The 56,624-nt window shown below is 63.5% G+C and carries 53 protein-coding genes (1 of these 53 running past the window's edge); 41 read left to right on the top strand and 12 right to left on the bottom strand.

Annotated features, from left to right (window positions below; genetic code table 11):
• Window positions 1-521, bottom strand: partial view of a nucleotide exchange factor GrpE gene (grpE, locus tag QZ266_RS01820; RefSeq protein ID WP_295691162.1) — the 5' portion only. Its footprint begins 151 nt before the window's first position; 521 of the gene's 672 nt are visible here — the first part of the coding sequence; it begins with the start codon at window positions 519-521; its stop codon lies off the left edge, out of view.
• Window positions 499-1,578 (bottom strand): heat-inducible transcriptional repressor HrcA, encoded by a 1,080-nt coding sequence (gene hrcA / locus QZ266_RS01815; protein ID WP_295691159.1) that lies wholly within the window; start codon window positions 1,576-1,578, stop codon window positions 499-501. Before hrcA ends, grpE begins: the two co-directional genes overlap by 23 nt.
• A gap of 135 nt (window positions 1,579-1,713) precedes the next feature.
• Between hrcA and rph the strand changes: the two genes are divergently transcribed.
• The gene (gene rph / locus QZ266_RS01810) at window positions 1,714-2,436 is read left to right on the top strand and encodes a ribonuclease PH (protein WP_295691158.1); all 723 of its coding nucleotides are present in this window, start codon (window positions 1,714-1,716) and stop codon (window positions 2,434-2,436) included.
• A gap of 175 nt (window positions 2,437-2,611) precedes the next feature.
• On the opposite strand, the gene QZ266_RS01805 is transcribed toward rph, so the two are convergent.
• Both QZ266_RS01805 and QZ266_RS01800 read right to left on the bottom strand, forming a co-directional pair.
• Complete coding sequence (locus tag QZ266_RS01805) at window positions 2,612-2,836, bottom strand: helix-turn-helix transcriptional regulator (protein WP_295691156.1); 225 nt, start codon at window positions 2,834-2,836, stop codon at window positions 2,612-2,614.
• Window positions 2,837-2,849: 13 nt separating this feature from the next.
• Window positions 2,850-3,404 carry a DUF2975 domain-containing protein gene (locus tag QZ266_RS01800; RefSeq protein ID WP_295691153.1) on the bottom strand — a complete coding sequence of 185 codons (555 nt, stop codon included), beginning with the start codon at window positions 3,402-3,404 and terminating at the stop codon, window positions 2,850-2,852.
• A 382-nt stretch (window positions 3,405-3,786) separates the two neighbouring features.
• On the opposite strand from QZ266_RS01800, the gene rdgB reads away from it, so the two are divergent.
• Window positions 3,787-4,380, top strand: a complete 594-nt coding sequence (rdgB, locus tag QZ266_RS01795) for an RdgB/HAM1 family non-canonical purine NTP pyrophosphatase (protein WP_295691151.1) — start codon at window positions 3,787-3,789, stop codon at window positions 4,378-4,380.
• Window positions 4,377-5,546: a radical SAM family heme chaperone HemW gene (gene hemW / locus QZ266_RS01790; protein WP_295691149.1), complete on the top strand. Its 1,170-nt coding sequence runs from the start codon at window positions 4,377-4,379 to the stop codon at window positions 5,544-5,546. Before rdgB ends, hemW begins: the two co-directional genes overlap by 4 nt.
• A 3-nt stretch (window positions 5,547-5,549) precedes the next feature.
• Here the strand turns inward: hemW and QZ266_RS01785 are convergent, their stop codons facing one another.
• Window positions 5,550-6,902 (bottom strand): penicillin-binding protein activator, encoded by a 1,353-nt coding sequence (locus QZ266_RS01785; protein ID WP_295691147.1) that lies wholly within the window; start codon window positions 6,900-6,902, stop codon window positions 5,550-5,552.
• Between QZ266_RS01785 and rsmI the strand changes: the two genes are divergently transcribed.
• The 8 genes from rsmI (at window position 6,901) to QZ266_RS01745 (ending at window position 15,540) form a co-directional block, all read left to right on the top strand.
• Complete coding sequence (gene rsmI, locus QZ266_RS01780) at window positions 6,901-7,797, top strand: 16S rRNA (cytidine(1402)-2'-O)-methyltransferase (RefSeq protein ID WP_295691145.1); 897 nt, start codon at window positions 6,901-6,903, stop codon at window positions 7,795-7,797. The two genes, QZ266_RS01785 and rsmI, sit on opposite strands and share 2 nt — an antisense overlap.
• Window positions 7,794-8,177, top strand: coding sequence for a YraN family protein (locus tag QZ266_RS01775; RefSeq protein WP_295691142.1), 384 nt, complete (start codon window positions 7,794-7,796; stop codon window positions 8,175-8,177). Before rsmI ends, QZ266_RS01775 begins: the two co-directional genes overlap by 4 nt.
• 109 nt (window positions 8,178-8,286) lie before the next feature.
• A complete protein-coding gene (locus tag QZ266_RS01770) occupies window positions 8,287-8,766 on the top strand; it encodes a BON domain-containing protein (RefSeq protein WP_295691139.1) in 480 nt (159 codons plus the stop codon).
• Entirely contained in the window at window positions 8,726-8,977 is a 252-nt protein-coding gene (locus QZ266_RS01765) for a hypothetical protein (RefSeq protein WP_295691136.1), read from the top strand. Before QZ266_RS01770 ends, QZ266_RS01765 begins: the two co-directional genes overlap by 41 nt.
• Window positions 8,977-9,924, top strand: coding sequence for a glutathione synthase (gene gshB, locus QZ266_RS01760; RefSeq protein WP_301063268.1), 948 nt, complete (start codon window positions 8,977-8,979; stop codon window positions 9,922-9,924). The genes QZ266_RS01765 and gshB overlap by 1 nt, the downstream gene beginning before the upstream one ends.
• 207 nt (window positions 9,925-10,131) lie before the next feature.
• Window positions 10,132-11,670: a YifB family Mg chelatase-like AAA ATPase gene (locus tag QZ266_RS01755; protein ID WP_295691132.1), complete on the top strand. Its 1,539-nt coding sequence runs from the start codon at window positions 10,132-10,134 to the stop codon at window positions 11,668-11,670.
• A gap of 234 nt (window positions 11,671-11,904) precedes the next feature.
• Window positions 11,905-13,818 carry an ATP-binding protein gene (locus QZ266_RS01750; protein WP_295691129.1) on the top strand — a complete coding sequence of 638 codons (1,914 nt, stop codon included), beginning with the start codon at window positions 11,905-11,907 and terminating at the stop codon, window positions 13,816-13,818.
• 33 nt (window positions 13,819-13,851) lie between these two features.
• On the top strand, window positions 13,852-15,540 hold the full coding sequence (locus QZ266_RS01745) for an MFS transporter (protein ID WP_295691126.1): 1,689 nt from the start codon (window positions 13,852-13,854) through the stop codon (window positions 15,538-15,540).
• Between the two features lie 3 nt (window positions 15,541-15,543).
• On the opposite strand, the gene QZ266_RS01740 is transcribed toward QZ266_RS01745, so the two are convergent.
• On the bottom strand, window positions 15,544-17,829 hold the full coding sequence (locus QZ266_RS01740; RefSeq protein WP_295691124.1) for an NADP-dependent malic enzyme: 2,286 nt from the start codon (window positions 17,827-17,829) through the stop codon (window positions 15,544-15,546).
• A gap of 99 nt (window positions 17,830-17,928) precedes the next feature.
• Here QZ266_RS01740 and mutS point away from each other — a divergent pair, with 99 nt between their 5' ends.
• From mutS to QZ266_RS01710, 6 genes are all read left to right on the top strand, one after another.
• The gene (mutS, locus tag QZ266_RS01735) at window positions 17,929-20,622 is read left to right on the top strand and encodes a DNA mismatch repair protein MutS (RefSeq protein WP_367178196.1); all 2,694 of its coding nucleotides are present in this window, start codon (window positions 17,929-17,931) and stop codon (window positions 20,620-20,622) included.
• A gap of 35 nt (window positions 20,623-20,657) precedes the next feature.
• Complete coding sequence (locus tag QZ266_RS01730; protein ID WP_295691118.1) at window positions 20,658-23,468, top strand: [protein-PII] uridylyltransferase; 2,811 nt, start codon at window positions 20,658-20,660, stop codon at window positions 23,466-23,468.
• Between the two features lie 2 nt (window positions 23,469-23,470).
• On the top strand, window positions 23,471-25,015 hold the full coding sequence (murJ, locus tag QZ266_RS01725) for a murein biosynthesis integral membrane protein MurJ (protein ID WP_295691117.1): 1,545 nt from the start codon (window positions 23,471-23,473) through the stop codon (window positions 25,013-25,015).
• Window positions 25,016-25,076: 61 nt separating this feature from the next.
• Window positions 25,077-26,114 carry a tryptophan--tRNA ligase gene (gene trpS, locus QZ266_RS01720; protein ID WP_295691114.1) on the top strand — a complete coding sequence of 346 codons (1,038 nt, stop codon included), beginning with the start codon at window positions 25,077-25,079 and terminating at the stop codon, window positions 26,112-26,114.
• Between the two features lie 49 nt (window positions 26,115-26,163).
• Window positions 26,164-26,577, top strand: coding sequence for a hypothetical protein (locus tag QZ266_RS01715; RefSeq protein ID WP_295691111.1), 414 nt, complete (start codon window positions 26,164-26,166; stop codon window positions 26,575-26,577).
• 227 nt (window positions 26,578-26,804) lie between these two features.
• Complete coding sequence (locus QZ266_RS01710; protein ID WP_295691108.1) at window positions 26,805-27,350, top strand: copper chaperone PCu(A)C; 546 nt, start codon at window positions 26,805-26,807, stop codon at window positions 27,348-27,350.
• Window positions 27,351-27,387: 37 nt separating this feature from the next.
• Here QZ266_RS01710 and QZ266_RS01705 read toward each other — a convergent pair whose 3' ends face one another.
• Window positions 27,388-28,020 carry a hypothetical protein gene (locus QZ266_RS01705; RefSeq protein ID WP_295691107.1) on the bottom strand — a complete coding sequence of 211 codons (633 nt, stop codon included), beginning with the start codon at window positions 28,018-28,020 and terminating at the stop codon, window positions 27,388-27,390.
• A 41-nt stretch (window positions 28,021-28,061) separates the two neighbouring features.
• Between QZ266_RS01705 and QZ266_RS01700 the strand changes: the two genes are divergently transcribed.
• The 13 genes from QZ266_RS01700 (at window position 28,062) to trmB (ending at window position 38,883) form a co-directional block, all read left to right on the top strand.
• Window positions 28,062-28,568, top strand: a complete 507-nt coding sequence (locus QZ266_RS01700; RefSeq protein WP_295691105.1) for a universal stress protein — start codon at window positions 28,062-28,064, stop codon at window positions 28,566-28,568.
• 68 nt (window positions 28,569-28,636) lie between these two features.
• The gene (locus QZ266_RS01695; RefSeq protein ID WP_295691102.1) at window positions 28,637-29,200 is read left to right on the top strand and encodes a NifU family protein; all 564 of its coding nucleotides are present in this window, start codon (window positions 28,637-28,639) and stop codon (window positions 29,198-29,200) included.
• A 39-nt stretch (window positions 29,201-29,239) separates the two neighbouring features.
• Entirely contained in the window at window positions 29,240-29,881 is a 642-nt protein-coding gene (gene tsaB, locus QZ266_RS01690; RefSeq protein WP_295691099.1) for a tRNA (adenosine(37)-N6)-threonylcarbamoyltransferase complex dimerization subunit type 1 TsaB, read from the top strand.
• Window positions 29,878-30,339 carry a GNAT family N-acetyltransferase gene (locus QZ266_RS01685; protein ID WP_295691097.1) on the top strand — a complete coding sequence of 154 codons (462 nt, stop codon included), beginning with the start codon at window positions 29,878-29,880 and terminating at the stop codon, window positions 30,337-30,339. Before tsaB ends, QZ266_RS01685 begins: the two co-directional genes overlap by 4 nt.
• A 36-nt stretch (window positions 30,340-30,375) precedes the next feature.
• Window positions 30,376-30,795: a Fur family transcriptional regulator gene (locus tag QZ266_RS01680; RefSeq protein ID WP_295691095.1), complete on the top strand. Its 420-nt coding sequence runs from the start codon at window positions 30,376-30,378 to the stop codon at window positions 30,793-30,795.
• Window positions 30,796-30,837: 42 nt separating this feature from the next.
• The gene (locus tag QZ266_RS01675) at window positions 30,838-32,112 is read left to right on the top strand and encodes a TCR/Tet family MFS transporter (RefSeq protein WP_295691094.1); all 1,275 of its coding nucleotides are present in this window, start codon (window positions 30,838-30,840) and stop codon (window positions 32,110-32,112) included.
• 140 nt (window positions 32,113-32,252) lie between these two features.
• Window positions 32,253-33,623 (top strand): tRNA (N6-isopentenyl adenosine(37)-C2)-methylthiotransferase MiaB, encoded by a 1,371-nt coding sequence (gene miaB / locus QZ266_RS01670; RefSeq protein ID WP_295691092.1) that lies wholly within the window; start codon window positions 32,253-32,255, stop codon window positions 33,621-33,623.
• The gene (locus tag QZ266_RS01665) at window positions 33,620-34,654 is read left to right on the top strand and encodes a PhoH family protein (RefSeq protein WP_295691089.1); all 1,035 of its coding nucleotides are present in this window, start codon (window positions 33,620-33,622) and stop codon (window positions 34,652-34,654) included. Before miaB ends, QZ266_RS01665 begins: the two co-directional genes overlap by 4 nt.
• Window positions 34,651-35,133, top strand: coding sequence for an rRNA maturation RNase YbeY (gene ybeY, locus QZ266_RS01660; protein ID WP_295691086.1), 483 nt, complete (start codon window positions 34,651-34,653; stop codon window positions 35,131-35,133). Before QZ266_RS01665 ends, ybeY begins: the two co-directional genes overlap by 4 nt.
• Window positions 35,130-36,023 (top strand): transporter associated domain-containing protein, encoded by an 894-nt coding sequence (locus QZ266_RS01655; protein ID WP_295691083.1) that lies wholly within the window; start codon window positions 35,130-35,132, stop codon window positions 36,021-36,023. Before ybeY ends, QZ266_RS01655 begins: the two co-directional genes overlap by 4 nt.
• The gene (gene lnt / locus QZ266_RS01650) at window positions 36,023-37,639 is read left to right on the top strand and encodes an apolipoprotein N-acyltransferase (RefSeq protein ID WP_295691080.1); all 1,617 of its coding nucleotides are present in this window, start codon (window positions 36,023-36,025) and stop codon (window positions 37,637-37,639) included. The genes QZ266_RS01655 and lnt overlap by 1 nt, the downstream gene beginning before the upstream one ends.
• A gap of 82 nt (window positions 37,640-37,721) precedes the next feature.
• Window positions 37,722-38,141, top strand: a complete 420-nt coding sequence (locus tag QZ266_RS01645; RefSeq protein ID WP_295691077.1) for a helix-turn-helix transcriptional regulator — start codon at window positions 37,722-37,724, stop codon at window positions 38,139-38,141.
• A gap of 55 nt (window positions 38,142-38,196) precedes the next feature.
• Entirely contained in the window at window positions 38,197-38,883 is a 687-nt protein-coding gene (gene trmB, locus QZ266_RS01640) for a tRNA (guanosine(46)-N7)-methyltransferase TrmB (protein ID WP_295691074.1), read from the top strand.
• Here trmB and QZ266_RS01635 read toward each other — a convergent pair whose 3' ends face one another.
• Window positions 38,884-39,606 (bottom strand): hypothetical protein, encoded by a 723-nt coding sequence (locus QZ266_RS01635; protein WP_295691071.1) that lies wholly within the window; start codon window positions 39,604-39,606, stop codon window positions 38,884-38,886.
• Window positions 39,607-39,812: 206 nt separating this feature from the next.
• Here QZ266_RS01635 and rimP point away from each other — a divergent pair, with 206 nt between their 5' ends.
• The 4 genes from rimP to infB all read left to right on the top strand — a co-directional run bounded on the left by rimP (window position 39,813) and on the right by infB (window position 45,438).
• Window positions 39,813-40,349 carry a ribosome maturation factor RimP gene (gene rimP / locus QZ266_RS01630; protein ID WP_295691069.1) on the top strand — a complete coding sequence of 179 codons (537 nt, stop codon included), beginning with the start codon at window positions 39,813-39,815 and terminating at the stop codon, window positions 40,347-40,349.
• Between the two features lie 31 nt (window positions 40,350-40,380).
• On the top strand, window positions 40,381-42,099 hold the full coding sequence (gene nusA, locus QZ266_RS01625; RefSeq protein ID WP_295691066.1) for a transcription termination factor NusA: 1,719 nt from the start codon (window positions 40,381-40,383) through the stop codon (window positions 42,097-42,099).
• Entirely contained in the window at window positions 42,077-42,700 is a 624-nt protein-coding gene (locus tag QZ266_RS01620) for an RNA-binding protein (RefSeq protein WP_295691064.1), read from the top strand. Before nusA ends, QZ266_RS01620 begins: the two co-directional genes overlap by 23 nt.
• Window positions 42,701-42,852: 152 nt before the next feature.
• On the top strand, window positions 42,853-45,438 hold the full coding sequence (infB, locus tag QZ266_RS01615; protein WP_295691063.1) for a translation initiation factor IF-2: 2,586 nt from the start codon (window positions 42,853-42,855) through the stop codon (window positions 45,436-45,438).
• 86 nt (window positions 45,439-45,524) lie between these two features.
• Here infB and QZ266_RS01610 read toward each other — a convergent pair whose 3' ends face one another.
• On the bottom strand, window positions 45,525-46,046 hold the full coding sequence (locus QZ266_RS01610) for a nuclear transport factor 2 family protein (RefSeq protein WP_295691060.1): 522 nt from the start codon (window positions 46,044-46,046) through the stop codon (window positions 45,525-45,527).
• Between the two features lie 156 nt (window positions 46,047-46,202).
• Window positions 46,203-46,688: a nuclear transport factor 2 family protein gene (locus QZ266_RS01605; protein ID WP_295691059.1), complete on the bottom strand. Its 486-nt coding sequence runs from the start codon at window positions 46,686-46,688 to the stop codon at window positions 46,203-46,205.
• A 217-nt stretch (window positions 46,689-46,905) separates the two neighbouring features.
• Between QZ266_RS01605 and rbfA the strand changes: the two genes are divergently transcribed.
• A complete protein-coding gene (rbfA, locus tag QZ266_RS01600) occupies window positions 46,906-47,331 on the top strand; it encodes a 30S ribosome-binding factor RbfA (RefSeq protein ID WP_295691058.1) in 426 nt (141 codons plus the stop codon).
• Here rbfA and QZ266_RS01595 read toward each other — a convergent pair.
• Window positions 47,328-48,710, bottom strand: coding sequence for a serine hydrolase (locus tag QZ266_RS01595; RefSeq protein ID WP_295691057.1), 1,383 nt, complete (start codon window positions 48,708-48,710; stop codon window positions 47,328-47,330). The two genes, rbfA and QZ266_RS01595, sit on opposite strands and share 4 nt — an antisense overlap.
• A gap of 143 nt (window positions 48,711-48,853) precedes the next feature.
• Here QZ266_RS01595 and truB point away from each other — a divergent pair, with 143 nt between their 5' ends.
• From truB to QZ266_RS01575, 4 genes are all read left to right on the top strand, one after another.
• Complete coding sequence (gene truB / locus QZ266_RS01590; RefSeq protein WP_367178195.1) at window positions 48,854-49,810, top strand: tRNA pseudouridine(55) synthase TruB; 957 nt, start codon at window positions 48,854-48,856, stop codon at window positions 49,808-49,810.
• Between the two features lie 39 nt (window positions 49,811-49,849).
• A complete protein-coding gene (rpsO, locus tag QZ266_RS01585) occupies window positions 49,850-50,119 on the top strand; it encodes a 30S ribosomal protein S15 (protein ID WP_295691054.1) in 270 nt (89 codons plus the stop codon).
• A 29-nt stretch (window positions 50,120-50,148) separates the two neighbouring features.
• On the top strand, window positions 50,149-52,278 hold the full coding sequence (pnp, locus tag QZ266_RS01580; RefSeq protein WP_295691053.1) for a polyribonucleotide nucleotidyltransferase: 2,130 nt from the start codon (window positions 50,149-50,151) through the stop codon (window positions 52,276-52,278).
• 125 nt (window positions 52,279-52,403) lie between these two features.
• Entirely contained in the window at window positions 52,404-52,886 is a 483-nt protein-coding gene (locus tag QZ266_RS01575) for a hypothetical protein (RefSeq protein WP_295691051.1), read from the top strand.
• Here QZ266_RS01575 and QZ266_RS01570 read toward each other — a convergent pair.
• A complete protein-coding gene (locus tag QZ266_RS01570) occupies window positions 52,859-53,719 on the bottom strand; it encodes a LytTR family DNA-binding domain-containing protein (RefSeq protein ID WP_295691048.1) in 861 nt (286 codons plus the stop codon). The two genes, QZ266_RS01575 and QZ266_RS01570, sit on opposite strands and share 28 nt — an antisense overlap.
• 179 nt (window positions 53,720-53,898) lie before the next feature.
• Here QZ266_RS01570 and QZ266_RS01565 point away from each other — a divergent pair, with 179 nt between their 5' ends.
• Window positions 53,899-55,167: an acyltransferase gene (locus QZ266_RS01565; protein ID WP_295691045.1), complete on the top strand. Its 1,269-nt coding sequence runs from the start codon at window positions 53,899-53,901 to the stop codon at window positions 55,165-55,167.
• A gap of 57 nt (window positions 55,168-55,224) precedes the next feature.
• Window positions 55,225-56,624 (top strand): TolB family protein (locus QZ266_RS01560; RefSeq protein ID WP_367178194.1); only part of this gene is annotated, 1,400 nt, incomplete at its 3' end.

Genomic DNA, 56,624 nt, shown 5'->3' with positions numbered 1-56,624 from the left:
CCGTGGTCCGACGGGATTTGCGCGACGGCCTGGTGTTTGTGCGGATCGAATGTGTCACCCGGCTGCGGGTCGACCTTCTTCACGCCGTGGCGCTCCATCTTGGAGATCAGCGCCTTCTCGGTCATGGCAACGCCTTCGACCAGGTTTTTCACCGAATCCGGCACGTCGGCGAGCGCGGCTTCGTCGGCCGAGGCCATGGCCCGGGCGAGATTGTCGGACACGTCGAGCATGTCCTTGGCAAAGCTGGATACGGCATAGCTCCGGGCATCGGCCACGTCGCGGGTGGCCCGCTTGCGGGCATTGTCCGCTTCAGCCAGTGCGCGCATCAGCTTGTCGCGCATGGAATCGAGTTCGGCGGTCAGTTTGAGGACCGGGTCCAGTTCGACTTCCGCCTCTGTCTCACTGTCGCTGCCGGCAGCGGTCGCGGAGTTCACGGTCTCGTCTTCCGGGGTTTCGGTTTCGCTCTGCGGCTTGTTCTCTGTGTCGCTCATCTTGTCTTCACTCTCGCGATCGCGCGCCATCCAGTATCTGTCCGACCACACGGGCCGTGTAGTCGACGAGGGGGATAACACGGGCATAGTTCAAACGGGTGGGCCCAATTACACCCAGCGCCCCGATGATTTCCTGTTCGGCATTCATATAGGGAGCCACGATCACACTGGAACCCGAAAGACTGAAAAGCGGGTTCTCGGCGCCAATGAAGAGCCGCACGCCCTGGGCGTCGCGGGCCTTGTCCAGCAGGGTGATCAGCTCCTCCTTGCGTTCGATGTCGTCGAACAGAAGCCGGATGCGTTCCAGATCGCTGGCCGCTTCCAGGCTTTCCAGAAGCCGGGCCTGGCCCCGCACGATCAGCGAGCGCTCCTGCCCCTTGCCACCGCTCCAGTCCGCCAAACCCTGTGTAACGAGGCCCTCGGCCGCGCTGTCGAGGGCGGACCGGCGCTCTGCGATCTCGGTCTCGATGGCCTTGCGGGCATCGCTCAGCGTGCGGCCTTTCAGGCGCGTTGAGAGGTAATTGCCGGCCTCGATCAGCGCCGCCGGCGGAATTCCGTCCGGAGACCGCATGAGACGGTTTTCGACACTGCCATCCTCGAAAACGAGGACTGCCAGCATCTCCACAGCCGACAGCGGGACAAATTCGACATGCCGCAAGGGCGCTTCGCGCTTGGAGGTGACAACGAGGCCCGCCCCGCCCGCCAGTCCGCCCAGCAGCGACGTCGCCTCGGTCAGCAAGTCCTGGGTCGAGCGCCCGGAGACCGAGACCTGACCTTCAATGGCCCGCCGCTCATCCGCCGATAATTCGCCCACTTGCAGCAAACCGTCCACGAACAGGCGCAAACCGGCATGGGTCGGCATGCGGCCGGCGCTTGAATGCGGCGCACTCAACAAGCCCAGATCGGCGAGATCGGCCATGGTGTTGCGGATGGACGCCGGTGACAGGGACAGATTGCCTGTCTGTGACAGGGTGCGGGAACCGACCGGATCGCCCGAGCGCAGATAGGCTTCCACGATCTCGCGAAAGATCGTGCGCATCCGGTCGTCCAGCGCGGCCAGGGCCGATTGCGGTGCGGCAGGTATCATGGTTCTTCAATTAATCGCGCCCGCCCTCCTGTTCAATGCGCAAGACATTTGGGGGTTGTAGCGGCCAGCTCGCTTGAAGCCCGGCGGCAACGCCGCTAGGAGCGGTGGCAGGAAACACCGAGACCGGAGAGACATATGAGACCGAATGGACGCGCCCGCGACGCAATGCGGGAAATCAGCCTGGAAGCCGGCGCCTCGGTCTATGCGGAAGGCTCCTGCCTGGCCCGCTTTGGCGGCACGCATGTCCTGTGTACCGCGTCGGTGGAAGAAAATGTCCCGCCCTGGCTGCGTGGCGGCGGCAAGGGCTGGGTGACAGCGGAATATGGCATGCTGCCCCGCGCGACGCACACGCGCTCGCGCCGCGAGGCAACCGCGGGAAAACAGTCCGGCCGGACCCAGGAAATCCAGCGTCTGATTGGTCGCTCCCTGCGCGCCGTGGTCGACTTGAAAGCCCTCGGCGAGCGCCAGATCACGATTGATTGTGACGTCCTGCAGGCTGATGGCGGCACACGCACAGCCGCGATCACCGGCGCCTGGGTCGCCCTGAAACAGGCCATTGGATACCTGATCGAGGAAGGTGTTCTCAAAGAGGACCCGGTCCACGGCCAGCTTGCCGCCATCTCCTGCGGCGTCATTGACGGCGAAACCCGTCTGGATCTCGAATATGAAGAAGATCGCCGGGCCGAGGCCGATGCCAACTTTGTTCTGACGGATAAAGGCGGTATCGTCGAAATTCAGGCGACGGCAGAAGACAAGCCGATCCCGGAAACTGATTTTGACGAATTATTCGTCCTGGCCAAATTGGGTGTCTCGCAGCTTTGCGAAGCGCAATTGGCAGCCTTGGCCTCGCGCGACTGAGCGCATCGGGTCGGCTGTACAGGTCGGAACGGATAGGAAGAACAGACGGCGGGGGCGCGCTGGGGGGCTGGAAACGGCCCGCACGGCCTCTTTGGGAAGGGGCTACCGTGCAGGCCCACCCCCGCCGTCTGTCCCGTCGGCACAAAGGCCGGCGGTCTTGTGGTGACGATCGCGCCTACTCGGCAGCGTCCTCGTCCTCATCATCAAAACTCAACAGGTCGCCAGGCTGACAACCCAGTTCGCGGCAGAGCGCTTCCAGGGTCGAGAAGCGGACGGCCTTGGCCTTGCCTGTCTTGAGAATGGACAGGTTGGCCATGGTGATACCGACACGGTCGCAGAGTTCGGTCAGCGACATGCGGCGCTCTAGGAGCATGCGATCAAGAGTGACGCGAATGGGCATGGTGTGCGTCTCCCTAAATCGTCAATTTTTGTTCTTGGCGCATTCGTGCGCCTTCGCGGAACACTTCCGCCAGGACCAGGAGTGCCGCCACGGCAAACCAGGCCCCAAGATCGAAGCTGGCAAACTTGTTGATTTCCACGCCGCCGACCACGGGGGCATCCGTGTGCAACAATGTCAGCACCATCGCGACGGCTCCCTGGGCCATGTAGCGCAGCACCTGGAATACCGCGATTGCAATCGCGATCATCCGAAGGTGACCCGCATTTTCCGGGACGAAGGGGTCTCCGGCGACCAGGGTCGCAAAAATACGACGAAGCCGATCATTCACGACCAGGAACGCGATGATATGTGCGATCAGGATCGGGTATGCGCCGCCATAATCTCTGATTGCCTGAAACAAGTCAGTCAGGAAATTGGGCGAATACCCCAGCCAATCCATCAGCAGGGTTGCGCCAGTAGCGATCAGTACGAGGGCTGCAAAGCCCAACAGACCCCAGGCTAGATACCAGAGGATATCCAGTACCACTTTCAGCACGGATACCAATGATCCGCTGCCCAGTGTCTTCATGACCGCCCCTTCCCTTTTAGGCGTCGCACGCGAGATCCGCGGACTTTATTCCGATCCGTCGGATCTCACGCGACTTTTTCCATCATGCCGTAACCGGAGCAATGGCGTAGAACGCGCCGGCGGCAACCGAAACCAGCAATACCAGATTGATGGCGATAGAGCCGACCATCTGCATGCCTGAATTTTTGGACCTGACCATTTTACTGTTTCCTTTGTCTTGTATCTGACCAATTACCGTTGTCATTCATGTTGTTCGGACGACGTTTCCCGTCCTTGTTGTTTATCGATAAACACAAAGTTCGGGGCACGCAAGCAGAAAATATCGTTTTTCGATATGAATTTTTCGAAAGGCGATATGAAACCGGGTCGATGAGGGGTCAAAATGAGCCAGGAAACCTGGGTGATCGCGAGCCATAATGCGGGCAAGATCAAGGAGATGGAGCAGATTCTGGCCCCGTTCGGAATCGCCCTGAAGAGCGCTGGCGACCTTGATCTGCCTGAACCCGATGAAACCGAGACGACATTCCGCGGTAATGCTGCGTTGAAGGCCCGGGCGGCGTGCGAGGCCACGGGATTGCCTTGTCTGGCTGATGATTCCGGGCTTGCGGTGGATGCGCTGGGCGGTGATCCGGGGATTTACTCCGCGCGCTGGGCCGGCGAGCCGCGTGACTTCACGCGCGCCATGCAGCGCGTCGAGGACGCATTGACCGCGATCGGCGCATCCGACCGCACGGCCCGCTTCGTCTGCACGATCGCACTCGCCAGGCCGGGAGGGGCTGTGAGCTTCTTTGAGGGTGAGGTTGTCGGCGATATCGTCTGGCCACCCCGCGGACCGGGCGGGTTTGGCTATGACCCGGTCTTCCAGCCGCATGGTCATGACCGGACATTCGGGGAGATGAGTGCAGACGAGAAGCGCAAGATCAGCCACCGGGCTCGGGCACTTGATGCCATGACCCGGGCCGAGTTCGCCTCTTGACCCGACAACCCGATACCGGGCTGGGTCGTGCGCTGGGGCTCTATCTTCACTGGCCCTATTGCGCGCGCATCTGTCCGTATTGCGATTTCAACGTCTACCGCCCGAAAGGCGATGACGACGCGCTTCTGGACGCCATCTTGATGGATATGGCGGATTGGCGCGTGCGGACGGGCGATCGTCAGCTTGCCAGTCTTCACCTGGGTGGCGGTACACCGTCCTTGATGACTCCGGCCGCTGTGGCGCGTGTCCTCGAGGCTGCGGACCGGCTCTGGGGTTTCGCGCCGGATATTGAAATCGGGCTGGAAGCCAATCCGAATGACCAGGCTCGCTTTGCCGGTCTCGCTGAAGCCGGCATCAAACGCCTGTCCCTGGGGGTTCAGAGCTTTGATGACGCTGTCCTGCGGAAGCTGGGTCGCGATCATGACGGGTCGGAAGCGCGCTTGGCGATTGATGCGGCATTGGCGGCATTTGATCGAGTTTCCGTCGACATGATCTATGCCTGGGCAGGTCAGGACCTGGCGGCCTGGTCCGTTGACCTGGGTGAGGCATTGGCGACTGGTGCCGGCCATGTTTCGGCCTACCAGCTCACAATTGAAGCCGGTACTGCATTCGGCAAGCGGAGCGAGCGAGGCGAGACGCTCGCAGTCGATGGGGACAGCGCAGCCGATCTTTATGAGGCAACCCAATCCCAGTGTGAGGCTGCGGGATTTGCGGCCTATGAAATATCCAATCATGCGCGAACGCCGCAGGACCGCTCAACGCATAACCGTGTCTATTGGGAAGGCGGGGACTGGATTGGTGTTGGTCCCGGCGCCCATGGCCGTCTGGGCCAATCCGTCAATGGGGGGCGCCATGCCACGACCGCCTGCCGACGCCCTGTCGATTACATCCGCGCGATTCAGGAGACCGGGTCGGGCATCGCTCGCGATGGCATGGAGCGTCTGACACCACAGGACGACCTCGTCGAGCGGGCCTTCCTTGGCCTGCGCATCATTGATGGGCTGGACCTCGCCCATCTCTCAGCCAGTACGGGGTGCGAGCTCGATGCACACGGGATCGCGCAGATGATCGATACCGGCATGCTCGAACAGGACGGATCGCGGCTGCGCCTGAGCGCCAGCGGGCGCCTGCTGGCTGACCGGGTTACGCGTGAAATCCTGCCTTGATGCCTAGAAGGCGTCTTCAGGCTCGAAAGTCAGCGGAGCCGGCTCAATTTCCCGCAGGCCGCGCGAGCGCATCTCATAGATGGCCAGGCCGCGTTCGATCAGACCGGTTTCGCGGAACCGAAAAAGCCCGTCAGCGCCCAGGAAGCCCTGGTCTTCCTCGATCGCTTCGCGGGTAAAGCCGCGCTCACCGCCATCGAGATGCGCGGCCAGGCTCATCGCGTCATAGGCGAGGCTGGCAATCCGCGAGGGTTCGCTGCCGAAATTGGTCTCATAGGCCGTCTCGAAGGCCGTGCGTGCATCCAGATCCGGGCCGGCGAACCAGCCGCCATGCAAGGCCGGTTCACGCAGCAGGTCCGGATCATTCCACAAACCGGTGCCGAGAAAACGCACAACAAGCGGGTCGACGGCCTGCGAGATCAGGAGTGGGCCCAGAGATCGCAGTCGAGTCCCGCCTTCCGGCAGAATGACTGCCTGGAAGGGCGCTTCCGGGTCCGGAACCCAATCTTGCTGACGCAATTCGTCGGCTTCTTCCGGGGTCAGCGGCTCGAAGACGCCCTCGGCGAGACGCGCGGAGGCGCGGGCCATCGCTTCGACATCGCCGGTATAAAAACTCTCCGCGGCGACATATCCGCCGGTCAGAGCCGCATTGTTCTCAAGAGCCGAATAGACCGCCATGCCATAGCGGTTCTGCGGCCCCAGATAGGCAAAGCGTTCGACGCCCTGCCGCGTCGCATATTCGACGATCCGGGCGACTTCCAATTCCGGCGGGAAGCTCATCAGATAGACGCCGTCACCGGCGACGGCCGTGTCAGTTGTGAAGGCAATAACCGGGACATCGGCCTGACGGGCAACCTGTCCGGCCGCCTCGACGGCTGGGCCAAAAAGCGGGCCGACAATGATATCGGCACCGTCCTCGACAGCCGCCAGCGCCGCGGAACGGGCGCCCTGCGGCGTGCCTTGCGTGTCTTTCGGGATCAGCAGCAAATTGCCGCTGCCGCGCTCGAACAATGCCAGCTCGGCGGCCCGCAAAAGGCGCAGGGCTTCCGAACGGGCACCGGAATTATCGGCCGAGAAGGGCAGGAGGACCGCGACGCGGGCAATGTCCCGGTCGGCCATATGCGGCGGCATGAGGCCGACTGCGACAGGTTCTTCGACGGGTTCCGGCTCTTGCTCGACAGGCTCCTCGATCACCGGTGCCGGCGGTATGATCACGGGCTGGGGCGGCGGTGCCGTCTGTGTTGTGCCGCACGCGGCCAGGGTTCCGACGAGGCCGATGACAGCGAGGCAGCGCGCCGCCCGGCTTTGTGCCAAAGTGTCGAGTGACAGGGCGATACGCGATTTGAAGACTGGAAGCATGACCGAAACATCCCGGGAAATTCAGGGCGAAGCTATCCGCCACGGCGGCAAGGGGCAAGCGCTCGGACCGGGCCTCTATCTTGTTTCAACGCCAATCGGCAATCTGCGCGACATCACCTTGCGGGCGCTGGACGTTCTGGGCGGTGTCGATCGCGTCCTCGCGGAGGATACCCGGGTCACGCGACGTCTGCTCGATGCCTATGATCTGCGGGTCGAACTCACCGCCTATCACGATCATAATGGCGAGCGCGTCAGGCCGGGCATTCTCGCCGATCTGCGTGAGGGTGCGCGCATTGCCCTGGTCTCGGATGCGGGAACGCCGCTGGTTTCGGATCCGGGCTACAAGCTGGCGCGCGAGGCCATCGCTGAAAGTGTTCCGGTGACGGCCATTCCCGGCGCGTCTGCAGTCCTCGCAGCCCTCACGATCGCGGGACTTCCGACCGATTGCTTCACCTTTGCCGGCTTCCCGCCGCAAAAGACCGGTCCGCGCGAAGCCTGGCTGGAGCCCTTTCGTCATGTCCCGGGCAGTCTTGTCTTCTATGAGGGCGTCTCGCGCCTCCCCGCAATGCTGGCCAGTCTCGCCACGATACTGGGCGATCGCCCGGCCGCGGTCTGCCGTGAGCTGACCAAACTGCATGAAGAGGCCCGGCGCGGCAGCCTGTCTGAACTCGCGGCGCACTATGCCGAGACGGGCCCGCCGCGTGGCGAAGTCGTGATTGTGGTCGGACCGCCGGCTGCGGATGACTGGGATGCCGGGCGGATCGATGCAGCGCTGCGGGCCGCGCTCGAGGACATGCGGGTCAAGGAGGCGGCCAGCCATGTCGCGGAGGCGTCTGGCTGGTCCCGGCGCGATGTCTATGCCCGGGCCCTCACGCTCAAGGGCGAGGGCCGGTGAGCCGGGCGCGGCGGCAGGCGGAAGCCCGCGGCCGATGGGCTGAATGGCTGGCCATGGGCTGGCTCCTCTGCAAGGGCTACCACTTGCTGGATCACCGCGCCCGTACTGCGGCGGGGGAGATAGACCTGGTTGCCCGGCGCGGTGAATATCTTGTTTTCATTGAAGTGAAGGCGCGCTCATCCGTGCAGGCTGCGCTGGATTCAATCGGGTCACGCCAGCGGGGCCGGATCACGCGCGCGGCCTCGATCTGGCGGGCGCGCCGTCCGGATCTGCAGTCTTTGCATCTGCGTTATGACCTGATGCTGGTGGTACCCGGGCGCTTGCCCCAGCACCGCCGCGCGGCCTGGGTGCCGGGCGATGGCGCCCGCGACCTGCTTTGACAGCGCGGCGTCCATCCTTCCTGCTTGGCCCGGGCGCCGCGACTTGTCATGGTAGGGCGTCTGCAAATGACTAAGCTGGGACGCGGGCGATTCGACAGGAGTTTCGTGCATGGCTGACCGACTTTCCACGCTATCCATCTTGCTTTTTGCCGGCGTCGCCGGACTGGTCCCGGCGGCCTGTAGTTCGGTGGGATCGATTAATGACGAACGATCGATCGGGCGCCAGCTCGATGACACCAATGCGTCGGTCTCGATCAAGTCCGCCATGCTTCGTTCCGAAGGCTTTGCGCTGGACGGGGTCGATGTCGAGGTAACCGAAGGTATCGCGCTCCTCACCGGGCGGGTGCCACGAGAGGATGACCGGCTGATGGCGGAATGCCTGGCCTGGTCGTCTGTCGCGGTCCGCAATGTCGCCAATGAGATCCAGGTCGGCACTGATCAGGGCTTCCGTGATCGGGCCCGCGACGCCGAGATCACGGCGCGCGTGAATGGCCGACTGATTTCCGACCGGGCTGTCCGCTCCATCAATTTCAACGTCGAAACCCGAAATGGCCGACTATTTGCTGGGAGTTGCCCGCAATCGCGGTGAACTCGAGCGGGCGAGTTCCCACGCCTCCCTTGTGGAAGGCGTGCAGGACGTCGTTTCTTATGTTCGCATCTCCGGCGTGCCGACCAATTTGCCGGCCCGCGGCGAGCGCCGCGCGGAAGCGTGTGCGGGCGAGGCCAATCCCGGGGTTGAATCCGGTGCCGGCATGACTAACTCCGGTCCGCAATTGCTGGGTGGACCGGAGACAAGATGATGGCATGGCGTGTTGCGGTCCAGATGGACCCGATCGAGACGGTCAATGTGGACGAGGACACGACTTTCGCCCTGATGGAAGAAGCCCAGGCGCGTGGCGCCGAGCTCTTCGTTTACCATCCGGACCAGCTGGCCTGGAATGAGGGACGGATCGAGGCGCGGGCGCGCCCGGTCAAGGTTCGTCACGTCCAGGGCGAGCATGCCGAGCTGGGCGAAGCGCGTGTGCTTGACCTGCGGCGCGATATTGATGTCGTCCTGATGCGTCAGGACCCACCTTTCGACATGGCCTACCAGACAGCGGCGCATCTTCTGGAAATGCTCAAGGGTGAAACACTGGTCCTCAATGACCCCTTCTGGGTGCGTTCGAGCCCGGAAAAACTCCTGCCGCTGCTCTATCCGGAGATCATACCGCCGACCCTGATCACACGCGATCTTCCGGCTTTGACCCGTTTCAGGGACACGCATCAGGACATCATCATCAAGCCGCTTTACGGCAATGGCGGTGCCGGGGTGTTTCGGCTCAAGCCGGGCGACGGCAATTTCTCCGCCTTGCTCGAAACCTTCTTTGCGCAATCGCGCGAGCCTGTCATTGCCCAGGCTTTCCTGCCGGACGTGTCTGCCGGCGACAAGCGTGTGCTGATCATTGATGGTGAGCCGGTTGGCGCGATTAATCGCGTGCCGCAGACCGGCGAGACCCGGTCCAACATGCATGTTGGCGGCGTCGCCGAGGCCTCGGACCTGTCCGATAGCGATATGCGGATTTGTGACGCGATTGCACCGGTTCTCAAGGAGCGCGATCTCGTCCTGGTCGGGATCGATGTGATCGGCGACCGCCTGACGGAGATCAATGTGACGTCCCCGACGGGCGTCCAGGAATTGAAGCGCTTTTCCGGCATCGATGCCTGTGCTGCGTTCTGGGATGCAGTGGCGCGTCGCATCGGAAACTGATCCGCACACCCTTGACGTGCATGTTTTACTCGTACATGGTTTGTTCCTGTTTTGATCCGGGTGCGGGTCGACCTGTGGAAAACCCAATGATGCCGGATGGTTAACGGTATCGTATTTTTCCGCTACCAGACGGCCCCGATCGGAGGTCGGGGCGCGACACAGGCCAAGCCCTGTGATTCAAATCCCCGGTAAGCCGGGAGATTTGTTGTGGCAGCACGAACAAGCTCTGTCGCCTTCCAGGGAGCCGAGGCTCGACTTGTGGATGTGCAGGTTCAGGTTGCGGGCGGGTCGCAGCCGATATTTTCGATCGTCGGGCTCGCTGACAAGGCCGTCGCCGAAAGTCGCGAGCGCGTCCGCGCCGCCTTCTCGGCGCTGGGGTTGTCCTTGCCGTCCAAGCGCCTGATCGTCAATCTCGCCCCGGCTGACCAACCCAAGGAGGGCTCGCATTTCGACCTGCCAATCGCAATCGGAGTCCTGGCGGAACTCGATGTCCTGCCCAAGGATGTGGCAGAGGATTATCTGGCCTTCGGGGAGTTGGGCGCCGATGCGCGAATCCGGTCGGCCCCGGGTGCCCTGCCGGCGGCCGTCGCCGCTCACGGGGCCGGACGCGCGCTGATATGCCCGGAAGGCTGCGGCCCTGAAGCCGCCTGGGCCGGCGGAGACCTGGCCATTCTGGCGCCGGCAACGCTGATCCAGCTCATCAATCACTTCAAGGGCAGTCAGGTCCTCGATCGACCGGCGCCGGGCGAGTTAATTGAAGCGGGCCCACAGGTCGACCTGCGGCAGGTCAAGGGTCAGGAAGGGGCCAAGCGCGCGCTCGAGATCGCGGCAGCGGGACATCACAATTTGCTCATGGTCGGGCCACCCGGTTCCGGAAAATCGATGCTGGCGGAACGCTTGCCCGGCCTGCTGCCGCCGCTGACCGCGCCGGAATTGCTCGATGTGTCGATGATCCACTCGGTTGCCGGGCTTCTGGAGCGCGGTCGGCTGACCCGCAACCGGCCGTTCCGGGCGCCTCATCACTCGGCGTCGATGGCGGCGATGGTCGGTGGAGGGAGTCGGGCCAAGCCTGGCGAAGCCTCGCTGGCACATCGCGGCGTGCTGTTTCTCGATGAATTGCCGGAATTCCACCCGCAAGTGCTCGATAGTCTTCGTCAGCCTCTCGAGACCGGCTCCATCACCGTGGCCCGGGCCAATGCCCATGTCGTCTATCCAGCCCGGTTCCAGCTCGTAGCGGCGATGAATCCGTGCCGTTGCGGTGGAGGCGGAAGCGACGGGGCGAGCTGTCGTCGCGGAGAACGCTGTGCCATTGACTATCAGGCCCGGATCTCCGGACCGATGCTGGACCGGATCGACCTGCAGATACAGGTGCCACCGGTCACGCCAGCGGACCTCGCCTTGCCGCCCCCCATCGAGGGGACCGCCGAGGCGGCAGCCCGGGTTGCGACGGCCCGGGAGGCTCAGGCCGAGCGCGGTTCGCTCAACGCTCACCTTCCGACCGATCAGCTTGATCATGTCGCGGCGCCGGACCGGGCTGGCGAAATCCTCCTGCATGAGGCGGCCATGCAACAATCCCTGACCGCCCGCTCCTATCACCGGATCATGCGCGTGGCGCGAACGATTGCCGATCTGGACGGCCAGGAGGCGGTGCGTCGGCTCCATATCGCTGAAGCCCTGTCCTGCCGCCGTGGCCTCAATCGAGGAGCGCCGCGCACCGTAGCGCGGGCCGGCAGCCTGTCGCGCTAGGGCCGGCCTGCAAAGGGCGGCAATCCTCGCGCCGGCCGGCCGAGACCCGGTGTGACCGGTCCGCCCCGGCCGCCCGGGCTCATCGTCGGGAACGCTGCGATCGGACTGGCGCAGTCAGCGCGCCGGCCAAGCTTGGCTCTGCATGCCCGGGCATTGCGAGCGCCATGCTCCGATGACGACGCTTCATTAACCCCGATCGGCTAGAAAACAGGCAGACAAAGCCGAGGGTGGATCGTGGTCGACGAGCCGGACAATCGACACAATGCAGCGGACCCGCCAGGGCCCGACGGTGTCGCGCGTCCCGACGCCCGCAATGCGGACCCCTTCGCCTCACCCCATGAAGCAAGCCTGGACGATTTGCTGCTCACGGCCCTCGATGCCGCCGGAGAGCTTATTCTGGTTCGCGGCTTCGGCGGCCGGGTCATGTATGTGAATGCAGCCTTCTTGAAGGCGTTCGGCGGCGACCGTTCGGACTGGGTCGGGCGCTGGTTCTCGGTCGCGCCCCCTGTGACCACACAGGATTCACGCCGTTATGAAATGCTCATGCGGACGCGCGACGGGCCGATCTGGATCGAGTGGGATGAGCGTCTCCTTCCCGAAAGCGCGGGCGTGATCTCGGTCGGGCGCGATGTCACCGGCCGCCGTGAGGCGCATGAGGACCTGGAAGCATCCCAGCGCGCCAAATCCCTCTTTTTCGCCGCTGTAACCCATGAATTGCGGACGCCTCTGGCTGGAGCGCTGGGTGTGTCGCGCCTGCTGGAAGCCACCGCCCTCAAGCCGGATCAGGCCGATTATGTCCGGTCAATCGCAGCCTCGGCGGATCACGCCCTTGCCATGGTCGATGATATTCTCGACCTGTCGCGCCTCGAAGCGGGCCGCCTCGAATTGCGCCCGGAAGCTGTCGATGTCGCGGACCTGGTCCGCGAAACGGTCGAGCTGGCCGCGCCGCGTGCCCAAGAAAAAGGGCTCGAGATCGGTGTCGTGCACGCTCATGGCGCGCCGGCCCGGATCATGGGCGATTCCGCCCGGCTCAAACAGATCCTCTACAACCTCATCGGCAATGCCGTGAAATTCACTGCCAAGGGCGGCGTTCGAGTGGACATCACCAACGCGCCGGACAGTGAAGGACGGGACCGCCTGGCTCTGGCTGTCAGTGACACCGGCCCGGGTATTTCCGAGGCCGACCAGGAAACCCTGTTTGAACATTTCGAACGGGGCGCTGCCGAGCGCAATGGTGCGGAAAGCGGAGCCGGGCTCGGCCTGGCCATGGTCCGCCGCCTCGCCGATGCGATGAATAGCGCCATGGGCGTTGAAAGCCGTCTGGGTGATGGCGCGAAATTCTGGTTGATCTTCGATCTCCCGGTCCTCGCCCTTCGTACCGCCCTGCCCATGCAGGGGCGTGAGATTGCTGTGGCAAGCGATAACGCCACGCTCAGGCAATGCCTTCACGATCAACTCGAGGCAATGGGCGCTGCGGCGCAGATAATCGAAAGCCCGGACACACTCGACCTGGCGCGTGATCGGGACCTCCTCTGCGACGCCGACTGGGCGATGGCGGCCGAGACAGCCCGTATCTGGCAGCTTGTCACGCCGGCCGAGAAAGCCCAGCGCGGAGATCTTGTGGCCGACGGGCCGACCAACTGGCTTGTGAAACCGGTCCGGGCGGCGACGCTTGCAGCGCAATTGACCGGGGCTTCAACCGGCGATGGCGGGGCACAGGCCAGCGCGGCTTCAAGCGCGGCCCCTGCATTCCAGCCCGATGTGTCCGGCCTTCACCTCCTTGTCGCCGAGGATGATCCGGTGAATGCGCTGATCGCGCGCAAATGCCTTGAAGGGCTTGGCGTCCGCGTGACCCCGGTTTCACGGGGAGATGAGGCGCTCGAGGCGCTCACTTCACAGGCATTTGATGCGGCCTTGCTGGATCAGCGCATGCCCGGGATGGATGGGCCCGAGATTGCTCGCGCGGCCCGCGCCGCGGGTCTCGGCCTGCCGCTAATCGCGTTGACTGCCAATGATTCCGAAGCCGATCGCACGCTCTGCCTCGGTGCGGGCATGGATGAATTTCTCACCAAGCCGCTCGATACCGATCAACTCGCCGCCAGCCTCACCCGCTTGTGCCGCCCCGGAAACCGCGCCAGCATGGGCTGACGGTTTTTCAAGCACAATCGGGGAGTTGCGATAATGGCCGAGGCGACAGAGACGAAGCGCTCACTATTTTCGGCGCTCGCGGCGATGGGTCGCGACAAATCCCTCGCGGCCATGCTGTTGCTCGGCCTCGGAGCTGGTCTGCCCTACGCCGTTCTGACCGGCACGTTGAATGCCTGGTTTACCGAGGAAAATGTCGATGTCTCGACCATCGGCGTCCTCTCCTGGATCGGCCTCGCCTACGCCTTCAAGTTTCTCTGGTCTCCGGCGCTTCATCGCTCCCGCCTGCCCTTTTTCGACAAGCTGGGCCAGCGACGTGGCTGGATGCTGGGATTCCAGGTTGTCATCATGCTCGCCATGGGCACGCTCACCATGGCCGATCCCGGCTCCCAACTGGGCCTTATCACCCTGATGGCGCTACTGGGCGTCGTGGCCTCGGCCAGTCAGGATATCGTGATTGATGCCTGGCGGATCGAGGTGGCGAAGGATGAGGACCACCTCAACAGCCTCTCTGCGCTCTACCAGTTGGGGTATCGTGTATCCGGCTTCCTGGGCGGATTCCTGGCGCTCATCCTGGCTGCGCGGATTGGATGGTCCTTCACCTTCGCGCTGCTGACCCTGATGATGGTGTTCGCAATCATTGGTGTCCTGATCGCGCCGGAATCCCGGCCGGATGGCAATGATGATGCCGACGAGGGCGTCACACTCGGTGCCGGCCTGCCGACCCTGACACGGCGCGCCGCCCTGGGTGTGGTTGTCCTGGGCTGGGGCTGGGCGCTCTGGATGCTGGGCGCCTTCATGGCAGCAACCATCTTGGCGGATGAGCCGCCCAATGCGCGGAATTTCATTCGCGGCTACGGGCCCCTGATTGTCTTTGCGACCGTTATCCTGCCAGCGATTATCTCTGCAGTCCTGCTCTGGCTCGAAGGACGAAGCAAAGCCCCGGTCGAGCTTGACCATTCGCCGGCTGGACGTGTCGCTGACACCCTCCATCGTTTTATTCTCGAACCGCTGATGGACATTATCGGCCGGCTCAAATGGGCGGCACCGTTGGTGCTGCTTCTCATCCTGTCCTACCGCTTCACCGACCTTGTCTGGGGCTCGTTCGCCTACCCGTTCTATCTGGGCACAAATTACGGGGCGATGGCGTACACGATGGATGACGTCGCGGTCGCGTCGAAATTCGTCGGCGTGATCATGACCATTGCCGGTGTTGGCCTGGGCGGGCTGGCCCTCAAGGCTTTCGGGCGGATGAGCTGCCTGATAGCCGGCGCCATCATGGCGGCGGCAACCAATCTCCTGTTCTGGGATCTGACAACCGGCGCCACCTATGTCGGTGGTTTCCTGTCCTTCACCCGGCTCGACGATTTTATGGCGCTCTTCCAAATCAATGAGCGGCTCGGCTGGCTGGTCGCGGCGATCGCGGGAGAGAACCTGGCGGTCGGCTTTGCCAGCGTGGTCTTCGTTGCCTATCTCTCGGCGATCGTGAATCCGCGCTACGCAGCGGTCCAGTATGCGTTGATGGCGTCGCTGACGATGTTGATCGGCACGCTGGGGCGCGGCGCGCTGGGCGAGCTGATTGAAGAGCGCGGCTTTGCCTACGTCTTCATCCTGACGGCGCTCCTGGGGCTTGTGGCCGTCGCCGCATCCATCGGTGAAGCCCTGCGGACCCGGTTTGCGCCGGAAAAACCGGCTGCGGGCAGTGCGGACAGCGGAGCGAGCTGAGCCTTATTCGGCCAGCCCGCTTTCCACATCATGCTTGTCCGGGTCGTAGGCGGCCAGGGCTGCGAGGGTGGTGATCTCCGAGACCGAGGCGCCTAGACGCGCGATCTGTACGGGCTTTTCGACCCCGACCAGCATCGGCCCGATCACGGTCGCGCCGCCGGCCATGCGCAGGAGCTTGGTCGCGATCGAGGCGGAGTGGATGGCCGGCATGACGAGCACATTCGCCGGGCCCTTGAGGCGCGAGAACGGGTAGAGGAAGCGGTGTGACGGGTCGAGCGCCACATCGACATTCATCTCGCCCTCGTATTCGAAGTCCACACCCCGCTCGTCGAGGATCTGTACCGCGCGGCGCAGCTTGTCGGAGCGGTCGCCGGACGGATTGCCGAAAGTCGAATAGGACAGGAAGGCGACGCGCGGGGTGAAGCCGAAGCCCTTGGCAGCCGCCGCCGTTTCCATGGCGATGTCGGCCAAGGCGTTCTCGTCGGGGAATTCGGCGATATTGGTGTCGGCGATGAAGAGGGTCCGGTTCTTGGCCAGGGCGATAGACATGCCCATGACACGTTGACCCTCCGCCGGATCGAGGACCTGTGAGATATCGCCCAACGCTGCCCCGTAGGAGCGTGTTGTGCCGGTGACCATGCCGTCGGCATCGCCCAGCTTGACCATGCAGGCAGAGAAGACATTACGGTCATTATTGACGAGGCGCTGCACGTCTCGCTTGAGATAACCTTGGCGTTGCAGGCGCTTGTACAGGAAGTCGGAATAATCGGCATTGCGGTCCGACAGGCGCGCATTGACGATCTCGATCGAGTCTTCCGGTACACCGACGAGGCGCATGTTCGCGCGCGTGATTTCCTCTCGCCCGACCAGAACGGCCTTGCCGAGCTCCTGGTTCTGGAATGCGTAGGCCGCGCGGATCACTGACGGCTCCTCGCCTTCGGCGAAGACGATGCGACGGCCATGCCCCATGACGGCGCCCTGGATCCGCTGCAGAAGTGCAGCTGTCGGGTCAAGACGGCGGGCCAGGGAGGCGCGGTAGGCGGCCATGTCGGGAATCGGCTTGCGGGCGACGCCGGTATCCATCGCGGCCTGGGCGACATAAGGCGGGACATAGGAGATCAGGCGCGGATCAAACGGCGAGGGAATGATGTAGTTGCGGCCAAAGGTCGGGCGGGCCCCGTGATAGGCAGCGGCGACTTCATCCGGCACATCTTCCTTGGCCAGGGCGGCCAGCGCCCGGGCCGCGGCGATCTTCATGTCTTCATTGATCGTTCTGGCCCGAACATCCAGAGCACCACGGAAGATATAGGGGAAGCCGAGAACATTATTGACCTGGTTGGGGTAGTCGGACCGGCCGGTGGCGACGATGGCATCCTCGCGTACGGCCCGGGCATCTTCCGGCGAAATTTCCGGGTCCGGATTGGCCATGGCGAAGATGATCGGGTCCCTGGCCATGGTCTTGACCATGTCCTGGGTCAGCGCGCCAGCCACGGACAGGCCGAGGAAGCAATCCGCGCCGTCAACCGCTTCGGCAAGCGAACGCTTGTCAGTCCGGATGGCGTGGGCCGCCTTCCACTGGTTGAGATTGTCGCGCTCGGTATGGATGACGCCCTTGCTGTCACACAGGATGGCATTGTCGGGATGGACCCCCATTGCCTTGAGCAGTTCGAGCACCGCGATGCCGGCAGCCCCGGCGCCATTGACGACAACGGTCAGGTCCTCGAGGCGGCGATCCGTCAGCTCGCAGGCATTGATGATGCCCGCGGCCGAGATGATGGCTGTGCCGTGCTGGTCATCGTGGAAGACGGGCACATCGAGCAGTTCGCGCAAGCGCTGTTCGACGATGAAGCTTTCCGGTGCCTTGATGTCTTCCAGATTGATGCCACCGAATGTATTGCCGATGCGCTTGACGCATTCGATGAATTGTTCGGCATCCTCTTCCTCGACCTCGATATCGATGGCGTCGATATCGGCGAAGCGTTTGAACAGGACCGCCTTGCCCTCCATCACCGGCTTGGACGCCATGGCGCCAAGATTGCCGAGGCCGAGAATGGCGGTGCCGTTGGAGATCACGGCGACCATGTTTCCCTTGGAGGTGTAGTCGTAAACCTTGTCAGGCTCTGCCGCGATTGCCTTGACCGGAGCGGCGACGCCCGGGCTGTAGGCGAGCGAGAGATCACGCTGCGTGGCCATCGGCTTGGTCGGGGACAGGGCCAGCTTGCCGGGAACGGGATCCTTGTGGAAGGCGAGGGCTTCCTCGTCGTCGACGTGGCTGGTTCTGTCGTTCATCACCGTTGTCCTTGTATACTCTGAAGTCCCGGGTCTTACAGCGCTCTAGCCGCTTCGCACCCTTGCACGCAAGGCGAAACCTCGCCACCGTCTGCGCCGATGAATGCCATGTCGACCCTCCCTGTCCCGCGCGACCGCACCTTCCCGACCCCGGAAGGGGCGACGCCGATGATGCAGCAATTCCTGGAGTTGCGAAGTCAGGCTCCGGCGGATGCCCTGCTTTTCTACCGCATGGGCGATTTCTACGAGCTCTTCTTTGATGATGCCGTGCGCGCGTCGGCTGCGCTGGACATCGCCCTGACCAAGCGCGGCGAACACCAGGGTGAACCGATCGCGATGTGCGGGGTGCCGGCGGCCACGGCGGAAGCCTATCTGGCGCGCCTGATCAAGGCCGGTTTCAAGGTCGCGGTCGGTGAGCAGATGGAAGACCCCAAGGCCGCCAAGGCGCGCGGGGGCTCGAAGGCTGTGGTGAAGCGAGCGATCACCCGGATCGTCACACCAGGCACATTGACCGAAGACACCCTGCTTGACCCGCGGTCGTCCAACCGTATTGCGGCATTGGCGCATTTGCCGACGGGCGAGGCGGCGCTCGCCTGGGCCGATGTTTCGACCGGTGATTTCAGGGTCTCGCCGGTGGCACCGGACAATATGGCCGCCGAGATCGCGGCCTTGAGCCCGGCCGAGCTTCTTGTCGAGGAGCGCGCCTTTGCCGAAGCCGCCGGTCTCGCGCCGCGGGCGACGCTGACCCCTTTGCCGAAGGCCAAATTCGATCCGGCTTCAGCCGAGCGCCAGCTGAAGGACCAGTTCAGGGTCCAGGAATTGACGGCGTACGGGAGTTTCTCCAGGGCGGAGTGTGCGGCGCTTGGCGCCTTGCTCGACTATCTTGCGCTGTCCCAGGCGGGGGCGCCGGCCAAGCTCGCCCCGCCGCTTCAGATACAAGCCGGGGCAAGCCTCGCCATTGATCCCGCGACCCGCGCCAGCCTTGAGATCGACCGCACCTTGTCAGGGGCACGTCAGGGGTCGTTGCTGGACGCGATCGATCGTACGGTAACCGCGCCGGGCGCTCGTCGCCTGGCCGAGCGCCTCGCCCGTCCGGTGACGGATGTCGCGGTGATCGAAGCGCGACTGGATGCCATTGCCTGGTTCGAACGTGGTCGGGCCGAGCGTCGCGACTTGCGCGAACGCCTGCGCCAGGCAGGTGATGCAGAGCGCGCCCTGTCACGCCTGCTCCTCGGACGCGGCGGACCGCGTGACCTCAAAGCCCTGGCGGCGGCGTTGCAGGAAGGCGAGATCATTGCCGCCCGCCTGCTCGACAAGACGCTGGACACGCCGCCCGCCCTGGTCGCAGACGGGCTGACCGCGCTGGTCCTCAGTGACAAGCCCGAGCTGGCCCGGTTGGTCGCTGATCTCGAACGGGCGATTGTCGATGAGCCGCCGCTTCTTGCTCGCGATGGTGGTTTTATCGCCGAGCGCTGGCAGGCTGAACTGGATGAATTGAGACAGCTGCGCGATGCCTCCCGGCGCGTCGTGGCCGGGCTCCAGCAGACCTATGCCGAGGCCGTCGGTGTTAGCGCGCTGAAGGTCAAGCATAACAATGTGTTGGGATATTTCGTCGAGGTCACGGCGAAGCATGGCGATGCCCTGATGGGGGATGAGCGCTTCATTCACCGTCAAACCATGGCCAATGCGGTGCGCTTTTCAACCACTGAGCTGGCCGAGCTGGAAGCAAGGATCGCATCCGCCGGCGACCGGGCCCAGGCCATGGAGCTGGACGCCTTTTCCGGACTGCGCGACCGTGTGGAACTCGTCGCGGATCAGATCCGCGGAGCGGCGCAGGCTCTGGCCGATTTTGACGTTTCGGCGGGTCTGGCCGAATGGGCCGAGGAAAGCGAGGCCTGCCGCCCGATCGTATCAGATGACAGCACGTTCCGCGTCGAGAGCGGACGGCATCCGGTTGTCGAGCGCGCGTTGGCCAAGGCCGGCGATGGCCGGTTCACACCGAATGACTGTCATCTCGACGGCGCCGGGATGGACGCCGCACGCCTGACTTTTGTGACCGGGCCAAACATGGCGGGTAAATCGACCTTCCTGCGCCAGAATGCCCTCATCCTGATGCTGGCCCAGTCGGGCTGTTATGTCCCGGCGCGCGCGGCCCGTATCGGGATCGCTGACAGGCTTTATTCCCGGGTCGGAGCTGCGGATGATCTGGCGCGGGGCCGATCAACCTTCATGGCCGAGATGATCGAGACGGCCGCTATTCTCAACCAGGCCACGCCGCGCAGCTTTGTCATCCTGGATGAGATCGGGCGCGGGACTGCGACCTTTGATGGTCTGTCAATCGCCTGGGCCGCGGCAGAACACCTGCATGCCGTGAATGGATGTCGGGCGCTTTTCGCCACGCATTATCACGAGCTGACGCGCCTCGCAGACGATCTCGACGCGGCCGGCAATGTGTCCCTGAAAGCGCGTGAGTGGAAGGGGGAGCTGGTCTTCCTGCATGAGGTCGGGGCCGGTGCCGCAGATCGCTCCTACGGGATTGAAGTGGCCCGCCGTGCCGGTCTGCCGCGGGTCGCGGTCAAGCGCGCCAAGGCGATTCTCGAGCGCCTGGAAGCCGATGGGACCCCGGCAGCGGCGCTGCACGATCTGCCCCTCTTCGCGACAGCCGAACCGGAAGTGGAGCCTTATGTGTCGGAGATTGAAACCCGTCTCGAACAGATCGATCCGGACGCCCTGACACCCCGCGAGGCACTTGATGTGCTCTACGCGCTCAAAACCCTTATGAAGAAGACGTGACGCCGGCCCGGGCGTTGAACTAGATTGGCGCCATCATGACGATGCCCGTTCTCCCCGCTTCGCTGGATGGTCTGCAATTGCGGGCCCAACTGGCTTCCGCCCTGTCTCAACAGGGCTGGGACTCGCCGGCTGCGCGGGCGGCGGCCCTGTTGCATGTGCGCGCTTCGATCGACCGCTTCCGCAAACAGGCTTTTGCGAGCCTGTCCGGCGCGGGTGGTGGCGCGGTCGCGGCCCATCTTCTGTGCGACGGCATGAGTGCCTGCCTCCACGCCCTGTTCGATTCCATGGCGGCGGCGGACGAGACAGGCTCGGCCGGGGTCGCCCTGTGCGCCCAGGGCGGATTTGGTGCCGGTGAACTGGCACCGTCCTCTGATATCGACCTGATGTTGATCAAGCCGGACGGGGCAAGCGAGGAAACGGATGCCTTCCTGCAGCAATTCCTCTATGCGCTCTGGGACCTCAAGATCGATGTTGGCGGCGGGGCCTGCCGCACCATGGATGAGACAATCGAGCTGACCAGCGAGGATGCCTCGGAGCGCACGGCCCTGCTTTCCCTGCGTCATCTTGCGGGAGATGAGACAGCAACCGCAGCCCTGGCCCAGCGCTTCCGCGATGAAGTCGTGGCCGGCGATTTGCCCGGTTTCGTGGAGGCCAAGCTCAAGGAACGTGATGCCCGGATCGAGAAAGCGGGGCGTTCACGCTACACAGTCGAGCCCAATCTCAAATCGGGCAAGGGAGGGCTTCGGGACCTCCAGCTCATGCGCTGGCTGGCACAATTCCTTTATGGCGCTGATGCTTTCGAGCGCTGGGTCGGTAGTCGCTTGCTGTCTGTCGAGGATGTCTCGAAATATATTCTCGCGGACGATTTCCTCTGGACCGTGCGCTTCCACTTGCACGAGATTGCCGGCGGCAAGGATGAGCGGCTGACCTTTGATGTCCAGCCGGAGATCGCGGCTCGCATGGGGTTTGAGGATGGCGAGACCGAGAACGGGGTCGAGCGCTTCATGCGGCGCTATTTCCGCACGGCTATGGATGTCGGCGCCTTGACGCGCCTCGTCTGTGCCAAGCTGGAAGCCGACGCCTGGAAATCCAAGCCGAAGGGCCTCGCCCGCTTTCTACCGCCTGGCATGGATGCGGCTGAAGAGGCCGATGTCGGGGAGTTCATAGTGCGCGAGGGGCGGCTTGATTTTGCCCATGCCACCCAGATCCGCGAAGATCCGATCCGCCTGATGCGCTTTTTCCATGTGGCTGCATCGCGGCGCCTGGACCTGCATCCCGAAGCGGTTGCCAGGATCGGCCGCACCCTGCACCTGATTGATGATGATTTTCGCCGGGCGCCGCGGGCCGCGCGAGCCTTCTTTGCTGTCTTGCTGGACAGCGCGGCCCCGATGGCGGTTCTGCGCATGATGACCGAGGCCGGTGTGCTCGGGCGCTATGTGCCGGAGTTTGGCGATATTGTCGCGCGCACCCAGTTCAACATGTATCACCGCTACACGGTTGATGAGCATACCCTGCAGGCGCTGGGACTGTTGCGTGAGATCGAGGACGGCCTCCATCCGCTTGACCACCCGCTCGTGACCCGTCTGGCGCCCCTGGTCCAGAACCGGCGCGCCCTGCACCTGGCTGTTCTGTTGCACGATACCGGCAAGGGAGCCGGTGATCAGTGCATCGAGGGCGCCGCCCGGGCCATGACGGCTTGCGAACGCATGGGGCTGGGCGAGGCCGAGACCGAGCTCGTTTCCTGGCTGATCGCCAACCATCTCCTGATGAGTGATACCGCCCAGCGCCGCGATCTGTCTGATCCGCAAACCGTCGCGGATTTTGCTGCGGCTATCGGAACGGTTGAACGCCTGCGCCTTCTGACCGTCCTGACCGTGGTTGATATCCGCTCCGTCGGGCCGGGTGTGTGGAATGGCTGGAAGGGCCAATTGATCCGCGAGCTCTACGCGGCAACCGAACAAGTCCTGTCCAGTGAGGGTGATAATCTCCAGCTGGCGCGCGAAACGCTCGCCGACAAGGCCGAGCTGGCGCGCAAGCGGATCAGACCGCGTCTGGAACGGGTCAATCCGGCCTTTGCCGCCTGGTGGGCTTCCGAGCTCAATGACGCCTATTGGACAGCCTTCTCGGAGGAGGATCGTTTTCGCCATGCCGCCTTTGTGCGCCATGCCCGCGACGCCGGACGCCAGACGTCCGCAGCCGTGCGCGTGGATCGGCGGCGGGCGGCTACAGAGGTGATGATCTGGTCGCCGGACCGCGCGCGTGTCTTCGCCGATATCGTCGCCGCCTTTGCCGAGGTCGGGGCCGATGTTGTCGGGGCGACAATCAACACCACGGCGTCCGAGCAGGTGTTCGACATTTTCTATATCCAGGATGCCGCCGGGCAACCCTATGGTCGGCTCGACGCCCTGCAGCGTCAGGCCTTGGTTGAATATCTCCGTGAAGTCGCGACCGGTGAAATCACGGTCCGGCGCCGCGATGCCGCCCCGCTCAAGCGGCGCGACGCGGCTTTCCGGGTGACACCGAGCGTGACCATTTCCAATGAACTTGCCGAGCAGGCGACCGTGATCGAGGCCTCCGGCCGGGACCGACCGGGACTGTTGGCGGATCTGGCCGATATCCTCGCCGACGAACATCTGGCCCTCACATCCGCCCAGATTGATGGCTATGGCGAACGCGCGACGGACGTGTTCTACGTCACCCATCGCGGCGCCAAGCTGGAGGATGAGGCAATTGCCGAGCGAATTCGCAGCGGCCTGCTCGCCGTGTTCTCCGAAAGCGAGACCGCTTTTGACAAGACGGCTGCGCAACGGGGTATCGCCCGGGCGCGGGCCAGCGTGTTGAGGTAGCCATGCGCTTGCTGCGTTCTACTGCCGTTGTCGGCGTGCTGACCATGGCGAGCCGTGTGCTGGGCCTTGTTCGGGAAATGCTTTTGGCCGCCGCCCTGGGTGCGGGAGCGGTAACTGACATATTCCTGACAGCCTTCCAATTCCCCAATCTTTTCAGGCGAATATTTGCGGAGGGCGCGTTCAATTCGGCGTTCGTCCCGCTTTATGCGGGCAAGCTCGAGGGCGGTCAGCCGGACGAAGCCATCCTGTTTGCACGCCAGGTCATGTCGGTCCTTCTGACCGCAATGTTCGTGCTGGTCGTGGCCGCGCAATTGCTGATGCCCTGGCTGATGTATGCGCTGGGGCCGGGTTTCGTCGGAGAGCCCGACAAGCTCGACCTGGCGGTTCTCCTGACCCAGATCACCATGCCTTACCTGTTGATGATGTCCCTGAGCGCCATGCTTAGCGGCGTGCTCAACTCGCATGGCCGCTTTGCGGTGGCGGCAGCGGCGCCAGTGCTTTTGAACCTGACCCTGATCGGCATTCTCTATCTATCGCCGGCTGAGGGCGAAGACCTTGCCCTGCATCTTTCGATCGGGATCAGCCTGTCGGGCATTGCGCAGCTGGTTTGGCTGTTCGCCGCCTGCCGCGCGACCGGTTTGCGGCTCACCTTGACCTTGCCCCGTCTTTCGCCCGGCGTGCGACGCCTGATTGTGCTTGGGGTTCCCGGCGCAGTCGCGGCCGGCGTGACACAGATCAATATTCTGGTGACATCCTCCATCGCGACAACCGAATTGAGCGCGCGGTCCTGGCTGTATTATGCGGATCGACTCTATCAACTACCCTTGGGCGTAGTGGGCATCGCGATGGGCGTGGTTCTTCTGCCGACCCTCAGCAGTCGTGTGCGGGCCGGGGCCGTTGAGGCAGCCTCGAACGCGATGAATCGCGCGCTGGAGATTGCGATGGCACTGACACTGCCCGCTGCAACGGCGCTGGCTGTCATCCCCGTCTTCATCGCAACCGGCATATATCAACGTGACGAGTTCACGCCGCAGGATGCGATCATGGTGGGGCAAGCCCTGGTCCCCTTTGCCATTGGCCTTCCCGCCTTCGTGCTGATCAAGGTCCTGTCGCCCGGCTTCTTCGCCCGTGGGGACACGTTGACACCGATGAAGTTCGCGGGTGTTGGCGTGGTCGTGAACCTGGTTGTTGGTCTCGCCCTTTTCTTTGGGCCGCTTGGCTTTGCGGGCCTGGCTATCGCGACCGCCCTGGCTGGTTGGGTCAACACCATCCTTCTCGCGGTTACCTTGCATCGGCGCGGCCTGCTGGAACCAGATGCCCGCCTGCTCGGCAAAGTGCCGCGCATTCTCGGTGCTTGCGCCATCATGGCCGCCTTCCTTTTCGCAGCAGACCAATATGCGGACCTGGTCAGGCCCTATCTGTTTGATTCCACGCTACTCACCTTGCTCCTGGTCTGTGGCGCCGGCCTGGTTGTCTATGGCCTTGCGGCGCTGCTGACCGGTGCCTTGCGCCCGTCCGAGGTGCGTGCCGCGCTCAAGCGCTCTTGAGACCCGGCCCCGCGCTCGCTAAGACGCTTGTCCCTGTTCGTCTTTTCCGCAAGGCCCTGCCATGAGTGACACGCCCACCGATTACAAAGGTCCGCACCGCGTCCTGTCCGGCATGCAGCCGACCGGTCGGCTGCATCTCGGCAATTATCTGGGTGCGCTCAAGAATTGGGTGGAACTGCAAAAGGACCCAACGCGCGAGTGCTTCTACTGCGTGGTCGACATGCATGCGATCACCATGCCGCACGATCCCGCCACATTGCCGGACGCGGTGCGCTCGGCCGCGGCGGCCTATATCGCCGCGGGCGTGGATCCGGAAAAGAGCGCGATTTTCGCCCAGTCTGCGGTGCCCGCCCATGCCGAAATGGCCTGGATTTTCAATTGTGTTGCGCGCCTCGGCTGGCTCGAGCGCATGACCCAGTTCAAGGACAAGGCTGGCAAGGACAAGGAGCGGGCCTCGGTTGGCTTGTTCACCTATCCGGTGCTCCAGGCTGCGGACATCCTCGTCTACAAGGCGACGGAAGTGCCGGTTGGTGAGGACCAGAAACAGCATCTTGAGCTGTGTCGTGACATCGCAGCCCGCTTCAATCGCGATTTCGGCAAGGGTGAAGCGGTTTTCCCGCAAACCGATCCGCTCATCCAGGGGCCTGGCGCGCGCATTATGAGCTTGCGTGACGGCACGTCGAAAATGTCCAAGTCGGACGTCTCCGACAATTCGCGCATCAATCTGGAAGATGATGCCGACATGATCGCCCGCAAGATCAAGAAGGCCAAAACCGACCCGGAGCCACTGCCGGCAACCGTGGAAGAGCTCGAGGGGCGTGCCGAAGCGTCCAATCTCGTTGGCATCTATGCCGCGCTGGCCGGCCAGTCCAAGGCAGATGTTCTCGCCGAGTTCGGCGGCCAGGGCTTTGGAGCCTTCAAGCCCGCGCTGGCCGATGTGGCCGTGCAGTATCTGGCGCCGATCTCGGACGAATATCGCCGTCTGATTTCCGACAAGGCCGAAATAGACCGCATCCTGACCAAAGGGGCCGAGCGTGCCCGGGCGGTTGCGCAGCCGGTTGTCGAAGAGACCAAGAAGATCATCGGATTTTGGGGCTAGCGGATTTGCCGCACTCCTCAGGCGTGAACCGATCGGCTAAATCCCCATCATGACCTGGCATCGCCTGCGAACCGGTCTTCTGGGCCTGGTGCTCGTCTGGAGCGCGCTCTTCCCCTTTGCGGCGGAGGCGATGGCGCGTGCCAGCGGCGATGAAAACTGGCTGCTTTGTGCGCCGCAGATTCGCGGTGAACTGAGCGGAGAGGATGCCGCCAATCTTGCCATCCTGGCCAAGCTGTCCGGTCAATCGGTGGTGGATGATGCCGCCCTGCCGGTCCTGGTTTGTGATGACTGCCTTGCCTGTCCCGTTCTTGCCCTGCCGGCGGCGGCGCTCACCGCATTGGCTCCGCCGGACAGGCATGCCCTCGTGCAGGGTCGGAGGACTGGCTTGCCGCACGCCCTGCAGCGACCTCGCCTGCGGCCGGATGCCCGTGCGCCCCCTCCTATCGATCACCGGACTGCCTGACAGTGACCCCGGCGTTTTGCGGCCGGGAAACCCTGTCAGTTTCGCCCGGCGCGACTCCGGCCGCACACGCTGACGACAAGCGCCGTCAGCGTCAGGCCGCGCGCTGTCCTGTCCACTCCATCAGGTCTCAACGGGCCGCAATCGGAGAGGGACTGGACGCTCACGTCGGGATGGCAATACGCTCGGGGCGGCTCGGATAGCGGCCCCTCCTTCACGAGGACGAGAACATGAAAATGCATTTTCTTCTGCCCGCCATCGGGCTTGTGGTCGCCGCCTGTGGCGGTGGCTCGGATCCGGTTCAACCGGAAACCGGTCATCATGCAGACGGGACCATGCACGCGGCGGACGACGCACGACTGAGCCCGCTGCCAGAGGATGGCATCACCCCGGTGGTGGATATCCGGCTGGCCTGGATTCGCCCGCATCCGCAGGGTCGGGATGTGACCGCCGCCTATTTTCAGGCGGTTCTGACTGACGGCCATGCCGACCGCCTTGTCTCTGCCGAGATCGACGGCGCCAGTCGCGTCGAGATGCACGGTCACACCATGGATGATCAGGGCATGATGCGCATGCGCCCGGTTGGTCCGCAGGATCTGGACGATACGGGTCCGCTTGTATTCGCCCCTGCCGGCCTGCACCTGATGGTGCATGGTCTTGCGCCGGTAACGGAGGGCGACCAGGTCGCCGGGACGCTGGTGTTTGAACGCGCAGGCCCGGTACCCGTGAATTTTGCCGTCCAGGCGTTTGCCCCCATGGCGGGGAATGAGAACTAGGCAATTTGGCTGACGGTCCGGCGCGCCTGCGAGATGGTTAACGAGAGGTTACCGAACCCTCTTTTTCTGCCACGGTCGCGCCGGACTCGTCTGCCTGGACTGCGGTCTCGTCTGCTGACGCCTCGATATAGCGAGCCGGATCATAGTCTTTGGCGGCGCGCGGCCAGAAAAGTCCCATCAGCCAGAGCCCCAGCGCGATAGCCGGGATCAAAACAAGACCGATCGCATTCTCGTCGATCAGAAAGAGCTTGGCGAAGAAGCCGGCTCCGACCAGGGCGAGCACTCCGCCGAGCCCGGCCATGATGGCGAGAAAGGCCATTGACGACCCCTCAATATATCGGACAGGCCCCGCCTGTTCGGCGAGATCCCGGTGCAGCTCGGTCAGAAAATCACGAAAATCGCGCGCATTGGCTTCCCACAGACCGACCCCGGCCCAGCGCATCGATCCGAAGGCGATCTCGGTCCCGTCTTCCGAGCTCAGGCGACAGACGACCTGGCTTTCCCGGCCGGCCATCTCGACGGCAAGTCGAACCTGTCGAACGCCATCCAGTGGCAGCTGGCCGACGGTTTCGCCATCTGTCTCCTGCCAGTGCAGGCACTTGCCATCGAGAGAATAGGCGCGTTGGGGCGTGCCGGCATTGCGGCGGTCGATCAGGGTGGTGCGAGACATCGGACTTCCTTTCCGGGCCCGGTTAGCATGAAAGTCTGGACGTGTCCTTCAGCACACGCCAAACTCGCATCATGCCGCCAAGTTCGCGCAAATTCCTCGTCGTTGCAGACGACAGCTCCGAGTGCCGGACCGCGCTCTATTTCGCCGCCCGGCGCGCCCAGGCCACGGGGGCGCACGTCGCCATCCTTGCAACGCATGAGCCGGGTGATTTCAGTCACTGGATCGGTGTCGCGGAGACCGCGAAGCGCGAAGCCGAAGGGGCGGCTGAAGCCCTGCTGGAATCCATGGCCGAGGATGCCGAAGCGGTCACCGGTGAGCGTCCGGAACTCCTCCTGCGCGAAGGCGACCGGCGAACGGTCCTGGCGGAGCTCCTCGAGGAAGATTCTCTGATTTCCCTGCTGGTTCTGGCGGCCTCGGCCAATGGCGAAGGGCCGGGCCCTCTGGTGACGGCCTTGTCACGCGGAAAGGGCCTGTTCACCGGGCGGGCTGTCCCCGTCACGGTGGTGCCGGGCGATATGGACCAGGTCGAAATAGACGCCCTCGTCTGATATCCCCACACCGTGTGTGGTTGAATGGGTGGCGAAAGAGCGCCAAGTCATCGGCAGGAGGCCCTGCCATGTTTATCCAGACCGAAGCCACACCCAATCCGAATACGCTGAAATTCCTGCCAGGCCGCGAGATTGCGCCGGATGGACCGCGAGAATTCGAGAATGAGGAGGACGCGGCCGAGGCGCCGCTGGCGGCCGATCTCTTCCTGGTCGACGGCGTGTCGGGTGTCTTCTTTGGCGAGGACTTCATCGCTGTCACGAAAACTGACGCTTATGAGTGGGACCATATCAAACCCTTCCTTCTCGGCGCGATCATGGATGGGCTTCAATCGGGTCGGCCGATTGTCGGTGCGGCGGTCAATGAGAGCGGACACGCCAACTATTCCGGCGATGACGAGAGCCTGGTGAAGGAAATCATCGAGCTGATCGACACCCGGGTCCGCCCCGCTGTGGCCCAGGATGGCGGCGACATCCTCTTCCACTCCTACCTCTCCGATAGTGGTGTCGTGCGCTTGAAGATGCGGGGTGCCTGCGCGGGCTGCCCGTCATCGACGATGACGCTGAAGTCCGGCATCGAAAATCTGCTCAAGCACTACATTCCGGAAATCCAGGCGGTTGAGGCCGTGGAATAGGGCGTCGCGCGGGCCGCGAATAGCCGTATAACGGGCGTCATGAGCTGGTTAGCCATTGATACGACAGGGGTGAATTGCACCGTGGCGCTCCGTTTGCCCGATGGGTCGGAGCACGTGCTCAGCGAACCGATCGGGCGTGGTCATGCCGAGCGCCTTGCGCCCATGGTCGAGACTCTCTTCAAGCAGGCGGCGATCACGCCGAACGCGCTCACCCGGATCGGTGTGACTGCGGGCCCCGGAAGCTTCGCCGGCACGCGTGTCGGTGTCGCCTTTGCGCGCGGCCTGGCGCTGGCTTGCCAGGCTCAATGCATCGGCCTTTCCAACCTCGCAGTCCTTGCCCGACAGGCCGGCGCCCGCCCGGCCCTGGCCGTATTGCATGACGCCAAGCGCGATGAAGTCATCCTGCAGGTCTGGCGGGATGGCCAGACGACAGGACCCGAACGCCGTGCGCTGAACGACCTGGAGGCACGTCTGATTGATCTTGGCGGTGTCGATTGCCTCGTCACCGGCACCGGTGCCCGACATGTCGGGGCGGGGTTTGATGACCTCGGGATCGAGAATCTGGATCCCGCCGCACTCCTGGCCATGACGGGTGAGCTGTCGGCGTCGGACAGTCCACCCACGCCCTTCTATGCCCGACCGCCAGACGCGAAGCTTCCCGGCGGGGTCGCCCCGGCATGAAGGTCGTGCCGGAAGCGGTCTGGGCGTCCAGTGCGGCCGAGCTGGCTGACCTGCACGCGCATTGCTTCCCGCAGCCCTGGTCGGAAGCGGAGTTTGCCTCACTGCTTAACCTGCCTGGCTGCTCGGCCTGGGTCTGCCGTGAAGCCGGACGCTTTGTGGCCCTGGCGCTATTTCGCCGGGCCGTCGATGAGGCGGAAGTGCTCACGCTTGCCACTCATCCCGATTGTCGCCGATCCGGGCATGCTGACAATATCCTGACAACAGGGGAGAAGGCGCTGCTAGACCAAGGTGTTGGGCGGGTCTTCCTGGAGGTTTCAACCGCAAATCCGGGCGCCCTGTCTCTCTATTCGCGGGCGGGTTATGACGAGCTGGCCCGACGACCGGCCTACTATCGCGATGGCAGCGATGCGCTGGTGCTCGAAAAATGGCTGCGTAAAGATGGACAGACCGCCCCCTGAGCGCCTATTTCTCGTTCAACACTAAGGGGATTTCGCATGCCGGACCGGATCGAGAAGCTTTGCATTGCCAAAGGACTGCGAATGACGGACCAGCGCCGGGTCATCGCCCGGGTGCTGTCGCAGTCGGATGACCATCCCGATGCCGAGGAATTGCATAGCCGCGCCTCGGACGAAGATCCCCGGATTTCGCTGGCGACGGTCTACCGGACGGTTCGCCTGTTCGAAGAGGCCGGCATCATCGAGCGCCATGATTTCCGCGACGGAAGGTCGCGCTATGAGGAAGTCGGCGACGAGCATCATGACCATCTCATTGATCTAAAGTCCGGTGAGGTCATCGAATTCGTCAATGAGGAGATCGAGCGGCTGCAGGAAGCGATCGCGCGCAAGCTGGGCTACAAGCTTGTCGATCACCGACTCGAACTCTACGGCGTACCGCTCAAGAGCGCCGAGGACTAGGCGCGGGGTCCGGCCCGACCGGCCCGACATCAAGGGAACGCCATGTCCGTCCGATCGACCGGCCAACACGCGGTCATCTTCATCTTCATCACTGTCCTGATCGACATGATCGGTTTCGGCCTGATCATCCCGGTCATGCCGGACCTGATTGAAGAGTTGACCGGATTGCAGGCAGATGATGCCGCCATCCTGGGCGCGTGGTTGATGGTGTCCTATGCCGCCATGCAATTCGTGTTCGCGCCGATCGTTGGCGGACTGTCCGACCGCTTCGGTCGCAAGCCGGTCCTGCTGGCCGCCCTTGCCGGCTTCACCATCGACTACATCATCATGGGGTTCGCACCGGTCTTCTGGCTCTTGCTGGTCGGCCGGTTGCTGGCCGGGATTTTCGGCGCCAGCTATTCCACCGCGAATGCCTACATCGCTGACATTACCCCGCCGGAGCAGCGTGCAGCCCGCTTCGGTCTGATCGGTGCCGCCTTCGGTGTCGGCTTTACGCTGGGGCCGGCGATTGGCGGGTTTCTGGGTGATAATTTCGGCCCGCGGGCCCCCTTCTTCGCTGCGGCTGTCCTCGCCGGTGCGAATTTTGTCTACGGCCTGATTGTCCTGCCCGAGACGTTGAAGCCGGAAAATCGCCGGGCGTTCGACATTCGGCGTGCCAATCCGCTTGGCTCATTGATGCAGATGCGCAAATACCCTGCGGTGCTGGTGTTGATGTTCGCCATTTTCCTGATGCTGCTGGGACACTCGGTCTATCCGGCGATCTGGTCCTATTACACCGATTTCAAATTTGGCTGGGGGCCCGGGGAGATTGGTCTGTCGCTCATGGCGGTGGGGCTGTCGTCAGCGATTGTACAAGGTGGTCTGACACGCATTCTGGTTCCCAAGCTCGGCGAATGGCGAGCGATTACAATCTCGCTGGTTCTGGCTGTCTTCGCCTACGCACTCTATGGCCTCGCGAGCTCGGGCTGGATGGTCTACGCGATTATCGTGTTTGCGGCTCTTGGCGGGATCGGCCAGCCGGCGCTCCAGGGGGTGATGTCACGGATCGTCCCGTCGAACGCCCAGGGTGAGTTGCAGGGTGCGATGACGTCGCTTCAAAGCCTGTCGATGATCATCGGGCCGCTGATGATGTCGCGCATCTTTTCCCATTTCTCCGAGGAGGAGGCTGCGGTCACCTTCCCCGGTGCGCCCTTCCTGGTCGCATCCGCGCTGACCCTGATCGCCTTGATGATCGGCCTGTCCGCCCGCCGCCATGACCCGGGCCCCGCCCCAAAACCGGCCATGCCGCCAAAGCAGGTGACTGACCCGGCAGAATAGTCACGCTCCGGACCGGATCGACTGGCAGGCCTTGCGTTCAGACCCCATATCCATCATAACCCGCGCCTCCCCGGACCTGCCGAAAGCGGCGTGTCTGATAGCAATGAGGTAGCGATCTGCCGGACAGGTCGAAGAAATTCATGAGTACGACGCGCAAACGCCTCTTCATCAAGACCTATGGCTGTCAGATGAATGTCTATGATTCCGACCGGATGAAGGACGTTCTGACGCCGCTTGGCTATGAGTCAGCCGACACGCCCGAGGGCGCCGATCTCGTCATTCTCAACACCTGCCACATTCGCGAGAAGGCCGCCGAGAAAGTCTATTCCGAGCTCGGGCGCCTGCGTCCGCTGAAGGATGAGAAGGCCGCGTCCGGCGGGATGACGATCGCTGTGGCTGGCTGTGTGGCCCAGGCCGAGGGCGCGGAGATCATGAAACGCGCTCCGGTCGTCGATCTCGTCGTCGGGCCGCAGACCTATCACAAACTACCCGAGCTGATTGCCCAGGCCCACCGCGCCAAGGGTGAGGCGCTCGACACCGAATTCGAGGTCGAGGACAAGTTCGACCGGCTCGGCAATGACCGTCATGTCGAGGGCTATTCGGCTTTCGTCACGGTCCAGGAAGGTTGCGACAAGTTCTGCACCTTCTGTGTTGTGCCCTATACGCGAGGCGCGGAATGGTCGCGCCCGGTCGACCAGATCGTCGGAGAAGTGCGCGCGCTGGCCGCCAAGGGCATTCGCGAAGTCACCTTGCTGGGCCAGAACGTCAATGCCTTTCACGGCGCCGCGCCCAGTGGCCGCGAAGCGGACGGGCCCTGGGGGCTGGGTCAGCTGGTCCGCCACATCGCCCTGATCGGCGGTATCGAACGCATTCGCTTTACCACCTCGCATCCGCGCGACATGGATGAAGACCTGATCCAGGCCTTTGCCGACACGCCCAAGCTGATGCCCTATTTTCACCTGCCGGTGCAGTCCGGGTCGAACAAGATCCTCAAGGCGATGAACCGACAGCACGAGGCCGCGGACTATCTCACGACGATTGCCCGTCTGCGCGAGGTTCGCCCGGATATTGCCATTTCCGGTGACATGATTGTCGGCTTCCCGGGCGAGACTGATGCCGATTTCGAGGCGACGATGGAGCTCGTGCGCGAGGTCAATTACGCGTCCTGTTTCTCGTTCAAGTATTCCAAACGCCCCGGCACGCCGGGCGCGGCCATGTTCAATCAGGTCGATGAGGCCGTGAAGGGTGAGCGGCTTGCCGCGCTCCAGGCCCTGCTCGACGAACAGCAGATCGCCTTCAACACGTCGATGATTGGCAAGACGCTTCCGGTCCTGTTTGAAAAGCCGGGCCGGCTTGAGGGCCAACTGCACGGTCGCAGCCCCTATCTGCAATCCGTCCATGCCCATGCCCCGGCCGAGTTGATCGGCCAGATCGCCGAGGTCGAGATCGAGGGTGCATCCCGCAATGCGCTCTCCGGTCGCCTGATCGGACCGAAACGGAGCGCCGCGTGACCGCATCGCGCCCACCAGCCCGCAAGCGCGCTGCCAAGCCGCGCAAGGCGGCGTCTGAGAGCCTGTATTTCGAAGATGTGGAACGTTTGCGCGGCATGGCCGGCGCGGGCGACCGCTTCTTCATGATCATGGAACAGGATCTCGGCGTCTCGATGAGCGCACCAGGTCGGGGCCAGGTCGTGATTACGGCCGAGGACAATGCCGCCCGGGATGAGGCCAAGCGTGTTCTCAAACGTCTGTATGCCAGTCTCGAACACGGGCTGACCTGTGACGAGGCGGCCGTGCGCGCCGCGCTGCGCATGCAGGATGATGACGAGTCGGTTGGAAGCGTGGATGACGGTGTCATCCGGGTGCCGCGCGGCTCCAGCCTGATCGCCCGCACCGAGGGGCAGCGCGCCTATGTGCGGTCGCTGAAGAATGAAAAAGCCTATGACCTGATCTTTGGTGTCGGCCCCGCGGGAACCGGCAAGACGCTGCTGGCGGTCGCCTATGGTGCCTCCATGCTGGTCCAGCGCAAGGTCGAGAAACTGATCATCACCCGCCCGGCGGTCGAGGCTGGCGAGAAGCTCGGCTTCCTGCCCGGTGACCTCAATGAGAAGGTCGACCCCTATCTCCTGCCGGTGTGGGATGCGCTCGCCGACACGCTCGGCCGCAGCCAGCTCGAGAAGATGCGCGAGGATGGCCGGATCGAAGTTGCGCCGATTGCTTTCATGCGTGGACGCACACTGAACCGGGCCTTTGTCGTGGTCGACGAGGCGCAGAATACCTCGCGGGCGCAGATGCAGATGGTCTTGACCCGACTGGGTGAAGGGTCGCGCATGGCAGTGACCGGTGATCCCAGCCAGTGTGATCTGGGACCGCGTGATCCGTCCGGTCTCTCCCATGCGCTCGATATTCTTTCCAGCACCAAAGGTGTTGCCATCACGCGCTTTTCGCGCGTTGATGTGGTTCGCCATGATCTTGTGGCGCGGATTGTCCAAGCCTATGAGGAAGATGTGCGCCACAAGACCGGTAGCGCGCAATCACGATGAACGCCGTTGATCTGATTGTCGAAGATGACGCCTGGTCATCGCTGGAAGGCAAGACGCGCCTCGTCGAGGAGGCGATCACTGCAGTCTGCCGGGAATTGCCGGAGCGTGAGCCCGGCGTGGTCGCGGTTCTTCTGGCCGACGACGATGCCGTCGCGACCATGAATTCGCAGTTTCGCGGCAAGACCGGCCCGACCAATGTCCTGTCCTTCCCGTCCGGCGAGCATGCCGACAATCATCTTGGCGATATCGCACTCGCGCATGGCGTCGTGGCGCGCGAGGCACAAGCGCGCGATATCGCGCTTGGTGATCATCTGCGCCATCTCGTCATCCATGGCTTCCTGCACCTTCAAGGTTATGATCACCAGGCAGATGACGAAGCCGTCGTGATGGAAGCGATCGAACGGCGCGCCCTTGCCCATCTGGGTGTGACCGACCCCTATGAGAATGAGGATCCGGGCCCGGCCCCGGCAGCGAAATGACCGATACTTCAGCGCCTTCAGACCCTGATAGTCGACCCTGGTTCTCACGACTTTTCTCTGCCGGGCATCGCCCTCGAGGGACCGGGGCTGCGGCTCCGACCGGCGTCGCGCCCAATTCGATCGAGGCAGATGCGCTCGACAAGCTGCGGGTTGCAGATGTGATGGTGCCGCGAGCCGATATCATTGGCGTCGACGTGGCAACGCCGCTGGGCGAGCTGGCCAAGATCTTCGCCCACGCTGCACATTCCCGCCTGCCCATCTATCGTGACACGCTGGATGACCCCGTCGGGGTGGTGCACATCAAGGATGTGGTCAGCCATCTCGCGCCGGGAACATCCGGGAAGCGCCCGGCGGGGTGGTCGCAGCAACAGGTCCTGCCCTCGATCGGTCGCCCCCTCCTTTTTGCGCCGCCTTCGATGAAGGCGCTCGATCTGCTCCGACGCATGCAGGGTCGGCGCATGCACCTCGCTCTCGTGGTCGATGAGTATGGCGGCACGGACGGTCTCGTGACCCTGGAAGACCTCATCGAGCCGATCGTCGGTGATATCGAGGACGAGCATGATGACGAGGAAACGCCGGCCATCCGGGCGCGCGGACCCGGTGTCTGGGATGTCGAAGCGCGGGCCGAGATCGACGCCTTTGAGGCGGTCGTCGGTGAGGAGATCGCGGCCGAGGACGAGGACGAGGATGTCGACAGTCTGGGCGGTCTGGTCTTCACGCTGATCGGGCGCGTTCCGGAACGTGGCGAGGTCATCCGCCACCCTACCGGCTATGAGTTTGAAGTGATTGACGCCGACACGCGACGCATCAAGCGCATGCGGGTCAGGGCGCCGCAAAAGCGTCCCGACAAGTCGGTTGCGACCGGGTCGGACAATACGGACGCGGGCTGATGCAGCGCCTGCACGTCCTGGTCTGGCAACCGCGGATCTGGCTGGCCGCACATTTCGGCTGGCGCCCCCGGCTGGTGATCTTCCTGGCCGGGCTGTTCAGCGCGCTGTCTTTGGCCCCCTTGCACATTGTGCCAGCCCTGATGTTGGGCCTGTGGGTCTTGTTCGCGGCGCTGGATGGTGCGCGCCGGGCCGACAAGCCGCTCCGCAGCGCCTTTCTTCGCGGCTTTGTATTCGCCTTCGGCTACTTTCTCGCGGGCATGGCCTGGGTCGTCTACGCCTTCCTCACACGCGGGGAGGGACTGCAATACGCGGCCCCCTTCGCCCTGCCGGCCCTGGCTGCCCTGATGGCGGTTTTCTGGGGGCTCGGGGCGGTGATCTACTGTGCCCTGGCGCCCCGGTCGGTTTGGCGCGTTCTGGTTTTCGCCGCCGCGCTGGCCTTCACCGAATGGCTGCGCGGCCATGTCCTGGGCGGGTTGCCCTGGAATTTGCCTGCCTATGTCTGGCCGGCCGGAGGACTGGTCAGCCAGACAGCGTCCTGGTTTGGCGTTTACGGACTCAGCCTGCTTACCCTTTTCGTTCTGACAGCCCCCCTTGTCGCGGTCACCCCGCGGCTGGAATTGGGGCGTTGTCTGCCTGCGTTTGCGGCCCTGGCCATCTCCACGATCGTGCTGGCGACGGGCGCGATCCGGCTTGCTGCAAGCGCGCCGGAAGACGTGCCGGGTGTCACTATTCGCCTGGTTCAGGCCGGTATTCCGCAGACCCAGAAATGGGCGCCGGGCGGTGCTGAACTCACCCGCGATCGCTATCTCAGCCTGACGGGCCGCGAGGGCATCGAAGCGGTGACGCATGTCGTCTGGCCGGAAGGCGCCTTGCCAAGCTTCATGCTTGAGGACGGTGCGACACTGGCCCGGATTGGCGAAAGCCTGGACGAGGGCCAGGTCCTGTTGGCAGGCGTCAACCGACGGGCCGCTGATGGCAACAGCCTGCGCTATTACAACACCCTGGCCGCGCTCCGTTTTCCCTCAGGCACGCCGCGTATTGCGGCGCTCTATGACAAGGTGCGCTTGACGCCTTTCGGCGAATTCACACCCTTGTCCGGCGCCCTGGCGATGACGGGAATTCCCGCACTGCAGGAGCTGGCCCGGTATGAATTCACGCCGGGGCCGGGCGCCGATGTGCTTGATATTCCGGGCGCTCCCAGCATGTTGCCGCTGGTTTGCTACGAGGCCATCTTCCCGAATTTCGTCGGGTCGGCCGAAACCCGTGCGGGCTGGATATACAATCTCTCCAATGATGCCTGGTTCGGGCCCACATCCGGACCGCGCCAGCATTTCAACCAGGCGAGTTATCGCAGCATCGAAACCGGTCTTCCCATGGTCCGCTCCGCGGCGCTGGGAGTTTCCGGCGTGGTCGATTCGCTTGGTCGTGCCCGCGTGACGCTTGACCCAAGCGCGGAAGGGGTTCGCGATGTCGCCCTGCCGGGCAGTCTTGGCCGAACCCCTTATTCCCTTTGGGGCGACAGTCCTTTCCTGGCCTTTTGCATCCTCGTTCTTGTGGGCATGGCCTGGCAGCGTTTCCGGCTTTCGCGGGCCGCAAAGCATGCATCCGTGAGATGAGTTGATTGGGTTGTATCGCGTCGGTTGTGCTAGTTTGGCGTAATCGACCTTCACTGTGGTGCAACCTGAAAGAGGGATCCCGATGCCGAAGGTGACCCCGCGTGGTCCCAATCCGATCGATATTCATGTCGGATCTCGTGTCCGGCTGCGGCGACAATTGCTCAAGATGAGCCAGGAAAAGCTGGGAGACGAGCTCGGCGTGACCTTCCAGCAGATCCAGAAGTATGAGCGCGGCGCCAATCGGGTCGGCGCCAGCCGGCTATACCGTCTGTCACGTGCACTTGATGTGCCGGTCCAGTTCTTCTTCGAGGGCCTTGTCGGTGAGCCCTCGATCGCCGGCGTAGCCGAGGGCGATCAGACACCGATCGTCTACGACTTCATCCAGAGCATTGATGGTGTCACGCTGGCGGAATCCTTCTCGCGCATCAAGGACGGCAAGGTTCGGCGGCGTGTGCTGGAGCTGGTGCGAACGCTGGCCTCGGAAGACCCGGCCGACGCGTGATGGGCGCTGACTTTCCCGGTGCAAGAATAGCCGGAAAACGCTAAACCCGCGGCCCATGACGCAAGATACGCCAGAAAAACCCGCTTTCAGGCTGTTTGGACGCTCCCAGGGCAAGCCCCTGTCAGCGCGCCAGCAGGGCCTCGTTGATCATCTCTTGCCGCGCATCACCCTGCCGGAAGCGGGGATGATCGTGCCGAAGACGCTTTTGCCGGATTGTGCCGAGCAGGCGCTTGAAATCGGATTTGGAGCCGGAGAGCATCTGGTTGCCCAGGCCACGGCCCATCCGGAAATCGGCTTCATCGGGATCGAGCCCTTTCTCAATGGCGTCGCCAAGGCACTGACCGGCGTCGATGCCGCGGGTCTGACCAATGTCCGCCTCGCTCGCGAGGATGCCCGCGAAATCCTGCCGCGCTTCGAGACCGGCTGTTTCGATCGGATCTATCTGCTTTTCCCGGACCCTTGGCACAAGAAGCGTCACGCCAAGCGGCGCTTCGTCCAGCCCGAGACGCGCGACCAATTTGCACGCCTGCTGAAGCCCGGCGGACGCTTGCGCATTGCGACAGACGTCAAATCCTATGCCGACCACTGCATGTCCGAGTTGTCGGGCGACGGGCGTTTCGTGTGGCAGGCGGACACCGCGGAGGATTGGCGAACGCCGCCCGCCGATCACATCACAACGCGGTATGAAACCAAGAATCTCGGCGATTGCGCGCCGGTCTTCATGGATTTCCTGCGCGATTGATCAGTGGCGGCAGGCGCGGCCATAGGCGTCGGCGTAATTCCGGTCCCAGCAAGCGATGAAATCGTCAAGTATATTGAGGTTTGACGGTTCATCGACGAAGCCGTCGGGCATGCTTATCCGCGGATTGTCGTCGAGGAAGGCCTGACGTGCGGTGCGCTCCTCATCGCTGACAGGCATCGCTGCGAGCGTGTCCCGCGCCGACTGCAGGGCCGGCTGGTCGCGATCGATGAAAGCGAGGGTGCCATCGACATAGAGATTCCACTCGCTTGCCGATTGGTCAGCGGGGCGCTGATAGCTGCCGGCAAAGAAGGCCCGGGCTCGCGCATACTGACCGTCACTGGCGAGGGCCTGACCCGCATGCCAGCGCAAAAGGGTCAACGAGCCCGAGGGCGGGTAGGGCTCGGAATAGAGCAGGTAGGCCTCGATTACGGTGGCGGCAGCCGCGCCGCAGCCGTCCCGCGACTTCACGGCGCGCCATCCGCCCGAGAAGTCCTGGTCGAAGGCGGCCATGTCCAGCGCCAGAAGTGATGACAGGCCGGCGGCGTCGATATCGCAGGCCAGCAATTCTGCTTGTCGGGCCGGATCGAGCGCCGCAAAGGCCCCGTCGGGCTCTGCTGCGACCGGTGGTGGCGCCGGGGGTTCATCTGGCCCCCCGGTCACACGTCCGGCGACAAATCCCAGTCCCGCGCCCACGACGCAGCCAATGATTACCAGCCACCGCATTCCGGTTCTCCCACGATTTCCGAGGTCGGACTTTAGCTTAGGCGGGGTGGTCGTCGACCGGGGTGTTGCAGCCGAGCTGTTCTCTTGCCAATCGGCTCCATGGGGCGTATACAACGCGCATTACATGTTCGATTGTATCGGATGATACACTCGAGCGGTCGCCTTCGGCGGCCGCTCTTTTTGTTTCTGCAGACGGAATTCGTGCCTTGAAGACCAAGTCGCCACAGGATGATCGCATTCTCGCTCTCGCCGAGCCGGTCGCTGCCGAGCTCGGGCTGGAGGTGGTGCGGGTGCGGATCATGTCCGGCAAACGGCCCCGCTTGCAGATCATGGCCGATCGCGAAAATGGCACGGCTATCGAGGTCGAGGATTGTGCCCGCTTTTCGCGCGCGCTTTCCGACGTGTTCGAAGTCGAGGATCCGATCGCCGGCGAGTATGATCTGGAAGTCTCCTCGCCCGGTATTGATCGCCCGCTCACCACCCTGCCGCATTTCGCGCGCTGGGAAGGTAATGAGGCAAAGATCGAACTTGACCGCCTGGCCGAGGGTCGCAAGCGCTTCCGCGGCATCCTGGCCGGTGTGGAGGACGACACGGTCGGCCTCGACATGGAAGGCGAAGACGAAACGACGATGATCCCGTTTGACTGGATCCTTGAAGCCAAACTGGTTTTGACAGACGCCTTGATCGAGGCGGATTTGAAAGCGCGGAGCGCCAGCTCCGCGACGACTGAAGGAGACGAATAATGTCGCTTTTCAACGCAACGGGGATCACCCGATGAGCATTGGTGTCAGTGCAAACCGGCTGGAATTGCTGCAGATCGCGCGTGCGGTCGCGGCAGAAAAGTCCATCGATGAATCGATTGTGATCGAGGCCATCGAGGAAGCCATCCAGAAGGCTGCGCGCTCCCGCTATGGAGCCGAGAATGACATTCGCGCCAAGATCGACTCGAAGACGGGCGAACTGTCGCTGACCCGCAACATGACGGTTGTGGAAGAAGTCGAGAATGAGAGCCAGGAGCTCACCCTCGCCGACGCCAAGAAAATCGACAAGACGGCCGAAGTTGGCACGGTCTTCTCCGACGAGCTGCCACCGATCGAGTTTGGCCGTGTCGCATCGCAGACCGCCAAGCAGGTGATCACTCAGAAAGTGCGTGAAGCCGAGCGCCAGCGCCAGTTCGAAGAGTACAAGGACCGCGTCGGCGAGATCATTTCCGGCATCGTCAAGCGTGTCGAGTACGGCAATGTGATCATCGATCTCGGCCGTGCGGAAGGCATCATCCGTCGCGCCGATGGAATTCCGCGCGAAAACCTGCAGAACAATGAACGTGTTCGTGCCTACATCTATGATGTGCGCGAGGAAGTGCGCGGTCCGCAGATCTTCCTGTCACGTGCCCATCCGGACTTCATGGCTGCCCTGTTCGCGCAGGAAGTGCCGGAAGTCTACGAAGGTATCATCGAAATCCCGTCTGTCGCTCGCGATGCGGGTTCGCGCGCGAAAATCGCCGTGATCTCCAATGACGGATCCATCGACCCGGTCGGTGCCTGCGTCGGTATGCGCGGTTCGCGTGTCCAGGCTGTGGTCTCCGAGCTGGCCGGCGAGAAGATCGACATCATCCCCTGGTCTGACGACCCGGCGACCTTTATCGTCAATGCCCTGCAGCCGGCGGAAGTCGCCAAGGTCGTTCTCGACGAGGAAGACCAGCGCATCGAGGTCGTGGTGCCGGATGAGCAGCTTTCGCTTGCCATTGGCCGCCGCGGCCAGAATGTGCGTCTCGCCTCCCAGCTGACCGGCTGGTCGATCGACATCCTGACCGAGGAAGAAGAGTCCGAGCGCCGGCAGAAGGAATTCGCCGAGCGGACCCAGATCTTCATCGCTGCCCTTGATGTCGACGAAGTGATTGCCCAGCTTCTGGCCACGGAAGGGTTCACCGACGTTGAAGACCTCGCCTATGTCGATCTCGGCGAAATCGCTGCCATCGAAGGCTTTGACGAGGACACGGCGGAAGAAATCCAGGCCCGAGCCCGCGACTATCTTGACCGCCAGGCGGCCGAGCAGGATGCGAAGCGCAAGGAATTGGGCGTCGAGGATGCTGTTCTCGAGGTGCAGGGCGTGGAACTCGCCATGACCGTCAAGTTTGGTGAGAATGACGTCAAGACGGTCGAGGACCTCGCCGGTCTGGTCACTGATGACCTGCGCGGCTGGTTTGAAACCAAGAATGGCGAGCGCGTGCGCGAGCCGGGCATTCTGGAAGACTTCAATCTGTCGTCCGAAGATGCCGAGATGATGATCATGCGCGCCCGTGTGGATGCGGGCTGGATTTCGGAAGAAGACCTGCCGCAGCCGGAAGTCGTTGAGGAAGAGGTGGATGAAGCCGCCGGGGTCTTCGACGTCGAGAACATGGACCTGGCCGCACTGGAAGCCGAAGCCGAGGCGCTTGGCCTCGACCTCGACGCCGAGCTGCCGGAAGAGGGTGAGGAGGCGAAGGCTGACTAACCCTCGGGCCAGCCTGTCCCGGGAACGGCGCTGCGTGGCCAGCGGAGAGGTTCGCGACGAAGCGGAGCTTGTCCGGATGGCCCTTGGGCCGGGCCAACAGCTGGTTCCCGATCTCGCGGCGAAACTGCCGGGGCGTGGCGCCTGGGTGAGTGCGCAGCGTGAACTGATCGAGAAGGCGGTCAAGAAATCCGCCTTCAACCGGGCCTTCGGGTGTCCGGTGACTGTGCCGGAAGACCTGGCGGGCCTGATTGAGGGTCAGCTGGTCGAGCGCGCGCTGAGCCTTTTGGGGCTGGCGCGCCGTTCCGGAGACCTGGCCCTGGGCTATGACGCGGTGCGTCTGGCGCTCAAGGCCGGGAAGCCCGCCTGGCGCATCGAAGCGTCGGACGGGGCCGAGGATGGTCGGTCCAAGCTGGACCGACTGGCCTTTGCGGCCTGGGGCGATGTCCCGGTCGCTGGATGTTTCACGGCGGAAGCCATTGGGGTTGCGACAGGTCGCAGTCCCGTGGTTCACGCCAGCATGTCGAGGGGCTCGCAAGCGCGTGCTTTCACGACTGTTATGGGGAAGCTTTCGGGCTTCCGGCCGCTCGTCCCGCAAGGCTGACGTGCGGAGATTGCCGCGACAGCGGTTGATATCGGCCTTGAGCTGGCTAGTTTAGCGAGCCTTCAGGCCGGGCAGTGGTTTGAACAGTGCGGGTTTCCGGCATTCGGCTACCGGAAGGCCCCGCGGAACGAAAGCCGATTTGGAAGGCTCGCATGAGCGACGCAGACGACAACAACTCCTCCGGCCGCCGGCCGCTCTCTCTGAAACGCTCCGGCGGTGGCACCGTGCAGCAAAGCTTTGCGCGGGGTCGCTCCAAGGCGGTCGTTGTAGAGAAGAAGCGCAAGCGCGTGGCAACGCCTGCCAAGGATGGCGGCGCGGGTGGCAAGCAGTCTGGCAATGCCAAGGGTGGTGAATCCGCCCTGGCCGCCAAGGCGCGCCAGCTCGGCCTGTCCGAAGAGGAACTCGTTGCGCGCCAGCGGGCCATCGCCCGGGCTCGTGCCGAGGCTGCCGATCGGGAAGCCCAGAAGAAGCAGGCAGACGCCGCGATGCAGCAGCGCGCTGCCGACGAACGTCGCCAGCTCGAAGAGAAGCGCGAACGTGCGGCGCGCGAAGTCGAGGAAGCCGAAGAGGCTGCCCGACGCGCCGTCGAGGAAGAGGCGCGCCTGAAAGCCGAGGCCGAAGAAGCCAAGGCCGCCAAGGATAGCGGTCGCAAGCGCGATGACGATTCGTCGCGCCGCCGCCCGCCGGCCAAGGACGAGAAGCGGACGCCGGAAGTTGTCCCGATGGACGAGGCCAGCGCGCTCGAAGCGCTCGGTGGTCGTGTGAAGCGCAAGGGCGGCGGAGCAGGCCCCGGCCCGGCGACAAAGCAACAACCGGCGCGCGCCAAGACCGACAATCGCCGCCGCGGCAAGCTCACCATCCAGAACATTCTGGAAGGTGATGAGGAGCGTCAGCGTTCGCTCGCCTCGGTTCGCCGTGCGCGTGAGCGCGAGAAGCAGCGCCGCCAGGACACGTCCGGCGGTCGCGACAAGATCGAACGCGAAGTCATCGTGCCGGAAGCCATTACCGTGGCCGATCTGGCCAACCGGATGGCGGAACGGGCTGTCGACGTCATCAAGTATCTCATGAAGCAGGGCCAGATGGTCCGCGTGAATGATGTGCTGGATGCCGATACCGCGGAACTGGTGGTCGAGGATTTCGGCCATATCGTGAAGCGCGTGTCGGAAGCTGACGTCGAAGAAGGCTTCATCGCCGATGATGATGCTGATGAAGCGAAGGCGCCGCGCGCCCCGGTCATCGCCGTCATGGGTCATGTCGACCACGGCAAGACGTCTCTGCTCGACGCGTTGCGCTCGACCGATACCGCATCGGGCGAAGCCGGCGGCATCACGCAGCATATCGGTGCCTACCAGGTACAGCTCAAGGGCGGCGAGAAGATCACCTTCCTCGACACGCCGGGCCACGCCGCTTTCTCGGCCATGCGTTCGCGCGGGGCCATGGCGACCGATATCGTGATCCTCGTCGTGGCAGCCGATGACTCGGTCAAGCCGCAGACCATCGAGGCGATCAATCACGCCAAGGCGGCAGGCACGCCGATCATCGTGGCGGTCAACAAGTGCGACAAGCATGAAGCCAATCCGCAAAAAGTCCTGACCGATCTCCTGCAACACGAAATCGTCGTCGAGGCGATGTCGGGTGAAGTGCAGTCGGTCAATGTCTCTGCCAAGACGGGCGACGGGCTGGACGAGCTGACCGAGGCCATCAACCTGCAGGCCGAATTGCTCGACCTGAAGGCCAATGCGGAGCGCAGTGCCGAAGGCATCGTGATCGAAAGCCAGGTCGACAAGGGCCGTGGCCCGGTCGCGACCCTTCTGGTTCGTCGTGGCACGCTCAAGCGCGGTGACATCCTCGTCGCCGGCGCTCAGTGGGGCCGTGTGCGCGCGCTCGTCAATGAGCGCGGCCAACAGCTCGATGAAGCCGGGCCTTCGGTACCGGTCGAGATTCTGGGTCTCGCCGGTGCGCCGGATCCCGGTGAGGTCTTCGCTGTTCTCGACAGCGAGTCCCGCGCTCGCGAGATCGCTGACTACCGCCAACGCAAGGAGCGTGAAGCCTCCGGTGCGACCTCGTCTGCCGGCGCCTCGCTGGAACAGATGATGGCGCGTCTGAAGCAGGATGCGACCCAGGAAATGCCGCTGCTGATCAAGGCAGACGTGCAGGGATCGGCCGAAGCCATCAAGCAGTCGCTCGAAAGCATCGGCAATGACGAAGTCCGGGCCCGCGTGGTCCATGCGGCTCCGGGCGGTGTCAATGAAAGCGATGTTCTGCTCGCCAAATCGTCCGGCGCACCGGTCTTCGCCTTCAATGTCCGCGCCAACAAGCAGGCACGCGCATTGGCCGAACGCGAACATGTCGAGATCCGCTATTATTCGGTGATCTATGATGTGATCGACGATGTTCGGAACACGATGGAAGGCATGCTGGCGCCGGAGAAGCGCGAGAACTTCATCGGTTACGCCGAGATCCTGGAAGTCTTCAACATCACCAAGACCGGCAAGGTTGCGGGTTGCCGGGTGACCGAAGGCACCGTCAAGCGGGGCTGTGGCGTCCGTCTTCTGCGCGACGACACAGTGCTGCACGAAGGCAAGCTCAAGACGCTCAAGCGCTTCAAGGATGAAGTGCCTGAGGTCAAGTCGGGCACCGAGTGCGGCATGGCGTTCGAGCGTTATGAAGACTTGCAGAAGGGCGACCAGATCGAGTGCTTCGAGGTCATCGAAGTCGCGCGCAAGCTGGAAGCCTGATCCGCCGGATCAGTCTGAAACAAGAAAGGGCGGCCCGGTCGGGCCGCCCTTTTTCGTGCGCGCATGCGGGAGGGCATGTGCCGCAATCAGTGACCGGGCTCGGCCGCGATCATCCCTTGTTCGGGCGTGGCGTAATTCGCGAAGTCATCATGGCGAACCACCATCCCGTCCCGTACGGTCACGACGCTGACCTGGTCGGAACGCCACCGGAAATTCTGCCCCTCGGTCTGGGTCGGGTAGAGGGCGTTGACATGCCCGATGAAGATCACGCGACTGTTTGACGTGTAGACCTGGTCCCACTCGAAACCGAGCTCGATCGGGTCGTAGGTCTCAACGAACTCCCGCAGCAATCCCATCATTGCATCGCGGCCTGCGCTGGTCAGTCCGTCAAACCCATGCTCCTCCGTCTCGGCCGTTGGGTCGCGGAAAGCGACATCATCGGCCAGCATGGCTTCCATCGCGTCGAGCTCAAGGTTGGAATAATGCGCCATATAAGTGCGGGCGATTTCTTCAGCGGCGAGATTGGCCTCGCCCTGGGCGAGGGCCGTCGGAGCCAGCATCAGGGCAGCGGTGCAGGCTAGTCCTGCGAGTACAGATTTCATCGTCATCAGGCTTGGGCTCCAAAAAAAGCGGACGGTATCAGGCCGGTGGCCCGGGGATTTTGGCTCGGGCAGTACATCCCCGAGCCACCGGCCCGGTCCGGGCAGGGGGCACACACCCTGCTCGGACCATCTCAAGGGGCAGACAGACCGCCCCGTAACGGATCAGTGAGGTGCGGGAATACGGCTGGCGCCGTTGAAGTCGGTATAGTCACGATGCTCGGCGACATGGCCGTCCGCGACTGTGATGATGGTGGTTATCGGGTAGCGGAAGGCCTGCGCCCCCTCGCCTTCACCATAGATCACGTCGATATGGCCATTGAAGATGACGCGCCCCGACGATTCATAGCTTCGCTCGATCGTGTAACGGCCATGGTTGATGCCCCAGGCGCCGACACCGGATGTGATGGCGTCCGGGCCCTGCCACTCGATCCGGTTGGTGATCGCCGCGATATCGAATGAGGTCGGATCCACGAAGACCGTGTCTTCGGTCATCAGCGCGGTCATCCCTTCGAAGTCCTGGTTCGAATAGGCTTCGAGCCAGGCCTCGGCGATGGCTCGAGGTGTCTCGGCATGATGATCGGCCGATGCGGCCGCCAGGCCGGTCAGACAGCCGGCTATGGCCAGCGAGAGGGTGGTCAGTCGATACATGGTCTCTGTGTGTCCTGGAATTGTCCTTGGCCGCTCCTGCCGGCGGCGTGTCGGGCCGAATAGCGCTGCCAGAGCTGTCCCGGTAAAGGGGGGCGGGCGGCGAAAGTGATGAGCCCGGGAGGTCGAGGGACGAATGCCCCCTTTCGGGCAGGTCTTGCATCACCCGGCCAAGGGGCGTACACCCGCGCGCCTCGCTTCCGCCGGGATGGAGATCCGCATGGCCCGCCGCAAGACCCAGACGCCGAAAGCCCCGAGCCAGCGCCAATTGCGCGCCGGTGAACTCGTTCGTCATGCCCTTGTCGGTATTCTGACACGTGAGGAGTTGCGTGACCCGGACCTGGAAGGTCAGCTGATCTCGGTGACAGAGGTTCGCCCCAGCCCGGACCTGCGGACTGCCAAGGTCTATGTGGCCCCGCTCGGTCGCGGTGACTCGGCAAAGCTCGCCGCAGGCCTCAACCGCTGTGCCGGTTTCTTGCGCGGACGTCTCGGTCGCGAGATCGAGATGAAGTTCACGCCGGAACTGCACTTCCATCCGGACAATTCCTTCGACACGGCCAGTCATGTCGATGATCTGCTCAACCGGCCTCAGGTCCGGCGCGACCTGGATGCGGACGAGGATCAGCCCGGCAACACCGAAGACTAGTTCTCGGTCGTCTCGGTTGCGGCTGGCGGCAAGGGCGGCAAGTCGGTGCGTTCGAGGCGGTAGGCACGCCCGTCTCCGGTGAGCCCTGCCTGGTTCGCCGTGATCGCGGCCACGCGCCCGGCTGCATCGCGCTCCAATGTCATATCGGTATTGAATAGCCGCCAGTTGAAGGTGTCGATCCCGGTTGGCGTGAGGTAGAAACGCCAGTCACGTTCCGTCAGAACCAGGTCCAGCCCGCCCTCGGTCTGCCTGAGCGCTACCGGGCCGAACGGGCTTCCTGAATAGGTGCCGACGGCTTCCAGATGGCCAGAGGTCAGACGATCGGTGGCGGGGCGGCTGGCGGCGGGCGCGACGGGCAGTCCCAGTGCAAGCGCGTGCAGGACGTCCCGGATTTCCCAATTGGGATAGGATTCAAGACTGGTTCCATAGGCGATGGTGATGTCGCGTCCGGGCAGAACAGAGATGCCGGCGCTGTATCCGGGAACCGACCCCTGAATGGTATAGATGGTTTCGCCGTTCAATTGCTCAACGCTCCAGGAGCCGGTCATCCGGCCATCGGGCTCGAACAGGTCGATGCGGCGGCTCGCGACCGCATCCGCCAATCGCAACAAGTCCTCCACCGGAGCCACCAGGCCGGAAGCCCCGAGGGCAGGCGTGTTGGCCATGGGCGCGCGCAGGTCGAGCGGCAACGGTCCCGCGCTATAACCCGTCGGCACACCGGCGAGGGTGGACCCGTCCTGGCGCACGATCCGGCTTCTCTGAAGGTCCAGCGGGATCAGGAATTCAGTCGTCAGCAAGGTCTCGAAGCGGGCATTGACGGCGCGCTCGATGATCACGGCAAGCAGGCCATAACCCACATTGGAGTAGGCATAGGCATGCGGCCCCGCACCGGGAGCGGGCTGATCGGCCAGCCAGGCCACAAGCGTATCGCTGGTGCTGTCGGCAAGGGCACCCGGCGGCACGTCCCGAGGCAAACCGGCCGTGTGGCCGAGAATGTCGCCGATCCGGACCCTGTCATAGCCGGCAAGTTCCGGGACAAAGCGCGAAACGGCTGTGTCGGGCGCGAGGCGGTCCTCATCGATCAGCTGATGCGCCATTGCTGCTGTCAGGCTTTTGGTAATCGAGCCGGTGGGAAAGCGGGCGTCTGCCCTCATCGGCTCGCCGGTGACCCAGTCGGCATAGCCAAAGGTCAGGGCTGCGGGAAGATTGTCACCCTGGCGGATCATGATAACGCCCGAAAAGTCGCGTGTTTCCACCAGCGGTTCGAACCAGTCGCGCACGCGGTCCTCCAGCGGGCGAGCGTCAGCGACAGGCTGGGCCAAGCTTCCGGTCGTCAGGCCGATTGTCAGGACCAGCACGGCAAGCGCGGTTCGGAACATGCAAAACTCCTCGTGCAGGCTTTCACAACTAGGTGCTTCGCTCCTGCCCAGCAAGCCCGCGACCCTTGCTTCAGCCGCCTCAATCCTCTAGGTCCGCCCCTCCCGCGTTCGGGTCCGATCCCCGGCGCCAGATGGAGACTGACATGGGAAGACGTCGCAAGGGCGAGGATATTCACGGCTGGGTGATCCTCGACAAGCCGCTCGACATCACATCAACCCAGGCTGTTTCGGCGGTCCGGCGAATTTTCAACGCGCGGAAGGCGGGGCATGCGGGAACGCTTGATCCGCTGGCCTCCGGCATTCTGCCGATCGCGCTGGGCGAGGCGACCAAAACGGTGCCTTTCGCTGTGGAAGGGTCGAAAATCTACCGCTTCACTGTGCGCTGGGGAGAGCGGACGACGACGCTTGATCGCGAAGGCGAGATCATCGCGACGAGCGAGGTCCGCCCGAGCCGCGACCGGATCGAGGCGGTATTGCCGGATTTCATCGGCAATATCCAGCAGGTTCCGCCCGCATTCTCCGCGATCAAGGTCGACGGCGAACGGGCCTATGACCTGGCTCGCAGCGGCGCGGATGTGCAGCTCGAAGCGCGCGAGGTTCACATCGAGGATCTGCGCCTTCTCGACTGTCCGTCAGAGGATATGGCGGTTCTGGAAATGCGTTGTGGCAAGGGCGCTTACGTCCGATCTCTGGCGCGAGACATCGCCCATGCACTGGGGACGGAAGGTCATGTTGCCGCGCTGCGCCGGATTCGCGTTGCTGGATTTACGGAAGCAGAATCCACAAGGCTGGACGAACTGGAAGAAATGGCTCATAAGGGCGCCGCTTCGGAAGCTCTGCTCCCGGTTCAGACCGCGCTGGACGACATCCCGGCGCTGGCCATAACCGAAGAGGAATCCTTCCAGTTGAAGCTAGGACGTCCGATCGTCCTGCTCCCGCGTCAAGCGCAAGAGCTCAAGGCGCAGCGCCGACCTCGCGAAATTGCGGGCAAGGACTGCACCTTTACCGCTTTGGCACTTTGCGACGGCGTGGCAGTGGCGCTCGGCGACGCAAGGGCGGGAAAGTTCCAGCCCTCGCGTGTTTTCAACCTCACTCCCTGACATTTCAGGGAGTCGACATAACGAGTTTAGGAGAACCCGATGTCGATTACGCAAGAGCGCAAATCCGCGCTGATCGCTGAACATGCCCGTGGCAAAACCGACACGGGATCGCCGGAAGTGCAAGTGGCCATCCTGACCACCCGGATTGCCAACCTTACCGAGCACTTCAAGACCCACAAGAAGGACAACCACTCGCGTCGCGGCCTTCTTAAGATGGTCTCCCAGCGCCGCCGGCTTCTCGACTACGTCAAGAACAAGGACGTGGCCCGTTATCAGGCTCTGATCGAGAAACTGGGTCTGCGCCGCTGATCCGCGACGCCATCCGTACGAAAGACGATATGTTCGATATCCAGAAAGAAACGATTGAGTGGGCAGGTCGCCCACTTACCATCGAAACCGGGCGGGTCGCCCGCCAGGCTGACGGCGCCGTTATGGTGTCCTATGGCGAGACCACAGTTCTCGCCACCGCCGTCGGCGTCAAACAGGCCAAGCCGGGAGTCGATTTCTTCCCGCTGACGGTCAATTACCAGGAAAAATACTTCGCAGCCGGCAAGATCCCCGGCGGCTTCTTCAAGCGTGAAGGCCGTCCGACGGACAAGGAGACGCTCACCTCGCGTCTCATCGACCGTCCGATCCGTCCGCTGTTCGTCAAGGGCTTCAAGAATGAAGTCCAGGTGATGCTCACCGTCCTGTCGCACGACCTTGAAAACGATCCCGACATTGTCGGCATGATCGGTGCTTCTGCGGCGCTCGTCCTGTCCGGTCTGCCCTTCATGGGTCCGATCGGCGCGGCTCGCGTCGGCTACAAGGACGGCGAATACATCATCAACCCGCCTTGCGACGAGATGGAAGACAGCGAGCTCGACCTCGTTGTTGCCGGTACGCAGGACGCGGTCATGATGGTGGAATCGGAAGCCAAGGAGCTTTCCGAGGACGTCATGCTTGGCGCTGTCATGGCCGGTCACAAGGCCTTCCAGCCGGTGATCGACATGATCATCAAGCTGGCCGAACGCGCTGCCAAGGAACCTTGGGATTACGCTCCGGCTGATCACTCGGCCGAGGAAGCCAAGGTTCGTGACCTGATCGGTGACGATCTGGCCGCTGCCTACACGATCGTCGACAAGACCGAGCGCTACAAGGCGGTCGGTGCGGCGAAAGACAAGGCTGTCGAAGCCCTGCTCCAGACGGAAGATCGTCCGGACGGCATCGACATGACGACCCTCAAGGACGTCATGAAAGCGGTCGAGAGCTCCATCGTTCGCGGTGGCATCATCAAGACCGGCAAGCGCATCGATGGTCGTTCCCTCGATCAGGTGCGCTCGATCGTGTCCGAAGCCGGCATCCTGCCGCGGACGCACGGTTCTGCCCTGTTCACGCGTGGGGAAACCCAGGCCCTGGTCGTCGCGACCCTGGGCACAGGCGAAGATGAGCAATTCATCGACGCCCTGACGGGAACCTACAAAGAACGCTTCATGCTGCACTATAACTTCCCGCCCTATTCGGTCGGTGAGACGTCATTCCGTCTCGCTCCGGGTCGTCGGGAAATCGGCCACGGCAAACTTGCCTGGCGTGCGGTGAAGGCGGTCCTTCCGACCAAGGAAGACTTCCCTTACACGATCCGCCTGGTCTCCGAGATCACCGAGTCGAACGGCTCGTCCTCGATGGCCACGGTCTGCGGCGCTTCGCTGTCCATGATGGATGCCGGCGTGCCGATCACCCGTCCGGTCTCTGGCATCGCCATGGGCCTGATCAAGGATCCGGAGGGCATTGCTGTTCTCTCCGACATCCTGGGTGATGAGGATCATCTCGGCGACATGGACTTCAAGGTGGCTGGTACCACCGAGGGTGTCACCTCGCTGCAGATGGACATCAAGATCGCCGGTATCGACGAGGAGATCATGAAGACAGCCCTGGCCCAGGCCAGCGGTGGTCGTCTGCACATCCTCGAAGAGATGGGCAAGGCTCTGGGCGAAGCCCGGACCGAGCTGGGTGAATTCGCGCCTCGCATCGAAACCATCACCATTCCGACCGACAAGATCCGCGACGTGATCGGTTCGGGCGGCAAGGTGATCCGCGAGATCGTCGAAACCACGGGTGCCAAGGTCGACGTCAATGACGACGGCGTGATCAAGGTCTCGTCCTCGGACGGCGCTTCGATCAAGGCAGCCCTCGACTGGATCCACGGCCTCACGGCTGAGCCGGAAGAAGGCAAGGTCTACAAGGGCAAGGTCGTCAAGGTCATGGACTTCGGCGCCTTCGTGAACTTCTTCGGTCCCAAGGACGGTCTCGTCCACGTGTCGCAGCTCAAGGCTGAACGCGTGAACCATCCGTCTGACGTGGTGTCTGAAGGTCAGGAAGTTTATGTGAAACTTCTCGGCTTTGACGATCGCGGCAAGGTTCGCCTGTCGATGAAAGTCGTCGACCAGGAAACCGGTGAAGAGGTCAAGAAAGAAGACGGCGCTGAATAAGCTGCCGGCTTCGATCGATTGATCAAGAAGACCCCGCCGGAGCAATCCGGCGGGGTTTTTCGTGCCCGCGTCGCAAAGCCTGGAACGCAGACCATAATCGGCGCCGGGCAAGACGGAGAGCGGACATGAACTGGACCTTGCTTGACTATGTGGTCGCCGGTGCCCTTCTGCTGGTTCTTGGGTCGGGTCTGTGGTGGCTTTTGCGACCGGGTCGGCACTGGGCTCGGCGACTGGCTGATTTCGGGATGATCGGTGGCAATGTCCTGTTGTTCTGGGTCAATGGTGCCGTCGGTGTCATCGGTGCGGCGGAGCAGGACGCCAATCTTCTCTATCTCGCCTTGCCTGCCATGGCCCTGATCGGCGTGGCGGCGTCACGCTGGCGGCGGCGGGCCATGTGCCTGGCCAGTCTGGCCTCGGCGGGATTCATGGGTCTGACGGCAGGATTGGCGATCGGGCTTGGCTGGGGAGAGGACGGACCCGTTTGGCCGGCTGATGTCCTGGTCATCACCGCCGTCTTCGGCTCCGGATTCCTGTTCGCGGCCTGGCTCTATCGCCGCGCCGACCGGGCCGACGCCGCGATTCAGGCGGCGTCCAGCCGGGCGCGATAGCGCCGACTGCCCGGGATTTGCGACCCCGTATCCAGGGTAATGGCGACATCACCCTCGCCGGTTGGCGCGATCTCGGTGATCGAGTCGCGATTGACCAGCCACGACCGGTGGACCCGGACGACATCAATACCGGCATCGGTCAGTTGCCGTTCCAGCTCGGTCAGGGTCGAGCGGGCGAGATGCTCGCCCCCTGCGAGACGTATCTCGACGTAATTCCCGGCCGCCTGCGCGGCGCGAAATTCCCGGGCAGCAATGCGCAGGGTCCGGCCACCGCATTTCAGGGTCACGCGATGGGAGTTGCGGGCCTCGGCCCGCGCGGCCTCGACTTCCAGTCGCCGCATCTGGAGGGCCAGCGCGACCGCCATGATGATCTGGTAACCGGCATAGGTCCCCAGATCCTTGCGCGCTTCATAGATGATCTCGCGCCACGGGGCATCGCCCAGGAACTCGTATTGGCTGCCATAGCCGAAGGTCCAGACACCCTCGCGGATCAACACCATACCCAATACATGCAGGCTGGTATAAGCGAGGAAGCCGAGCAGATGCCAAGGCAGGGATGATAGCCACCGACCGGGCTCCAGCGGCGCCCGCAGGCCCAGCCACATCATGCCGGGGACCATCAGGGCTGTCATGAGGACGCTTGACCCCTCGGTGACCCAGGCGAAGAAAGGCGGGCTGTCCCGGCCGGCCCGAGCGAACTCGGTGTCGATCGACAGCGAGGCGATGATCCAGAAGGTCAGAAGCGTCAGCCAGGCAAACTGGCAGGCAAGCCACAGGGCCCGGCGCTCGGCGGCGCGGGCACGGTCTCGGTCAAAGGGCAGTGTGTCGTTCATCGCAGGATGCTCGCTCACGGTGTGAAAAACGGCAAGCGGGACGTCAGCCGCTCATCCCGGCTTGCCGCCGCTTGTCACAGACTGGCAGCCGCTGGCCCCGCCGGACTGCCGGTAATCACCCGGCGCTGGCGGCGAGACCCGGGCTGCGCGAAAGGTGTTGGCACTTGAGGAGTGTTGCCATGACCCACGAAACCGCCCGCCAATCCAGCCCCCCATCCGGCGCCCAATCCGCCTCGATCCGGCATTACGGTATCGACTGGCTGCGTATCGGGGTCTTTCTCCTGTTGATCCTCTATCACACGGGGATGTTCTTCAACACGGAGGGCTGGCACGCCAAGAGTCTCCACGCGAATGACGCGATGGAGCCCTTCATGTGGCTCTCCAGTCCCTGGCGCCTGCCGCTGCTCTTTCTGATCTCGGGCGTCGCCATCCGCTTTCTCTCGGACAAGCTGGGCAGTGGTCGGTTCGCGGCCGACAGGGCCTGGCGGCTTTTCCCGGTCATCCTGTTCGGCATGTATGTGATCGTCCCCCCGCAATCCTATTCCGAGCTGCGCATCGCCGGACTGATCGATCCGGGCTGGTGGGCGTTCTATCGCCAGTATGCGGGTGAATGGGCGGGGCCATGGGAGCTGCACACGCCGACCTGGAACCATCTCTGGTACGTCGTCTATCTCTTCGTTTACTGCCTGGTCCTGGCTCCGGTCCTGCCCTTCTTGCGCCGGCTGGCGGACAGCAAGGTCTTGCGGGGGCTTGGACGCGGCGCGGCAGGCAGCGGACTCGGCTTGGCAGGGTTTATCATTCTGCCACTCCTGCCCTTCCTCGTGATCCGGTTCACGCTCGCCGACCAATTCCCGACCACGCACGCCCTGTTCGACGATTGGGCCAATCACGCGCACTCGCTCACAATGGTGTTGTTCGGCTATGTTCTCGCCAAGAATGACGGCTTCTGGACCGCGGTGGACCGTGCATTGCCGGTCGCCGCGGGTGTGACTGTCAGCTTGGTCGCCTACCTCTTCTGGGCCTACACCAATATCGAGTTCGCAGCGTCCGAGCCCGTTCTTCTCTGGATCGCCCGGATCGGCCGGATCGTGTTCATGTGGACGATCATCCTGACGCTGCTGGGCGCGGCACGGCGCTGGCTGGACCATGACGGTCCGGTTCGTCGCTATCTCACCGCGGCGGTCTTCCCCTGGTACATCCTGCATCAGACCCTGATCGTGTCGGTCGGCTTTGCGATCCGGGATGCGGGCTTTGGTGTCTGGACGGAATTCGTGATCATCGAGGCGACCACCATTGCCGGCTGCGCGATCGGATTTGAAGTCCTGCGCCGGATCCCGGTCCTGCGCCTGGTCATGGGCATGAAGGCATTGGCCCCGGCTGTAACGACCGAAGCGGCACCCCGTTCGTCCAGGGCGCCGGAGCTCGGTGACACATTACAAAAACTTTAGACGAAACCGGGCCGCGTCCGCCTATCTTCCCCGGGACACATATTCGGGGAGTTCGTGATGCTGAAATCGATGATGAAAACCGGCCTCAGGGCCGGGCTGGGACTGGTGGCGGCGTCTGCCTTCTGGGTCGCACCGGTCGCCGCGCAGGATCCTTATCGCCTGCCACCCCAGGACATTATCGACATCGTGGACGCGGCGCCCTCGCCCTGGACCTCGCTCTCGCCGGCGCGCGACACGCTGCTTCTCATGCATCGCGAGGCCCTGCCGCCGGTCGCCGAGCTCGCCCGTCCGATGGAACGCCTTGCCGGCCTGCGGCTGGATGCGACGCTGAATGGTCGCCATGGCCCTCGCTCGGTGGTGGGTCTCTCGCTGATGGATCTGGAGAGCGGTGAGGAACGCCGGATTTCTCTGCCAAGCGATGCCGGTATTTCCTATACGAGCTGGTCTCCGGACGGGTCGCAGATCGCCTTTGTCATGACCCGCAATGACGAGCTCAGCCTGTGGGTCGTTGATGTCGAGCGCGCCCGAGCCCGCGAGCTGGTCGACGCTGGTATCAATGCCGTCTTCTCGCCGATTGACTGGATGCCTGATGGCGAGCGCCTGCTTGTTCACCTGGTGGACCCGGATCGGGGTGCCATGCCGGAGCGCCCGCGCGTGCCTTCCGGCCCGGTGACGCAGGAAGCCAGCGGCTATGAAGCGCCGGTGCGGACCTATCAGGACCTGCTGGCTGATGACCATGATGCCGCCCTCTTTGCCTGGCTCGCCACGAGCCAGCTCGCGGTCGTCAATACCAGCGGCCGGACGCGGGTCCGGGAGCTCGGTGAGCCGGGTCTTTATTATTCGGCGTCTCCGGCGCCGGGCGGGGACTACATTCTCGTCGGTGAGATGGAAGAACCCTTTTCTTACCAGGTGCCCTGGTCGCGCTTCCCGGACCGGGTCTTTGTCATCGACACGGATGGCGATGAAGTCGCAACGATCGCCCGTCAGCCCCTGGGCGATAATGTGCCGATCGGCGGCGTGGTCACCGGTCGCCGTTCGGTCAGCTGGCAGGCCAGTCATGCGGCCCGTCTGACCTGGGCGGAGGCGCTGGACAATGGTGATCCGCGTGTTGAAACCGATCAGCGCGACAGTGTCTGGGCGCTCGAAGCGCCCTTCAGTGGCGACCCGACCGAGATCCTGCGAACCGAGGACCGTTATTACGGCACCCAGTTCACCACCGAAGGCCAGCTCGGCTTCTCCATGGAATATGATCGCGATACCCGCGTCATCCGTCGCTGGCTGGTCGATTTCGCCGACCCGTCGGTCGAGCCGCGCCTTGCCGAGGAGCGCAACTACCAGGACGCCTATGCCAATCCGGGCAGCGCCCTGAGCGTGCGCAATGAATTCGGCCGGAGCGTGGTCGGCGTCCATGATGGCTATATGTACATGGCCGGAGATGGCGCCACGCCAGAGGGCGA

The sequence above is a fragment of the uncultured Maricaulis sp. genome (assembly GCF_905480005.1).
In the GTDB taxonomy this organism is placed as follows: Bacteria; Pseudomonadota; Alphaproteobacteria; order Caulobacterales; family Maricaulaceae; genus Maricaulis.
The sequence above is the reverse complement of the archived record's forward strand: the minus strand, read 5'-3'. Positions and strand labels throughout refer to the sequence as shown.

What these genes read in the sequence shown, in the direction of transcription:
- hrcA (WP_295691159.1), bottom strand. Translation starts at nt 1,578, where the DNA reads ATGATACCTGCCGCACCGCAATCGGCCCTGGCCGCGCTGGACGACCGG.
- rph (WP_295691158.1), top strand. Translation starts at nt 1,714, where the DNA reads ATGAGACCGAATGGACGCGCCCGCGACGCAATGCGGGAAATCAGCCTG.
- QZ266_RS01805 (WP_295691156.1), bottom strand. Translation starts at nt 2,836, where the DNA reads ATGCCCATTCGCGTCACTCTTGATCGCATGCTCCTAGAGCGCCGCATG.
- QZ266_RS01800 (WP_295691153.1), bottom strand. Translation starts at nt 3,404, where the DNA reads ATGAAGACACTGGGCAGCGGATCATTGGTATCCGTGCTGAAAGTGGTA.
- rdgB (WP_295691151.1), top strand. Translation starts at nt 3,787, where the DNA reads ATGAGCCAGGAAACCTGGGTGATCGCGAGCCATAATGCGGGCAAGATC.
- rsmI (WP_295691145.1), top strand. Translation starts at nt 6,901, where the DNA reads ATGACCGAAACATCCCGGGAAATTCAGGGCGAAGCTATCCGCCACGGC.
- QZ266_RS01785 (WP_295691147.1), bottom strand. Translation starts at nt 6,902, where the DNA reads ATGCTTCCAGTCTTCAAATCGCGTATCGCCCTGTCACTCGACACTTTG.
- QZ266_RS01770 (WP_295691139.1), top strand. Translation starts at nt 8,287, where the DNA reads ATGGCTGACCGACTTTCCACGCTATCCATCTTGCTTTTTGCCGGCGTC.
- QZ266_RS01765 (WP_295691136.1), top strand. Translation starts at nt 8,726, where the DNA reads ATGGCCGACTATTTGCTGGGAGTTGCCCGCAATCGCGGTGAACTCGAG.
- gshB (WP_301063268.1), top strand. Translation starts at nt 8,977, where the DNA reads ATGGCATGGCGTGTTGCGGTCCAGATGGACCCGATCGAGACGGTCAAT.
- QZ266_RS01745 (WP_295691126.1), top strand. Translation starts at nt 13,852, where the DNA reads ATGGCCGAGGCGACAGAGACGAAGCGCTCACTATTTTCGGCGCTCGCG.
- QZ266_RS01740 (WP_295691124.1), bottom strand. Translation starts at nt 17,829, where the DNA reads ATGAACGACAGAACCAGCCACGTCGACGACGAGGAAGCCCTCGCCTTC.
- mutS (WP_367178196.1), top strand. Translation starts at nt 17,929, where the DNA reads ATGAATGCCATGTCGACCCTCCCTGTCCCGCGCGACCGCACCTTCCCG.
- QZ266_RS01730 (WP_295691118.1), top strand. Translation starts at nt 20,658, where the DNA reads ATGACGATGCCCGTTCTCCCCGCTTCGCTGGATGGTCTGCAATTGCGG.
- murJ (WP_295691117.1), top strand. Translation starts at nt 23,471, where the DNA reads ATGCGCTTGCTGCGTTCTACTGCCGTTGTCGGCGTGCTGACCATGGCG.
- trpS (WP_295691114.1), top strand. Translation starts at nt 25,077, where the DNA reads ATGAGTGACACGCCCACCGATTACAAAGGTCCGCACCGCGTCCTGTCC.
- QZ266_RS01715 (WP_295691111.1), top strand. Translation starts at nt 26,164, where the DNA reads ATGACCTGGCATCGCCTGCGAACCGGTCTTCTGGGCCTGGTGCTCGTC.
- QZ266_RS01710 (WP_295691108.1), top strand. Translation starts at nt 26,805, where the DNA reads ATGAAAATGCATTTTCTTCTGCCCGCCATCGGGCTTGTGGTCGCCGCC.
- QZ266_RS01705 (WP_295691107.1), bottom strand. Translation starts at nt 28,020, where the DNA reads ATGTCTCGCACCACCCTGATCGACCGCCGCAATGCCGGCACGCCCCAA.
- QZ266_RS01695 (WP_295691102.1), top strand. Translation starts at nt 28,637, where the DNA reads ATGTTTATCCAGACCGAAGCCACACCCAATCCGAATACGCTGAAATTC.
- tsaB (WP_295691099.1), top strand. Translation starts at nt 29,240, where the DNA reads ATGAGCTGGTTAGCCATTGATACGACAGGGGTGAATTGCACCGTGGCG.
- QZ266_RS01685 (WP_295691097.1), top strand. Translation starts at nt 29,878, where the DNA reads ATGAAGGTCGTGCCGGAAGCGGTCTGGGCGTCCAGTGCGGCCGAGCTG.
- QZ266_RS01680 (WP_295691095.1), top strand. Translation starts at nt 30,376, where the DNA reads ATGCCGGACCGGATCGAGAAGCTTTGCATTGCCAAAGGACTGCGAATG.
- QZ266_RS01675 (WP_295691094.1), top strand. Translation starts at nt 30,838, where the DNA reads ATGTCCGTCCGATCGACCGGCCAACACGCGGTCATCTTCATCTTCATC.
- miaB (WP_295691092.1), top strand. Translation starts at nt 32,253, where the DNA reads ATGAGTACGACGCGCAAACGCCTCTTCATCAAGACCTATGGCTGTCAG.
- ybeY (WP_295691086.1), top strand. Translation starts at nt 34,651, where the DNA reads ATGAACGCCGTTGATCTGATTGTCGAAGATGACGCCTGGTCATCGCTG.
- QZ266_RS01655 (WP_295691083.1), top strand. Translation starts at nt 35,130, where the DNA reads ATGACCGATACTTCAGCGCCTTCAGACCCTGATAGTCGACCCTGGTTC.
- lnt (WP_295691080.1), top strand. Translation starts at nt 36,023, where the DNA reads ATGCAGCGCCTGCACGTCCTGGTCTGGCAACCGCGGATCTGGCTGGCC.
- QZ266_RS01645 (WP_295691077.1), top strand. Translation starts at nt 37,722, where the DNA reads ATGCCGAAGGTGACCCCGCGTGGTCCCAATCCGATCGATATTCATGTC.
- trmB (WP_295691074.1), top strand. Translation starts at nt 38,197, where the DNA reads ATGACGCAAGATACGCCAGAAAAACCCGCTTTCAGGCTGTTTGGACGC.
- QZ266_RS01635 (WP_295691071.1), bottom strand. Translation starts at nt 39,606, where the DNA reads ATGCGGTGGCTGGTAATCATTGGCTGCGTCGTGGGCGCGGGACTGGGA.
- nusA (WP_295691066.1), top strand. Translation starts at nt 40,381, where the DNA reads ATGAGCATTGGTGTCAGTGCAAACCGGCTGGAATTGCTGCAGATCGCG.
- infB (WP_295691063.1), top strand. Translation starts at nt 42,853, where the DNA reads ATGAGCGACGCAGACGACAACAACTCCTCCGGCCGCCGGCCGCTCTCT.
- QZ266_RS01610 (WP_295691060.1), bottom strand. Translation starts at nt 46,046, where the DNA reads ATGACGATGAAATCTGTACTCGCAGGACTAGCCTGCACCGCTGCCCTG.
- QZ266_RS01605 (WP_295691059.1), bottom strand. Translation starts at nt 46,688, where the DNA reads ATGTATCGACTGACCACCCTCTCGCTGGCCATAGCCGGCTGTCTGACC.
- rbfA (WP_295691058.1), top strand. Translation starts at nt 46,906, where the DNA reads ATGGCCCGCCGCAAGACCCAGACGCCGAAAGCCCCGAGCCAGCGCCAA.
- QZ266_RS01595 (WP_295691057.1), bottom strand. Translation starts at nt 48,710, where the DNA reads ATGTTCCGAACCGCGCTTGCCGTGCTGGTCCTGACAATCGGCCTGACG.
- truB (WP_367178195.1), top strand. Translation starts at nt 48,854, where the DNA reads ATGGGAAGACGTCGCAAGGGCGAGGATATTCACGGCTGGGTGATCCTC.
- rpsO (WP_295691054.1), top strand. Translation starts at nt 49,850, where the DNA reads ATGTCGATTACGCAAGAGCGCAAATCCGCGCTGATCGCTGAACATGCC.
- pnp (WP_295691053.1), top strand. Translation starts at nt 50,149, where the DNA reads ATGTTCGATATCCAGAAAGAAACGATTGAGTGGGCAGGTCGCCCACTT.
- QZ266_RS01575 (WP_295691051.1), top strand. Translation starts at nt 52,404, where the DNA reads ATGAACTGGACCTTGCTTGACTATGTGGTCGCCGGTGCCCTTCTGCTG.
- QZ266_RS01570 (WP_295691048.1), bottom strand. Translation starts at nt 53,719, where the DNA reads ATGAACGACACACTGCCCTTTGACCGAGACCGTGCCCGCGCCGCCGAG.
- QZ266_RS01565 (WP_295691045.1), top strand. Translation starts at nt 53,899, where the DNA reads ATGACCCACGAAACCGCCCGCCAATCCAGCCCCCCATCCGGCGCCCAA.